This window comes from Serratia sp. CY47280 (genome assembly GCF_052168655.1).
In the GTDB taxonomy this organism is placed as follows: Bacteria; Pseudomonadota; Gammaproteobacteria; order Enterobacterales; family Enterobacteriaceae; genus Serratia; species Serratia bockelmannii.
Window position 1 is genome coordinate 109,453 of the sequence record NZ_JBJNMG010000002.1, and the last position, 56,826, is coordinate 166,278.

Below are 56,826 nucleotides of genomic sequence, written 5' to 3' on the forward strand. Positions count from 1 at the left end.
TGGCTCGGCGTGACGTTGAGGCGCGGCGTCTGGTGGTACAGCGCCAGGCAAATGGCGTCCAGCAGGGTGGTTTTGCCCGCGCCGGTCGGGCCGGTAATGGCGAACAGGCCGTTGCTGGCGAACGGCTCGGCGGTGAAGTCAATTTTCCATTCGCCCTGCAGCGAGTTGAGGTTTTTTAACCGCAGGCTGAGGATCTTCATGGGTTGGTCTCCTCAGGATTGTGCTGCACCGCATCGACCACCTGGCGGAACAGTTGGTGCATCCGCCGTTGGCGTGCTTCGGGCATGTCGGCCTCCTGCGCCAGGCGCCGTTCGAACACCTCGTTGACGCTCAGTTCGTTCAGCGTTTCCTTATCCTGCTGCGCGATTGCCTGGCGGCGCTGCTCTTTGCTGCGCCGCAACAGCACCACTTCCACCGGCAGCTCATCCGCCATCAGTTGGATGCGGCGCTGAATATCGCTGAGGTAGTCCTGCGTCGCCACTTCGATATCCAGCCACACCGGCAGCTCGCCGGCATAGTCGGCAAATTGCTGCAGTTGCCGTTCGATCTCGGCCAGATCCCCTTTGATCAGCTGCATGGGCTGGAACTGCGGGATCGTTAACGCATCTACCTGCTGGAGGGCTCCGTCGGCGAAATCGACCAGGAAGACGCTTTTGGCTTTGCCCAGCTCATCGAAGCTGAGCGGGATCGGTGAGCCGCTATAGCGAATATGCTCTGACTTGGCGACGTTCTGCGCGCGGTGAATGTGGCCGAGCGCGATGTAATCGGCGGGCGGGAAGGCCTGCGCCGGGAAGGCGTCCAGAGTGCCGATATAGATGTCGCGCACCGAGTCGGAGGTGGTGACGCCGACGGTGGTCAGGTGGCCGGTGGCGACGATCGGCAGCGGCAAGCCCAGCTGGTCGCGGCGCTCGCAGGCCGCCTGATACAGCGTCTGATAATGTTCGGCGATGGCTTCCTGCAGCGCCTGCTGTTTCTGCGCGCCGGATTCGCCGGCGCGGCTGGTAAGCAGATCGCGCGGCCGTAGGAACGGGATGGCGCACAGCACCGCGCCCGGCTGGCCGTCGCGCTGGTTAAGCACCACGATCTGCTGTTCGGCCGCGCCTTGCGCGCTCGCGATCACCGTGGTGTTCAGGCAGGAGAGCAGTTCCCGCGATTCGTTCAGCGTCGCCACCGAATCGTGGTTGCCGCCCAACACGACCAACTGGCAGCCGGTGCGCTGTAGTTCCACCACGAAGCGGTTGTACAGCTCGCGGGCATAGCTGGGTGGTGAGCCGGTATCGAACAGATCCCCGGCGACGATCAGCGCATCCACCTGTTGCTGTTCGATCTGTTCGATCAGCCAGTTCAGAAAAGCCTGGTGCTCGGCGGCGCGGCTTTTGGTGAAAAAGTACTGGCCAAGGTGCCAGTCAGAGGTGTGGATCAGGCGCATGACACTCCCGGATGCAAAGATAATGGCGATGATTATAAAGGCCGCGGCGGCGGCTGTCCCGGCGCAATGATGATGACAACCGGATGATTTTTCTTTACTGCGGGAAATAATCGCTATGCTTACTGCCTATAACAGCCGGTTTTTTTCATAAAAGTGTCACAAAACTGACGCATAATGGCGCCCGAAAAGTCGCTAACACATTGGCAGGATTGACGATGGCAAGACGCATACTGGTGGTGGAAGACGAAGCGCCGATCCGTGAGATGGTGTGCTTTGTGTTGGAACAAAATGGTTACCAACCGTTGGAAGCCGAGGATTATGACAGCGCCGTGACGCGTCTGTCTGAGCCGTTCCCTGATTTGGTGTTGCTTGACTGGATGTTGCCCGGCGGTTCCGGCATTCAGTTTATCAAACATATGAAGCGCGAAGCGCTGACCCGCGATATTCCGGTCATGATGCTGACCGCGCGCGGGGAAGAGGAAGACCGCGTGCGCGGCCTGGAAGTGGGGGCGGATGATTACATTACCAAGCCGTTCTCGCCCAAGGAGCTGGTGGCGCGCATCAAGGCGGTCATGCGCCGCATTTCACCGATGGCGGTGGAAGAAGTGATTGAAATGCAAGGCCTGAGCCTGGACCCGTCCTCCCACCGCGTGATGGCGAACGATCAGGCGTTGGACATGGGGCCGACCGAGTTCAAGCTGCTGCACTTCTTTATGACCCACCCGGAGCGGGTTTATAGCCGTGAGCAGTTGCTTAATCACGTCTGGGGCACTAACGTTTATGTGGAAGACCGTACCGTTGACGTGCATATCCGTCGGCTCCGCAAAGCGTTAGAAACCAGTGGGCATGATAAAATGGTTCAAACCGTTCGGGGCACCGGCTACCGGTTCTCAACGCGCTACTGATCGCGCTGCGCTGGAGAATATGCCGTGTTAGAACGTCTGTCGTGGAAGAGGCTGGCTCTGGAGCTGGCTCTTTTTTGTTTGCCCGCCTTGCTGCTGGGGCTGATTTTCGGTTATCTGCCCTGGTTTCTGCTGGCCTCCGCGCTGGCTGCGCTGGTGTGGAATTTCTACAACCAGCTCAAACTCTCCCATTGGCTGTGGATTGACCGCAGCATGACGCCGCCGCCCGGCCGCTGGAGCTGGGAGCCGCTGTTCTATGGCCTGTATCAGATGCAGCAGCGCAATCGCCGCCGCCGGCGCGAGCTGGCGCTGCTGATCAAGCGCTTTCGCAGCGGGGCCGAATCGTTGCCTGACGCGGTGGTGATGACCACCGTCGAGGGCAATATCTTCTGGTGCAACGGGCTGGCGCAGCATCTGCTCGGCTTCCGCTGGCCGGAAGACAACGGCCAGCACATCCTCAACCTGCTGCGCTATCCGGAATTCAGCCACTATCTGCAACAGCAGGAGTTTTCACGCCCGCTGACGCTGCAGCTGAACAACGAACACTACGTCGAATTCCGCGTGATGCCGTATTCCGAAGGGCAACTGCTGATGGTGGCGCGCGACGTCACCCAGATGCGCCAGCTGGAGGGCGCGCGGCGCAACTTCTTCGCCAACGTCAGCCATGAGCTGCGCACGCCGCTGACGGTGCTGCAGGGCTACCTGGAGATGATGGGTGACGAAGAGCAGGATGGTTCGCTGCGCAGCAAGGCGCTCGGCACCATGCAAGAGCAGACCCGCCGGATGGACGGGCTGGTCAAGCAGTTGCTGACACTGTCGCGCATCGAGGCGGCACCCAATGTCGACATGAACGAGCGCGTGGATATCCCGCTGATGCTGCGGGTGTTGCAGCGCGAGGCGCAGTCGCTGAGCGGCGGCAATCACGAGATCACCTTCCGGGTTAACGAGCAGCTCAACGTGTTCGGTAATGAAGATCAGTTGCGCAGCGCGGTGTCTAACCTGGTGTACAACGCGGTCAACCACACGCCGAAGGGTACCCACATCGAAGTGAGCTGGCAGCAGACGGCGCACGGCGCGCAGTTCCAGGTCAGCGACAACGGGCCGGGCATCGCCGCCGAGCACCTGCCGCGCCTGACCGAGCGTTTTTACCGCGTCGACAAGGCCCGTTCGCGCCAGACCGGCGGCAGCGGGCTGGGGCTGGCGATTGTCAAACACGCGCTCAGCCATCACGATGCGCGGCTGGAGATCCTCAGCGAACCGGGGATCGGCACCCGCTTTATCTTTACCTTACCCAATCGGTTGATTGTTCCCGCCGCTTTATCAGAGAATGCGGTGAAAAATTAACGCGAGACACCGGTATGACCCGAATAACCCGAGGGCTGTTGCTTTGCCTGGCGCTGCTGGCCGGGCGCGGCGCGCTGGCGCAGCCCGACGGCATGCTGGCGGGCAACCTGTCCAGCGTCGGTTCCGACACCCTGGCGAATCTGATGGCGCTATGGGCGCAGGATTTCAGCCAGCATTATCCCAACGTTAACCTGCAGATCCAGGCCGCCGGATCGTCGACCGCGCCGACCGCGTTGGCGGCGGGCGCCGCGCAGCTGGGCCCGATGAGCCGGCCGATGAAGGCCGCCGAGGTTTCGGCGTTCGAACACCGTTACGGCTATGCGCCGCTGGCGGTGCCGGTAGCGGTGGATGCGCTGGTGGTATTGGTGCATCAGGACAACCCGCTGCGCGGCCTCAATCTGCAGCAGCTCGATCGCATTTTCTCCGCCACCCGGCGCTGCGGCGAAAGCAAACCGCTGACGCGCTGGGGCGAGCTGGGGCTGAGTGGCGACTGGGCGACGCGTTCGCTGCAGCGTTTCGGCCGCAACTCGGCGTCCGGCACCTACGGCTATTTCAAACTGCGTGCGCTGTGCGGCGGCGATTTTATGCCGCGCGTCAATGAGCTGCCCGGTTCAGCCTCGGTGGTGCAGGCGGTGGCCGGTTCGCTCAACGGCATCGGCTACGCCAGCATCGGTTTTCGCGCCAGCGGCGTGCGGCTGCTGCCGTTGGCGGAGTCGGGAGAGGACTATGTTGCCCCTACCGCCGCCAACGTGCGCAACGATCGCTACCCGCTGTCGCGCTATCTGTATATCTACATCAACAAAGCCCCTAATCAACCGCTGGAGCCGCTGACCGCCGCGTTCCTCGACCGCGTGCTGTCGACTGCCGGGCAGAGCCTGGTCAATCACGACGGCTATCTGCCGCTGCCGCCGGGCGCCCTGCAGAAGACCCGTCAGGCGCTTGGGTTGCCACCGCTCGCGCCGGCCATGATGAAATAACCGACAAAATGCGACGTAATTTTCGCCTTTTTTCACGGCCAAACGAAGCTCGTGCCACGCGAAAATCGGGCTTATATTGGCGTTTTCGCGCGGTAAAGTGATATATGCTTCACGTTTCGTGAATCTGCTGTTCAAAAATGATACAAATCATGTAGTGTATATTTATTGATAGCCAATATGATCGACTGGTGGCTAAAGTTTATATGGTCGATAGCTCTGCTTTTCGCCGTGCGTCTTGCCTTGAAGCGCTATAAACGTTTACCTTAGCCCTCGTTGTCGGATTAAACCTCCATTTTTATAACTCCTAAAATTTTGCCCATCTTCATGAGCGGCCACTTTCGAATAGGGACATAAACGCCGGATCGACTGCGTTTAGGGTGCTTATTTGGCGCTGCAACGTTAGGGCATGCCGGCAACCGGGTGGGGCGTTACGCCACCACGCTATCGGACCCTTTTTTTCATTTGAACAGGCAACACGACATCGTATGAGTCATCGTTTAACGTCAAAAGATATCCTGGCACTGGGTTTCATGACCTTTGCCTTATTCGTTGGGGCCGGGAACATCATCTTCCCGCCGATGGTCGGCTTGCAGTCCGGTGAACACGTCTGGACCGCAGCGCTGGGCTTCCTGATCACCGCCGTGGGTCTGCCGGTCATCACCGTCATCGCGTTGGCGCGCGTCGGCGGCGGCATCGACGCCCTCAGTTCGCCGATCGGCCGCGGCGCCGGCCTGCTGCTGGCGACCGTCTGCTACCTGGCCGTCGGCCCGCTGTTCGCCACGCCGCGCACCGCCACCGTGTCCTTCGAAGTGGGCATCGCCCCGCTGACCGGCGACGGGGCCATGCCGCTGTTCATCTACAGCCTGGTGTACTTCGCGCTGGTGATCGGCATCTCTCTGTATCCGGGTCGCCTGCTCGATACCGTCGGCCATGTGCTGGCGCCGCTGAAGATCGTCGCGCTGGCCGTACTGGGCATCGCCGCGCTGCTGTGGCCTGCCGGTGCGCCGATTCCGGCGACGACGGCTTATCAGAGCGTGCCTTTCTCCTCCGGCTTCGTTAACGGCTATCTGACCATGGATACGCTGGGCGCGCTGGTGTTCGGCATCGTTATCGTCAACGCGGCGCGTTCGCGCGGCGTGAAAGACGCCGGTTTGTTGACCCGCTACACCATTCTGGCCGGTTTGATCGCCGGCGTGGGCCTGACGCTGGTGTACCTGAGCCTGTTCAAGCTGGGCTCCGGCAGCGGCGCGCTGGTGCCTGACGCCACCAACGGCGCGGTGATCCTGCACGCTTACGTTCAGAACACCTTCGGCGGTTTGGGCAGCTTCTTCCTGGCGGCGCTGATCTTCATCGCCTGCATGGTGACCGCGGTAGGCCTGACCTGCGCCTGCGCCGAGTTCTTCGCGCAATATCTGCCGTTCTCGTACAAGACGCTGGTGTTTATCCTGGGCCTGTTCTCGATGGTGGTGTCCAACCTCGGCCTGAGCCACCTGATCCAGATCTCCATTCCGGTGCTGACCGCGATTTACCCGCCGTGCATCGTGCTGGTGGTGCTGAGCTTCACCCTGCGTTGGTGGCACAGCGCGCCGCGCATCATCGCGCCGGTGATGCTTGTCAGCCTGTTGTTTGGTATCCTTGACGCGGTGAAAGCGTCCAGCTTCCAGCAGCTGCTGCCGGCCTGGACCACTCACCTGCCGCTGGCGGAGCAGGGGTTGGCATGGTTGCCGCCTTCGCTGCTGATGCTGGCGCTGGTCGCGATTTATGATCGGGTGTGCACGCGTTCCCAAGTGACCGCGCACTGATAATCCCCCGGCTTAATCTAGGGCCACGGACATGTCCGTGGCTTTTTTACGTTTAAAACTATGGGTCATTTTCATGCAACAACAGTCACCCACCACTGTCCCCGACAATAAGCTGAAACGCGGCCTCAGCACGCGTCATATCCGCTTTATGGCGTTGGGGTCAGCCATCGGCACCGGCTTGTTCTACGGCTCGGCGGACGCCATCAAAATGGCCGGCCCGAGCGTGCTGCTGGCTTACCTGATCGGCGGCATCGTGGCCTTCATCATCATGCGCGCATTGGGGGAGATGTCGGTCAACAACCCGCAGGCCAGCTCATTTTCCCGCTACGCGCAGGACTACCTCGGCCCGATGGCGGGTTACATCACCGGCTGGACTTACTGCTTTGAAATCCTGATTGTCGCCATCGCCGACGTGACCGCTTTCGGCATCTATATGGGGGTCTGGTTCCCGGAAGTGCCGCACTGGATCTGGGTGCTGAGCGTGGTGCTGATCATTGGCGCCATCAACCTGATGAGCGTCAAGGTATTCGGCGAACTGGAATTCTGGTTCTCGTTCTTCAAGGTCGCCACCATCATCATCATGATCGCGGCCGGTATCGGCATCATCATCTGGGGTATCGGCAACGGCGGGCAACCGACCGGTATTCATAACCTGTGGTCGAACGGCGGCTTCTTCAGCAACGGCTTTATCGGCATGATCCTGTCGCTGCAGCTGGTGATGTTCGCTTACGGCGGCATTGAAATTATCGGTATTACCGCCGGCGAAGCCAAAGATCCGAAAAAATCGATACCCAAAGCCATCAACTCGGTGCCGTGGCGCATTCTGGTGTTCTACGTCGGCACGCTGTTCGTCATTATGTCTATCTACCCGTGGAACCAGGTGGGTACCAACGGCAGCCCGTTCGTGCTGACCTTCCAGCATATGGGCATCACCGTGGCGGCGGGCATTCTCAACTTCGTGGTGATTACCGCGTCGCTGTCGGCGATCAACAGCGACGTGTTCGGCGTCGGCCGCATGCTGCACGGCATGGCTGAGCAGGGCCACGCGCCGAAAATGTTCAGCAAGGTGTCGAAGCGCGGTATTCCCTGGGTGACGGTGGTGGTGATGATGCTGGCGCTGCTGCTGGCGGTATACCTCAACTACATCATGCCGGAGAGTGTGTTCCTGGTGATCGCGTCCCTGGCGACCTTCGCCACCGTGTGGGTGTGGATCATGATCCTGTTCTCCCAAATCGCCTTCCGTCGCAGCCTGAGCAAAGAGCAGGTGAAGCAGCTGGCGTTCCCGCTGCGCGGCGGGGTATTCACCTCGGTGGTGGCCATCGTGTTCCTGGTGTTCATCATCGGTCTGATCGGCTACTTCCCGACCACGCGCGTCTCGCTGTACGCCGGCCTGGTCTGGGTGGTATTGCTGCTGGCGGGATACTGGTTCAAGGTCAACCATCAGAAAAAACGCGCGCCGTTGGCGACGCAGCAAGACTAAATGGAAAAACACCGGCTAAGGCCGGTGTTTTTTTAGCGTTGGTCTTCCACTTCATCCTCCCCGGCGGCGCGCGCTTCGATACGCATGTCGCCGCCGTTAAGGCGTTCTTCCTCCTCCTCGCCGGCGCAGCGCGCCAGCACTTCGCGAATGTCCTGCATATTGCTGCTGAGCGCGCTCAGCGAAGGTTGCAGATTGCGGGGCATGCGGCTTTCGTCCAGCGAAGCGCTGTGCAGGCAGCCGATAAACAGCAGGGTGGCCATCAGGGTAAACAACCGGTGACGTAACCGTTTCAGCAAGGGCTTTCCCTCTCGGTAGTGAAGGTGATGGCGCATTAACGCCGTTTTCGCCGGGGAAAAGAAGGGGATGGAGATATCTGCTGGTAATTGAAAGAGAATAATTACCAGCAGACACAATTACGTCAGCCGACGTCAGGAAGCGTTCGCGCTTTGTTGCAGCATGCCGCGCAGGTCATTGCCGGTTGGCGTTTGATGCACGCGCAGGCCGAACTCGTCGATCACCGCCAGGATATGGTCGAAAATATCCGCCTGAATGCTTTCGTACTCCGCCCAGACCGTGGTGTTGGTAAAGGCGTAGATTTCCAGCGGCAGGCCCTCCGGCGTCGGCGCCAGCTGGCGCACCATCAGCGTCATATTCTGGTGAATGCGCGGGTGAGCGCGCAGGTAGGCTTCCAGATAGGCGCGCAGCGTGCCGAGGTTGGTCAGGCGGCGGCCGTTGAGCGGCGAGGCCAGATCGACGGCGATCTCCTGGTTATGCTGGCTCAGCTCCTGGGTCTTGACGTTCAGGTAGCTGTGCAGCAGCGGGTTGCGCTGCAGGCGGCGCTGTTCCTCTTCCGACAGGAAGTGCACGCTGCCGGTGTCGATATTCAGGCTGCGCTTGATGCGGCGCCCGCCGGATTCCGACATCGACCGCCAGTTCTTGAACGAGTCGGAGATCAGCGCGTAGGTAGGAATAGTGGTGACGGTGTTGTCCCAGTTACGCACTTTGACCGTGGTCAGGCCGATGTCGGTGACCGCGCCGTCGGCGCCGTATTTCGGCATTTCCAGCCAGTCGCCGATCTTCAGCATATCGTTGGCGGAGAGCTGAATGCCGGCCACCAGCCCGAGGATCGGATCCTTGAACACCAACATCAAGACCGCGGTCATGGCACCCAGGCCGCTGAGCAGCAGCAGCGGCGATTTGCCCATCAGCAACGAAACGATCATGATGCCGATCAGGATCGCCGCCACCAGTTTCAGGCCCTGGAAAATGCCGCGCAGCGGCAGCTGATTGGCGATCGGACTTTGGCGCAGCAGCGCCAGCAGCGTATCCAGCAGCGAGAACAGCGACAGCAGGGTGAAGGCGAGGATCCACACCTGCGCGGCGGTGACGATCACCGCCTGGGTTTGGCTGCCGCTCTGCAACCACAGCGTCGCCTGGATGCTGATGATCACCCCTTGCAGCAGCAGCGCCACGCGCTGGAACAGTTTGTATTGGGTGATGGCCTGTTGCCAGACGCGCTGCGATTGCTGGCCGCGGCGCTGAAGGGCGGCCAACACCACCCGGTGCAGCACCAGGTGGATCACCACCGAGATCAGGACAATCAACCCCAATACCATCAACAGCGACATCACTCCGCCGAATTCCAAACCAAACTGTTCCAGCCAGCGCGTTATCTGTTGTTGCATTACCGCTCCTTAAAAAATGCGCAAAAAATATCCTGTAAGCTCAAAACGCGTTAGCCTAAGGGGTAACGTGAAGGATTTGTGCCTGTTTACCTTTTTTTACATCGAGTTAGCGTTATTTTTCGGTCTCCGCCCCCCGGCTCATCCCTGGGTTTTGCGGCCAGAGAGGAGGGGGAGTTGCACTTAACGTGGCATTGTTCGCTTCTTGAAGAACGCCGTCGATTTCGTTTGGTACAGCAGGAGAAACAGTATGCTTAACGCCTGGCATCAACCGGTCCCGCCTTTTGTGGTGAAGCAAGGGCAACGTTTGGATATCACGCTGTGGTTACAGGGGGATGAACTGCCGGAACGGGTGTTTTTGCGCGCCGAACCGGACAACGAAGAGTGGCTGCTGGTGATGAAAGCGCAGCGCTACGAGGGGATGCGGCGCTACCAGGCCAGCCTGACGCTGAATGAGGGCGAGCCGACGCGGCGTTACTGCTTCAAGCTGCTGTGGGCCGATCGCCAGCAGTGGTTCGGCCCGCAGGGCTGGTCGCCAACGCCGCCGGGCCAGCTGGCGCAGTTCGCCGTCGACGAGCCCGACCATGGCCCCGAGTGGGTGGCGGATCAGCTGTTCTACCAGATTTTCCCCGATCGCTTCGCCAGCAGCGGCGGCGAGCACGGCATCCAAAGCGGCAGCTACCGCCATCACGCGGCCGGTGCCGAGGTGATTCGGCGCGACTGGCAGCATCCGCTGGAGGATCGTCACGCCGCCTCGACCTTTTACGGCGGCGATCTGGACGGCATCTGCGCCAAACTGCCGTATTTGCAGCAGCTGGGCGTGACGGCGCTGTATCTGAACCCGATTTTTACCGCGCCGAGCGTACATAAGTACGATACCGAGGACTATTACCAGGTCGATCCGCACTTCGGCGGCAACGCGGCGCTGCAGCGTTTGCGAGTGAGCACTCACAAGGTGGGCATGAAACTGGTGCTGGACGGGGTCTTCAACCACACCGGTGACTCGCATCCGTGGTTCGACCGCCATCGTCAGGGCGAAAACGGCGCCTGTCACCATCCCGATTCGCCGTATCGCGGCTGGTTCAACTTTTACCCGGACGGCCGCGCGCTCGACTGGAAGGGCAACGCCAGCCTGCCGAAGCTCAACTTCGCCGAGCCGCAGGTGGCGGAAGCGATCTATCGCGGGGAAGGCAGCGTGGTGCGCCACTGGCTGCGCCCGCCGTACAGCATCGACGGTTGGCGGCTGGACGTGGTGCACATGCTAGGGGAGAACGGCGGTGCCACCGGCAACCTGCACCACCTGGCTGGCATCTATCAGGCGGTGAAGCAGGAGAATCCGCAGGCCTACGTCTTGGGCGAGCACTTCGGCGACGCGCGCCGCTGGCTGCACGCCGGCGTGGAGGATGCGGCGATGAACTACATGGGCTTTGCGCTGCCAGTGCGGGCGTTCTTGGCGGGGCTGGACGTGGCCTATCACCCGGTGCGGCTGGACGCCGCCGGGTGCGCGCAGTGGATGGACGGCTACCGCGCGGGGCTGCCGCACGGCCGCCAGCTGATCCAGTTCAATCAGCTGGACAGCCACGATACCGCGCGTTTCCTCACGCTGTTGCAGGGGAACGCGGCGCGCATGCAGATGGCGGCGGTGTGGTTGCTGAGCTGGATCGGCGTGCCTTGTCTCTATTACGGCGATGAGATTGGCCTGGACGGCGGCAACGATCCGTTCTGCCGCAAGCCGTTCCCGTGGGACGTCGGTGACTGGGAGCGGCCGCTGCTGGCGCTGTTCCAGCGTATGGCGGCGCTGCGTAAACAGAGCCTGGCGCTGCGTCGCGGCGGCTGTCAGGTGCTGTACGCCAGCGGAGAAACGCTGGTGTTCGTGCGCCTGTATCAGCAGGAGCAGGTGTTGGTGGCGCTGCAGCGCGACGGCAGCGGCCAGGCGCAGCTGCCGCACAACCCGCTGTTGGCCCGTGGCCCGTGGCGGCGTGTGGAAGGGCGGGGAGAGTTGAGCGAAACGGCCGGCGGGCTGCGCCTGCAGCTGGCGGAAGAGTCGGCCACCGTGTGGCGGTATGAAGGCTAAGGGAACTGGGGGGGCCGAAGGGCCCCCGCGATCAAGGTGAGTGGGCGTTTACATCAGTAACCGACCGCGGAGCCTGCCGGGCGACGCACGTCGTTGGCGCCGTACAGGTAGCCTTCACGCACTTTACCGGAAACCGCCGAATCGTTGCCGGAGTTGGCCGGGCTGACGCCCGCCGCGCCCGGCAAACCGACCAGAATCAGTTCGGCGGCGCCCCACGGCGTTTGCTCGACCATCTTATAGCCCATGCCGCTCAGCAGCTTCAGCGTATCGGCGGAAACGCCGCGCTGTTCGTAGTACACCTCATCCGGCAACCATTGGTGATGGATGCGCGGTGCGTCCACCGCTTCCTGCGGCGCCATACCGTGGTCGATCACGTTCAACGCGGTCTGCAGGGTGATGGTGATGATGCGTGAGCCGCCCGGCGAGCCCAGCACCATAAAAATCTTGTTGTCCTTGGTCACCAGCGTCGGGCTCATCGACGATAGTGGGCGCTTACCGGGGGCAATGCTGTTGGCGGTGCCTTGCACCAGCCCGTACAGGTTTTTCTCGCCCACTTTCACCGTGAAGTCGTCCATCTCGTCGTTGAGGAAGAAGCCGGTGCCCGGTGCGATCACCACGGCGCCGAAGCGGCCGTTGACGGTATAGGTGGTGGAGACCGCGTTGCCGTCGTGGTCGACGATCGAATAATGGGTGGTTTCCGGCTTCTCATGCGGTTCCATGCCGGGCTGTACGTTTTCCGACGGCGTGGCCTTGTCCGCGACGATTTTCTTGCGGATCTGCTCGGCGTAGCTCTTGCTCACCAGCCGGTCGATCGGGTTCTTGATGAATTCCGGGTCGCCGAGGTAGGTGTTGCGATCCATGTAGGCATGGCGCATCGCTTCGGTCATGGTGTGAATGGCCGCCGCCGAGTTGAAGCCCATGCTTTTCAGGTCATAGCCTTCCACCACGTTGAGGATTTCGCACAGCGTGACGCCACCTGAGCTGGGAGGCGGCGCCGACACGAACTTGTAGCCGCGATAGCTGCAGGTGATCGGCGGCGTTTCGGTGACCTTGTAGTCGGCGAAGTCGGCGGCGGTCAAAATGCCGCCGCCCTGTTTGGCCGCCGCCTCCACCGCCTGTGGGATCTTGCCTTTGTAGAAGGCGTCGGTTCCCCCTTTGGCGATGGCTTCCAGCGTATTGGCCAGATCGGTTTGCACCAGTTTGTCCCCCGGCTGCAGCGGGCTGCCGTCCGGGCGCAGGAAGATTTTGGCCGACTCGGGATCCTGTTTGAAGCGCGCGATGGTGGTGTCGAGGATATCGGTATCGGCGCGGGTCAGCACAAAGCCTTCGCGCGCCAGCCTGATCGCCGGCGCCAGCACCTGTTCGCGGCTCAGCTTGCCGTACTTCTCACGCGCGGTTTCCATCCCCAGCACGGTGCCCGGCACGCCCGCCGCCAGATAGCCGTACAGGCTGGCGTCTTTCTTCACCTTGCCGTCGGCATCCAGATACATGTTGGCGCTGGCCGCCGCCGGTGCAGTTTCGCGGAAGTTGATGAAGGTATCGGTACCGTCCGCCAGGTGGACGGTCATAAAGCCGCCGCCGCCGATGTTGCCGCAGCAGGGGTTCACCACCGCTTGCGCATAGCCGACCGCCACGGCGGCGTCGATGGCGTTGCCGCCCATCTTCAGGATATCCACCCCGACCTGCGAAGCCAGATGCTGCGAGGTGACCACCATGCCGTTTTTGGCTTCCACCGCTGGGTTGGATGCCGCATACAGGCTGCCGCTGACCAGCAGCGCCGCCATGGTCAGGGGTTTGCTCCATTTCTGTAAAAACATAGTTATTCCTACCCTGTCAGTTTTTTATTGTGTTGTGTTTGCTTGCCACTGTTCGCTTGCAAAGCGCGAGCCAGCGTTATTGATAGTAGCCGCAGATGGGCATTCGCGCGGCGAACTGGGCGGGAAATGTGAGCGGAAACAGGGAAATAAAGCACTGAAGGCGGGCGGTCTGCCCCAAAAAGGGGCATAAAAAAACCGGCCGCGTGGGCCGGTTGATTCACTATCAGGCTGAAATTACAGCTTGGCAGCGTTTTCAGACAGGTATTTTGCCACGCCGTCTGGGGAAGCGCCCATACCTGCTTTGCCTTTTTCCCACTGAGCCGGGCACACTTCACCGTGCTCTTCGTGGAATTGCAGCGCGTCAACGGTACGGATCATTTCGTCGATGTTACGGCCGATTGGCAGGTCGTTAACAACCTGAGCACGCACGATGCCGTCTTTGTCGATCAGGAAGGAGCCGCGCAGCGCAACGCCAGCTTCCGGGTGTTCGATGCCGTAAGCTTTCTGGATTTCACGCTTAACGTCAGCAACCATTGCGTATTTCACTTCACCGATGCCGCCTTTGTCGACAGGGGTTTTACGCCATGCGTTGTGGACGAATTCTGAGTCGAAGGAAACGCCAACCACTTCAACGCCACGCTTCTGGAACTCTTCATAGCGGTGATCGAAAGCGATCAGCTCGGAAGGGCATACGAAGGTGAAGTCCATTGGCCAGAAGAACAGCACGGCTGGTTTGCCGTTCAGGTGCTTCTTCAGGTTGAAGTTTTCAACGATTTCGCCGCTACCCAGTACGGCAGCTGCAGTGAAGTCAGGGGCTTGACGAGTTACCAGGACCATAATTACTCCTGTAATAGGTGTTAAAGGGTGGATGTAAAAACAAGGGCCAGTATAGGGGCCACAACTTGGCGAATAAAGGGCAAAAGACCAATCGATGAGATAGCTTTTACCTATTAAATTCATTAATTAAATTTGACAGGCTTTAAAAATAACCTTTTCCCACAAAAGGGCAAGCGGCAAAGCGTAAATTCTTGCAAGGCGCTGCAATTTCAAACGCTTGAGCTTGACCTCAGAGCGTTTTTTCCTTCGCCTGCTGCATCATTTGCGGATAAAACTGCCAGAATTGTGTTTCAAGCTGATGATAATGTCGCTCGACGTCGGCGAACGAGCCTGCCAGGGCATCGAGGCGCGGACGGCGGCTGGCCATGCCCTGCAGCACCCGGGCGATGAACGGCAATTCGGCGTAGCGTTCCAGCCAGCGTTCCGGCCACAGATAGCCGTTCAGGTTCTGAAAGCGTGGCGGCGTGAGCGGCAGGTAAGGTTCGATCTGGCTGCGGGCTTCCTGGGTAAACTGGTGCAGGTCGCGTGAGGGCTCCAACTGCTGCCAGTGGCGCGCCAAAAAATGGTCCCACACCACGTCGAGGGTGATCGGCGCCACGCGGCGGTAGGGGGCGCTGAAATAGTCGCGGCAGGCTTTGACCTGCGGCAGGCTGTCGGTCAGCACGTCGACGCGACGGTGCATCATGATGCCGGCCACCACGTCGGACTGGTAGTCGGCGGCGGGGTTGCCACGCACGAAATCGGCCAGCAGGTTGCCCAGCAGCGAGCTGTCCGCCAGCATGGCCAGGTGAAGATGAGCGAGAAAATTCATCCCTCAACTATACCCGAAGTCAGGCAAATCCTCCTTATTTCTTGCCGCTGACCGCCCCCGGCTTTAGACTAGGCCGCCTGTTTTTTACCAACCAGCCATAAATTGAAGAAGTGAATACCCATGCGCGTCGCTGATTTTTCGTTTGAACTTCCCGAATCCCTGATTGCCCACTATCCCCAGGCCGAACGCAGCGCATGCCGCCTGCTGCAGCTGGACGGGCCGAGCGGGGCGCTGACGCACGGCGTATTCACCGATCTGCTGGATAAGCTGGAAGCCGGCGACCTGCTGGTGTTCAACAATACCCGCGTGATCCCGGCGCGCATGTTCGGCCGCAAGGTCAGCGGTGGCAAGATAGAAGTGCTGGTGGAGCGCGTGCTGGACGACCATCGCGTGCTGGCGCACGTGCGCGCGTCGAAAGCGCCCAAGCCGGGCGCCGAGCTGCTGTTGGGGGATGATGAGAGCATCGCCGCTACCATGGTGGCGCGCCACGAGACGCTGTTCGAGCTGCGCTTCAACGACGAACGCGATGTATTCACCATTCTCAACGCGGCCGGCCACATGCCGCTGCCGCCTTATATCGCTCGCCCGGATGAAGACGCCGACCGTGAGCTGTATCAGACGGTCTACAGCGAGAAACCGGGCGCGGTCGCCGCGCCGACCGCCGGCCTGCACTTCGACGAACCGCTGCTGGCGGCGCTGCGCGCCAAAGGCGTGGAAATGGCGTTCGTGACGCTGCACGTCGGCGCCGGCACCTTCCAGCCGGTGCGCGTGGAAACCATCGAAGATCACGTGATGCACGCCGAATACGCCGAAGTGCCGCAGGAGGTGGTGGATGCGGTACTGGCCTGCAAAGCGCGCGGCAAGCGCGTCGTGGCGGTGGGCACCACCTCGGTGCGTTCGCTGGAAAGCGCCGCTGCGGCCAGCAAAGAGGCGCTGATTGCGCCGTTCTTCGGCGACACCAGCATCTTTATCTATCCGGGCTATCACTACCAGGTGATCGACGCGCTGGTGACCAATTTCCACCTGCCGGAGTCCACCCTGATCATGCTGGTGTCGGCCTTCGCGGGCTACAAAAATACCATGAACGCCTATCAGCAGGCGGTGGCCGAGCAGTACCGCTTTTTCAGCTACGGCGATGCGATGTTCATCAGCCGTAATCCGCAGGCGGAAAACGAGTCCGTCGGCGGTTAATTTCCCGGGCTGCGCCCACGGCGCGGCCCCGTTTCAACGACATCAGACTGTTTCTCTGATGCTGGAGGCTTTGTGAAGTACGAACTACAAACTACCGATGGCCGCGCACGCCGCGGCCGCCTGATTTTCGACCGTGGCGTGGTGGAAACCCCGGCCTTTATGCCGGTCGGCACCTACGGCACGGTCAAGGGCATGACGCCGGAAGAAGTGAAAGAAACCGGCGCGCAGATCCTGCTGGGCAACACCTTCCACCTGTGGCTGCGCCCTGGCCAGGAGATCATGAAACTGCACGGCGATCTGCATGATTTCATGCAGTGGCCGGGCCCGATCCTCACCGACTCCGGCGGTTTTCAGGTGTTCAGCCTGGGGGCGATGCGCAAGATCAAAGAGGAAGGCGTGTACTTCCGCAACCCGATCAACGGCGACAAGGTGTTCCTGAGCCCGGAAAAATCGATGGAAATCCAGTATGACCTGGGTTCCGACATCGTGATGATTTTCGATGAATGTACGCCGTACCCGGCCGACTGGGACTACGCCAAGCGTTCGATGGAAATGTCGCTGCGTTGGGCGCAGCGCAGCCGCCAGCGTTTCGACGAGCTGGAAAATAAAAATGCGCTGTTCGGCATCATTCAGGGCGGCGTTTACGAAGATTTACGTGATGTTTCCGTCAAAGGGCTGGTGGATATCGGCTTTGACGGGTACGCTGTGGGCGGCTTGGCTGTAGGCGAGCCGAAAGAGGATATGCATCGCATTCTTGAACACGTTTGCCCGCAAATTCCGGAAGATAAGCCACGCTATTTGATGGGCGTCGGCAAGCCGGAAGATTTGGTGGAAGGCGTGCGCCGCGGCATCGACATGTTCGACTGCGTCATGCCGACCCGCAACGCCCGCAACGGCCATTTGTTCGTGACTGACGGTGTGGTAAAAATCCGTAATGCCAAGCACAAGGATGATACTTCTCCGCTGGATAAGGACTGTGATTGCTACACGTGTCGCCATTACAGCCGCGCCTACTTGCACCATCTCGACCGTTGCAACGAAATATTGGGTGCTCGACTGAACACAATTCATAACCTGCGTCACTACCAGCGCCTGATGGCGGGTTTACGCCAGGCTATCGAAGAGGGTAAATTAGAGCAGTTTGTTGCGGATTTCTATGGTCGGATCGGCAAGCCGATTCCGCCTTTAAACGCTTGATCTAATAATTGATAACTTAATGAGGGAATTTCAATGAGCTTTTTCATTTCTGACGCCGTCGCATCCGCAGGGGCTCCGGCTCAGGGAAGCCCGTACTCTCTGATCATTATGCTGGTGGTGTTCGGCCTGATCTTCTACTTCATGATCCTGCGCCCACAGCAGAAACGCGCGAAAGATCACAAGAAGCTGATGGACTCCATCGGTAAAGGCGACGAAGTGCTGACCACCGGCGGCCTGATCGGTCGTGTGACCAAAGTGGCCGACACCGGCATCATCGCCATCGCGCTGAACGACACCACGGAAGTGATGATCAAGCGTGACTTCGTGGCGGCCGTTCTGCCGAAAGGTACCATGAAGGCCCTGTAATCTTTTTTCCCGAAGGGAATTGCCGTGCTAAACCGTTATCCTTTGTGGAAGTATCTGATGTTGATCGTCGTGATCCTCGTCGGTCTGCTTTATGCGCTTCCCAACATCTACGGTGAGGATCCGGCCGTACAAATCACTGGCGCGCGCGGTGTTGCCGCCAGTGAAACTACGCTGGACCAGGTCCGTACCGTATTAGAAAAAGACAACATCGCGAGCAAGTCGATTGCGCTGGAAAATGGCGCTATCCTGGCTCGCTTTAAAGATCCTGACGTTCAGCTGCGCGCCCGCGAAGCGCTGGTGACCGAGCTGGGTGACAAATTCGTCGTGGCGCTGAACCTGGCGCCGGCCACGCCGACCTGGCTGGCCATGCTGGGCGCAGAACCGATGAAACTCGGCCTGGACCTGCGCGGCGGCGTGCACTTCCTGATGGAAGTGGACATGGACACCGCGTTGAGCAAGCTGCAGGAACAGACCATGGATACCCTGCGCAGCGAGCTGCGCGAGAAGGGCATTCCTTACGCGTCTATCCGCAAGCTGGACAACAACGGCGTGGAAGTTCGCTTCCGTGACGATGCGGCTCGCGACCAGGCCATCAGCTACATCGGCCCGCGTCAGCGCGATCTGGTGCTGTCCGCCAACGGCGCCAACACCATGAAAGCGAACCTGACGGACGCCCGTCTGAGCGAAGCGCGTGAATACGCCGTCCAGCAGAACATCACTATCCTGCGTAACCGCGTCAACCAGCTCGGCGTCGCCGAACCGCTGGTGCAGCGCCAGGGCGCCGACCGCATCGTGGTCGAGCTGCCGGGCATTCAGGACACCGCGCGTGCCAAAGAAATTCTGGGCGCCACCGCGACCCTGGAGTTCCGTCTGGTGAACACCAATGCGGACGCCACTGCGGCGGCCAACGGCCGCGTGCCGGGCGATTCCGAGGTGAAATATACCCGCGATGGCCAGCCGATCGTGCTGTACAAGCGCGTGATCCTGACCGGTGACCACATCACCGACTCCACCTCGAGCACCGACGAATACAACCAGCCGCAGGTTAACATCTCGCTGGATAGCGCCGGCGGCACGTCGATGTCCAACTTCACCAAGGACAACATCGGCAAGCCGATGGCGACCCTGTTCGTGGAGTATAAGGACAGCGGCAAGAAAGACGCCAATGGCCGCGCTGTGCTGGTGAAACAGGAAGAAGTGATCAACGTGGCGAACATTCAGTCGCGTCTGGGCAACAGCTTCCGCATCACCGGTATCGGCAACCCGAACGAAGCGCGTCAGCTTTCGCTGCTGTTGCGTGCGGGTGCGCTGATCGCGCCGATTCAGATCGTTGAAGAGCGCACCATCGGTCCAACCCTGGGTCAGCAGAACATTACCCAAGGTCTGGAAGCCTGTCTGTGGGGCCTGGTGGCGTCCATCGTCTTCATGGTGGTCTGGTACCGTAAGTTCGGCGTGATCGCCACCACGGCGCTGGTCGCCAACCTGGTGCTGATCGTCGGCGTGATGTCCCTGTTGCCGGGGGCGACGCTGACCATGCCGGGCATTGCCGGGATCGTGTTGACGCTGGCGGTGGCGGTCGACGCCAACGTACTGATTAACGAACGTATCAAGGAAGAGCTGAAGAATGGCCGGTCCGTTCAGCAGGCAATCCATGAGGGCTATAAAGGCGCGTTCTCCAGTATCGTCGACGCCAACATCACCACGCTGATCACCGCGGTCATCCTGTACGCAGTGGGCACCGGTTCGATCAAAGGCTTTGCGATCACCACCGCGATCGGTGTGGCGACGTCCATGTTCACCGCGATTGTCGGTACCCGTGCCATCGTTAACCTGCTTTACGGCGGCAAACGCATTAACAAGCTGTCTATCTGAGGAGTGCGTTGTGGCACAGGATTATACTGTTGAGCAACTCAACTACGGCCGTAAAGTCTACGACTTTATGCGCTGGGACTATTTGGCCTTCGGCATCTCGTTGCTGCTGTTGGTCGCGTCGATCGTCACCATGTCGGTGCGCGGGTTTAACTGGGGTCTGGATTTCACCGGCGGTACGGTGATTGAAATCAACCTGGAGAAGCCGGCTAACCTTGACCTGATGCGCGATACGCTGGAGAAGGCCGGGTTCCAGGATCCGATCATCCAGAACTTCGGCAGCAGCCGCGACGTGATGGTGCGCATGCCACCGGCGACCGGCACCGCAGGCCAGGAACTGGGCAACAAGGTGATCGGCGTGATCAACGACTCGGTGGATAAAAACGCCACCGTGAAGCGCATCGAGTTCGTCGGCCCGAGCGTGGGCAGCGAGCTGGCGCAAACCGGCGGCATGGCGCTGCTGGTGGCGTTGATCTGTATCCTGATCTACGTCGGTTTCCGCTTCGAATGGCGCCTGGCGCTGGGGGCGGTTATCGCGCTGGCGCACGACGTGATCATCACGTTGGGCGTGCTGTCGCTGTTCCACATCGAGATTGACCTGACCATCGTCGCTTCCCTGATGTCGGTTATCGGTTACTCGCTGAACGACAGCATCGTGGTCTCCGACCGTATTCGTGAGAACTTCCGCAAGATCCGCCGCGGTACGCCTTACGAGATCATGAACGTGTCGTTGACCCAGACGCTGAGCCGTACGCTGATGACTTCCGGTACTACCCTGATGGTGGTGCTGATGCTGTACATCTTCGGTGGCGCGATGCTGCAAGGCTTCTCGCTGGCGATGCTGATCGGCGTGTCGATCGGTACCGTTTCCTCCATCTACGTCGCGTCCGCGCTGGCGTTGAAGCTGGGGATGAAACGCGAGCACATGCTGCAGCAAAAAGTGGAAAAAGAGGGCGCGGATCAGCCTTCAATTCTGCCTTAACCGCCGCAGTATTCAGCGAAATGAGAAGGAGCGCCAATGGCGCTCCTTTTTTTTGCTTTGGGTTTCAGCGTTGCTGCACCACCGCCGGTTGGGCGGTGGCCACCAGGCTGTGCAGACGGATATAGCCGAGCTGTTCCGGCGTCAGGCCGCTGAAGCGTAGCTCGAAGTCCTGACCGGGTTTCGGCAGCAGCGAGTCGGCGCTGGCGATCGGTTGCGACAGTGCTTCGGCGGTCAGCGGCCGGCCGGTGGCCTCATCCAGTTGACCCCATTCCACCACCGCGTTGAACGGCGGCAGCGTAGCCTGTGAGAGGATGCGCACATGCAGCTGCGCCTGCGTGCCGTTGGCTTCGCTCTTGATGTGGCTCAGCGAAACGCTCAGTTCGCCGATGCTGCTCTGCAAACGGGCAGCGCTTCGAGCCGCCGGCAGCAGGTAGACGCCATTGTCGGAGTGCTGATTGAGCAAATTCTGCCGCTCCAGTGCGGTGGTTTGGTCGGTCAGTACGCTCACTTTCTGGTTCAGCGCGGCGACCTGATGGCGCAGTTGAGGCACGGCGGTGTTGTGCGCGCAGCCCGCCAGCAAAATGGCGGCGGCGAGCAGGGCGATTTTAGGGTAACAGGTTGTCATGACGGCGATTTCCTATGCTGAGTCTCCTGCTATCAAGCTTAGTCCGCATAGTGGTGAAAGTCATATCGCTGCCACCTTCCCGCCGCCTGTCGCAACAAATGGCCGCCGCCCTTTGTTGTGGCTGCACTTCGGGTTAAACTGCATTTATCTATAAAAAACGTTTATCAGGACGTGTTATGCATTGCCCTTTCTGCGCCGCCGTTGATACCAAAGTCATCGATTCCCGCCTGGTGGGGGACGGTTCGCAAGTGCGCCGCCGCCGCCAGTGTCTGGTATGCAATGAACGCTTCACCACCTTCGAGGTGGCCGAGCTGGTGATGCCGCGAGTGATTAAAAGCGATGAGGTGCGCGAGCCGTTCAACGAAGACAAACTGCGTCGCGGCATGCTGAAAGCGCTGGAAAAGCGCCCGGTCAGCTCGGACGATGTGGAAAACGCCCTTAATCATATCAAATCCCAACTGCGCGCCACCGGCGAACGCGAAGTGCCGACCAAGTTAGTCGGCAATCTGGTGATGGACGCGCTGAAAAAGCTGGATAAGGTGGCCTACATTCGCTTCGCGTCGGTGTATCGCAGCTTCGAAGACGTGCGCGAGTTCGGTGAAGAGATTGCCCGCCTGCAAGACTAAAGGATCTTTCATGCATCACGACGAATTTTACATGGCGCGCGCCTTCGAACTGGCGCGGCTGGGGCGTTTCACCACCGCGCCCAATCCGAACGTCGGCTGCGTTATCGTGCGCGACGGCGAAATTGTCGGTGAAGGCTATCATCTGCGCGCCGGCGAGCCGCATGCGGAAGTGCACGCGCTGCGCATGGCGGGCGACAAGGCGCGCGGCGCCACTGCCTATGTCACGCTCGAACCGTGCAGTCACCACGGCCGCACGCCGCCCTGCGCCGATGCGCTGGTGGCCGCCGGCGTGACGCGGGTGGTCGCGGCGATGCAAGATCCCAATCCTCAGGTGGCGGGGCGCGGCTTGTACAAGCTGCAGCAAGCCGGCGTCGAAGTCCGTCATGGCCTGATGCTGGCCGAGGCCGAAGCGGTCAACCTGGGCTTCCTCAAACGCATGCGCACCGGTTTCCCCTATGTGCAGCTGAAGCTGGGCGCGTCGCTGGACGGCCGCACGGCGATGGCCTCCGGCGAAAGCCAGTGGATCACCTCACCCGAAGCGCGTCAGGACGTGCAGCGCCTGCGCGCGCAGAGCGCCGCCATTCTCAGCACCAGCGCCACCGTGCTGGCGGACGATCCGTCGCTGACGGTGCGTTGGGATGAGCTGGACGCCGAGACGCAGCGCCTCTATCCGCGCGAAAATCTGCGCCAGCCGCTGCGCATCCTGCTCGACAGCCAAAATCGCATTACCCCGCAGCACCGCGTGGTGCAGCAGCCGGGCGCTACCTGGCTGGCGCGCCTGCAGGCGGATGAACAGGCCTGGCCGCAAGAGGTTGAACAGTTTATCTGCCCGGCGCACGGCGGCGGCATCGATCTGGTGGTGATGATGATGCTGTTGGCCAAGCGCCAGGTGAATTCAATCTGGGTGGAGGCGGGCGCATCGCTGGCGGGCGCGTTGCTGCAGGCCGGCCTGGTGGATGAGCTCATTTTGTACATCGCGCCGAAACTGTTGGGCGATAATAGCCGCGGTCTGTGTCATCTGCCGGGCCTGGAACGGTTGGCCGACGCGCCGGAATTCGTCTTTAGCGACGTGCGTCAGGTTGGCCCCGATCTGCGTTTGCGCCTGCGGGCGAAACACTGAATCTCGCGCCCGCGCGCCGGTTTTACAAAAGCGCCGCGCAGGCGGTGAAAGAATATGATAGAATCCGCCCCCCTGCGGGGTATTGAACCCATTTTTAAGGAAAGCCCATGAAAGTTATCGAAGGTGTTGTTGCTACTCCAAATGCCCGTGTGGCGATCGCAATTGCACGTTTTAACAATTTCATCAACGACAGCCTGCTGGAAGGTGCTATCGACGCGCTGAAACGCATTGGTCAGGTTGCTGACGACAACATCACCGTTGTCTGGGTCCCGGGCGCTTACGAGCTGCCGCTGACGGCGAGCGTATTGGCCAAAACCGGCAAATACGACGCGGTTATCGCGCTGGGCACCGTTATCCGTGGGGGCACCGCGCACTTCGAATATGTAGCGGGCGAAGCCAGCTCCGGCATCGGCAACGTTGCGATGAATGCCGAAATCCCGGTTGCCTTTGGCGTGCTGACCACCGAAAGCATCGAACAGGCGATCGAACGCGCCGGCACCAAAGCGGGCAACAAGGGCGCTGAAGCCGCGCTGACCGCACTTGAAATGATTAATGTTATCAAAGCTATTAAAGCCTGAATTTAGTTAAGGGGAATTCCGTGAAACCTGCTGCTCGTCGCCGCGCTCGTGAGTGCGCTGTTCAAGCGCTTTACTCTTGGCAGTTGTCTAAAAACGACCTTGCCGATGTTGAACACCAGTTCCTGACGGAGCAGGATGTCAAAGATGTTGACGTCGCCTATTTTCGCGAGTTGCTGTCCGGCGCGGCAGTGAATGCAGGTATGCTGGACGAACTGATGGCGCCTTACCTGTCGCGTCAGCTCGAAGAGCTGGGCCAGGTGGAGCGCGCGGTGCTGCGCGTCGCGCTGTTTGAACTGAAAATGCGCGAGGATGTCCCTTATAAGGTGGCGATTAACGAAGCGATCGAGCTGGCGAAAACCTTCGGCGCGGAAGACAGCCACAAGTTTGTGAATGGGGTGCTGGATAAAGTGGCGCCAACCCTTCGCAAGAAAAAGTAAAACATTAAGGCCGGCATTCCCGGCCTTAATTTCTTCTAGTGGAATATCGATATGGCATGCGGCGAATTTGACCTCATTGCCCGCTATTTTGACCGGTTTAAGCGCGTGCGCCGGGATGTACAGTTGGGCATTGGAGATGACTGCGCACTGCTGGCAGTGCCGGAAAAACAGCTGGTGGCCGTCAGTACCGATACACTGGTGGCGGGCATTCACTTCCTGCCGGACATCGATCCGGCCGATCTCGGTTACAAGGCGCTGGCGGTCAATCTGAGCGATCTGGCGGCGATGGGCGCCGATCCTGCGTGGCTCTCGCTGGCCCTGACCCTGCCGGAGGTGAACGAGCCGTGGCTGAAGGCCTTCAGCGACAGCCTGTTCGATCAGCTCAACTATTACGGCATGCAGCTGATTGGCGGTGATACCACGCGCGGCCCGCTGAGCATGACGTTGACCATTCAGGGGCTGATCCCGGCCGGCCGGGCGCTGACCCGCAGCGGCGCGCGCATCGGCGACTGGATCTATGTGACCGGCACGCTGGGCGACAGCGCCGCCGGTCTGGCGATCCTGCAGGATCGCCTGGCGGTGACGGATGCGGCGGCGCGCGATTATCTGGTCGCGCGTCATCTGCGGCCGCAGCCGCGGGTGTTGCAGGGGCAGGCGCTGCGCGATCTGGCCAGCTCGGCGATCGACATCTCCGATGGCCTGATTTCCGATCTGAAGCATATCCTGAAGGCCAGCGACTGTGGCGCACGCATCGTACTGGACGAGCTGCCGATGTCGCAGGCGCTGAGCAGCCACGCCGATGCCGAGCAGGCGCTGCGCTGGGCGCTGGCGGGCGGCGAAGATTATGAGCTGTGCTTCACCGTGCCGGAGATCAACCGCGGTGCGCTGGAAGTGGCGCTGAGCCACCTCGGAGCCGACTACACCTGTATCGGCCAAATTGGCCCGCTGTCTGAAGGTATTCGCTATTATCGCGACGATGAGGCGGTAGAGCTGGACTGGGCCGGCTTCGATCATTTCAACGCGGAGCCGGGCACCGATGGATGAAGCCAAGCGCCGGCTGCGGATGAGCAATCCGTGGCACCTGCTGGCCACCGGTTTTGGCAGCGGTTTGTCGCCGGTGATGCCGGGCACCATGGGATCGCTGGCGGCGATCCCGTTCTGGCTGCTGCTGATCCAACTGCCGTGGCAGCTTTACTCGCTGGCGGTGATGTTCAGCATTTGCATCGGTGTCTATATTTGCCATCGCACGGCAAAAGACATGAAGGTGCACGATCACGGCAGCATCGTCTGGGACGAGTTCGTCGGCATGTGGATCACGCTGATGGCGTTGCCGGTCAACGATTGGCGCTGGGTCGCCGCCGGTTTCGTCATCTTCCGCATTCTGGATATGTGGAAGCCGTGGCCGATCCGCTGGTTCGACCGCAACGTGCATGGCGGCATGGGTATTATGGTCGACGATATCATCGCCGGCGTGCTGTCCGCCGGCATCATCTACCTGATTGGGCACCACTGGCCGATCGGGCTGTTCTGACAGACGGGCGCGCTGTTTCGCGCCCGCTTCTCTTTATTCAAACCCTGTCACCCGGTGCGGCACGTAAGCCGTCTCCAGTTCCGCCACCTCTTGCGGCGACAAACTCAAATCGACTGCGGCGATGGCGTCGTCCAGCTGTTCGCTGCGCGAAGCGCCGACGATCGGTGCGCTGACCGCCGGCTTGTTCAGCAGCCAGGCCAGCGCGATCTGCGCGCGTGACACGCCGCGTTCGTCGGCGAGGCTGGCGACGCGCTCGGCGATAATGGCGTCAATGCCTTCGGTTTCCTCGTACAGGCTCTTGCCGAACTGGTCGGAAACCAGCCGCGCGGTGGTTTCGCCCCAGGGGCGGGTCAGGCGGCCGCGCGCCAGCGGGCTCCACGGCAGCACGGCGATGCCTTCGGCGGCGCACAGCGGGTGCATCTCGCGCTCTTCTTCGCGCTGGATCAGGTTGTATTGATCCTGCATGCTGACGAAGCGCGTCCAGCCGTGCAGATCGGCGGTATACAGCGCTTTGGCGAACTGCCAGGCGTACATCGAGGAGGCGCCGATGTATCGCGCCTTACCGGCTTTCACCACGTCGTGCAGCGCTTCCAGCGTCTCTTCCAGCGGCGTTTCGTAATCCCAGCGATGGATTTGCAGCAAATCGACATAGTCGGTGCCCAGACGCCGCAGGCTGTCGTCGATGGATTGCATGATGTTGGCGCGCGACAAACCGCGCTCCAGGTTGCTCAGCGGGAAATACACCTTGGTGGCGATCACCACCTCCTCGCGGCGCGCATAGTCGCGCAGCGCCCGGCCGAGGATCTCCTCGCTGCTGCCGTCGGAATAGCTGTTGGCGGTGTCGAAAAAGTTGATGCCGGCTTCCAGCGCCTGTTTCAGCAGCGGACGGCTACTCTCTTCAGGCAGCGTCCAGGCGTGATTGCCGCGGTTCGGTTCGCCGTAGGTCATGCAACCCAGGCAGATGCGCGAGACGTTCAGATCGGTGTTGCCCAGTTTCAGGTACTTCATGCTTGCCTCCCATTCACAGCTCAGACAGTAACTGTAGCGCGGATCCCGAAGGGCGGAAACGAAAACGCCCCCGCAGGCGGAGGCGTTTGTCAGGTGCAGGCGGTGATTACTGCGCCTGCCAGGTTTCGATTTGGCGCTGAATACCGGCGGCGTCCAGCCCCAGATCGGCACGCAGCTCTTCCTGGCTGCCCTGCGAGACGAAGCTGTCCGGCAGGCCGAGGTTCAGCACCGGCACCGGGCGGTGTTTGGCCATCAGCAGTTCGTTGACGCCGCTACCGGCGCCGCCCATGATCGCGTTCTCTTCCAGCGTGACCAGCGTTTCATGGCTGGCGGCCAGTTCGAGCACCAACTGCTCGTCCAGCGGTTTGACGAAGCGCATGTCGACCAGCGTGGCGTTGAGCGCTTCCGCCGCTTGCGCGGCCTCCGGCAGCAGGGTGCCGAAGTTGAGAATGGCGATCTTTTCCCCCTGACGGCGCACCACGCCTTTGCCGATCGGCAGCAGGCTGAGCGGCTCCAGCGCAGCGCCGGTGCCGGTGCCGCGCGGATAGCGCACGGCGCTCGGGCCGTCGTTATAGTGATAGCCGGTATACAGCATCTGCCGGCATTCGTTCTCGTCGCTTGGCGTCATGATCACCATGGTCGGGATGCAGCGCATGAACGACAGATCGAACGCCCCCTGATGGGTCTGGCCGTCGGCGCCGACGATGCCGCCGCGATCGATGGCGAACATCACCGGCAGGTTTTGGATCGCCACATCATGGATCAGCTGATCGTAGGCGCGTTGCAGGAAGGTGGAATAGATCGCCACCACCGGCTTGTAGCCGCCGATCGCCAGCCCGGCGGCGAAAGTGACCGCGTGCTGCTCGGCGATCGCCACGTCGAAATATTGCTGCGGGTAGTCGCGAGAGAACTGCACCATGCCGGAGCCTTCGCGCATCGCCGGCGTGATCGCCATCAGCGAGCTGTCTTTGGCGGCGGTTTCACACAGCCAGTCGCCGAAGATTTTCGAATAGGTCGGCAGACCTCCGGCGCTTTTCGGCAGCGTGCCGCTGGCGGGATCGAACTTCGGCACCGCGTGGAAGCTGATCGGATCCTTCTCCGCCGGCGCGTAACCACGGCCTTTCTTGGTCATGATGTGCAACAGCTGTGGGCCTTTCAGATCGCGCATGTTTTTCAACGTGGCGACCAGGCCCTGTACGTCGTGCCCGTCTACCGGGCCGATGTAGTTGAAGCCCAGCTCTTCGAACAGCGTACCCGGCACCACCATGCCTTTCAGGTGCTCTTCGGTGCGTTTCACCAGCTCCTTGATCGGCGGCACGCCGGCCAGCACTTTCTTGCCGCCTTCGCGCAGGGTGGAGTAAAGCTTGCCGGACAGCAGCTGCGCCAGGTGATTGTTCAGCGCGCCGACGTTTTCCGAGATCGACATCTCGTTGTCGTTCAGCACCACCAGCATGTCCGGATTGATGTCGCCGGCGTGGTTCATCGCTTCGAACGCCATGCCGGCGGTGATGGCGCCGTCGCCGATCACACACACCGTGCGGCGGCCTTTGCCTTCACGCTCTGCCGCCACCGCCATGCCGAGGCCGGCGCTGATCGAGGTCGATGAGTGGCCGACCGACAGCACGTCGTATTCGCTTTCGGCGCGCCACGGGAAGGGGTGCAAGCCGTTCTTTTGCCGAATGGTGGCGATGCGGTCGCGACGGCCGGTCAGAATTTTGTGCGGGTAGGCCTGGTGGCCGACGTCCCACACCAGATGATCGAACGGCGTGTTGTAGACGAAATGCAACGCCACCGTCAGTTCGACGGTACCCAGCCCGGAGGCAAAGTGGCCGCTGGAACGACTGACGCTGTTCAGCAGGTATTGCCGCAGCTCATCGCACAGCTTCGGCAAGCTCTCTTTGGGCAGCGAGCGGAGTTCCTCGGGGTTTTCCGCTAGCGCCAGGGTTGGGTATTTGGCTATATCAAGACTCATTCGATACTCATATCAGAGGAGTTAACGTCACACGTTAATTGTCGCGTTCAATAATGAAGCTGGCTAACGCTCGCAATGGCGCTGTGTTATAAGATTGCGCTGCCAAAGTGTCCAATGCAGCTAATGCTTCCTGATAGAGATCCCACGCTTTTGCTTTCGCGCTGTCAAGCCCGAGTAACGCCGGGTAGGTACTCTTTCCGTGTTGTTGGTCCGCTCCCTGGCGCTTGCCGATTTTCTCAGTCTCGCCGACAACGTCCAAAATGTCATCCTGAACCTGGAACGCCAGGCCGACCGCGGCAGCGTAACGATCCAGCTGCGGCAGCGCCGCTCGCCCGGCTTCGCCGGCGCTCAGCGCGCCCAAGCGCACCGCCGCGCGGATCAGCGCGCCGGTTTTGTGGCGGTGGATCTGCTCTAGCGCCTGCAGATCGACGCGCTTGCCTTCGGCTTCCAGATCCAGTGATTGGCCGCCGCACATGCCGGCTACGCCGCTGGCGGTCGCCAGTTCGGAGACCATCGCCAGCCGATCGCGCAACGCCACGTCAGGCATTTCGGCATCGGCCAGGATCGAAAACGCCAGCGTTTGCAGCGCATCGCCGGCCAGGATCGCGTTGGCTTCGCCGAATTTAATGTGGCAGGTCGGCTGGCCGCGGCGCAGATCGTCGTCGTCCATCGCCGGCAGATCGTCGTGGATCAGCGAGTAGGCATGAATGCATTCTACCGCTGCCGCCGGCGCATCCAGGTTGCTCAGCGACACGCCGAACATCTGGCCGGTGGTGTAGACCAGGAATGGCCTCAGGCGCTTGCCGCCCAGCAAGGCGCCGTGACGCATCGCCGCCACCATGTTGCCGTCGTTGAACGGCAGCGGGGCGATGAAGTCCAACAGCGCGCGATCGGCACGCTGGCGGAAAATCTGCATTTGATCGGCAAAAGCGGCCGATGGGGCGATCTCAGACATGTCGGTTACTCGGTATCCGGTGTAAAAGGCGTCAGCGCCGCATCGTCGGCGCTGTCGTTAAGGAGTATCTGCACACGCTGTTCCGCCTGTTGCAGTTTCTGCTGGCCTTGACGCGCCAGCTGTACGCCACGTTCGAACTCGTTCAGCGCGTCTTCCAGCGGCAATTCGCCTGACTCCAGGCGCGTCACGATGCTTTCCAGCTCGCCGAGGGCGCTTTCAAAGCTGGCAGTTTGCTCTGTACTGGCTGATTGTGCTGGTTTTTTCGGCATAATTTTCTTTTTACGTCATCATGTGAACCGTGGCGCCAGAGCCTATCCTAGCGGATCTTGATTAGCAAATCATGGCGCTCATGTGTGGTTTTGTGCGCAGAGCACGGCGATATGGTGATATACTCCGCGCCGTAATTCTTATCTGACAACAAAGACCGCCATGAAGTTTATCATTAAATTGTTCCCGGAAATCACCATCAAGAGCCAATCTGTGCGCTTGCGCTTTATCAAGATTCTCTCGACCAATATTCGCAACGTCCTGAAGCAGTATGATGAAACGCTGGCGGTCGTCCGTCACTGGGATCATATCGAAGTTCGCGCCAAAGATGAAAACCAGCGGCCGATCATCGCCGACGCCCTGACGCGCATTCCCGGCATCCACCATATTTTGGAAGTGGAAGACCGCGCTTATACCGACATCCACCACATCTTCGAGCAGACGCTGGAAGCCTACCGCGCCCAGTTGGAAGGCAAAACCTTCTGCGTGCGCGTCAAGCGCCGCGGCAAGCAGGCGTTCAATTCGCAGGACGTGGAGCGCTACGTCGGCGGCGGCCTGAACCAGCATATCGAGAGCGCGCGCGTTAACCTTAGCCGCCCGCAGGTCACGGTAAATCTGGAGATTGAAGACGACAAGCTGATGCTGGTCAAACGCCGCCTCGAAGGCATCGGTGGTTACCCGGTCGGCACCCAGGAAGACGTACTGTCGTTGATTTCCGGCGGTTTCGACTCGGGCGTCTCCAGCTATATGTTGATGCGTCGCGGTTGCCGCGTGCACTTCTGCTTCTTCAACCTGGGCGGCGCTGCGCACGAGATCGGCGTGAAGCAGGTGGCACATTATCTCTGGAATCGCTTCGCCAGTTCGCACAAGGTGCGCTTCGTCGCTATCGACTTCGAACCGGTGGTGGGCGAGATCCTGGAGAAGGTCGACGACGGCCAGATGGGCGTGGTGCTCAAGCGCATGATGGTGCGCGCCGCTTCGCAAGTGGCCGAACGCTACGGCGTGCAGGCGCTGGTGACCGGTGAGGCGCTGGGGCAGGTCTCCAGCCAGACGCTGACCAACCTGCGCTTGATCGACAATGCGTCCGATACCCTGATCCTGCGTCCGCTGATCTCGCACGATAAAGAGCACATCATCAAGCTGGCGCGTGAAATCGGCACCGAAGACTTCGCCAAAACTATGCCGGAATATTGCGGTGTGATTTCGAAGAGCCCGACGGTAAAAGCCGTCAAGGCCAAGATCGAAGAGGAAGAAAGCCACTTCGATTTCAGCATCCTCGATCGGGTGGTGAGCGAGGCGAAGAACGTTGATATTCGCTCTATCGCCGAGCAAACGCAGGAGCAGGTGACCGAGGTGGAAACCGTCGCGGCCTTCGGCGCCGATGAGGTGATCCTGGATATCCGCTCCAACGACGAGCAGGAAGAGAAACCGCTGCAGCTGGAACAGGTTGAAGTGAAAGCGCTGCCGTTCTACAAGCTGAGCACCCAGTTTGGTAATCTGGACCAGAGCAAAACCTACCTGCTGTACTGCGAGCGCGGCGTGATGAGCCGCCTGCAGGCGCTGTACCTGTTGGAGCAGGGCTTCAACAACGTGAAGGTTTATCGCCCGTAACGCACGGAGCGGCATCAACGAGAAGGGCTGAACCGATGTTCAGCCCTTTTTTTATCGGCAAGCCGCTCAGTCGCGGAAGTCGTACATCCCCGGGATCAGCACCAGCTGCGCGGCGATCTCCGCCGCCTTGGCTTTACCAAGCAGCAGGTCTATCAGCTTCAGCGCGAACTCCATCGCGGTGCCCGGCCCCTGGCTGGTGAGCAGGTTGACGCGGGCATCGTACACCACGCGGCGCTCCATCCATTTATCCGCCGGTATCTGGTCTTTCAGGCCCGGGAAGCCGGTCATGTTGCCGATCGGGAACAGATCGTGGTGTTGCAGCACCAGCGCCGGCGCCGCGCAGATGGCGGCGACGATGTTGCCCTGCAGATGCATTTGCCGCACCTTCTCCACCAGCAGCGGGCTGTCGCGGAAGCATTCCGCGCCTTTCAGGCCGCCGGGCAGCACGATGGCGTCGAACGGCTCATCGACGATCGCCACCAGCGGCGCGTCGGCCAGCAGCTTGACGCCGCGCGAACAGACGATAGTCAGCTCGCCGTCGCCGGCAACGCTGGCGGTAGTGACTTTTACGCCCGCCCGCACCAGCAGGTCGATGGTGGTGACGGCTTCGGTTTCTTCGCTACCAGGTGCCAGGCAGACCAGCGCCGATACGCTCATATTCATTTTCCTTTCGTTTAATCAATTCAAACAGCCGCGCATTCTCCGGCAGCGTGAGGCCGTGGCTGCGCGCGCGGCGCAGCAGGTAACCGGTGATGTAGTCGATCTCGGTGTGCCGCTGGCTGCGGATGTCCTGCAGCATCGACGAAATGTTGTCGGCGGTGCTGTGGATCACGTCCATCACGTATTGCATCAGGCCTTCACAGGAGGTGTGGTAGCCCTCCATCGCCATCACGCTGGCGACTTCACGGCACAGCGTTTCGATCTGTTCCGGGTAACGCTGCAGGTCGCCGTTGCGGCAGCCGTACAGCGCCGTCAGCGGGTTGATCACGCAGTTGACCGCCAGCTTGCGCCAGTTGGCCGAGGCGATATTGTTGTGCCAGGCGACGTCAGGCAGTGCCTGATGCAGCACTTCCGCCAGGTGGCTGAGGTGTTGGGCGGCCGGCGAGGTTGGGCCGATGTGGGTGATGCCGGTGGCGACGTGGATAATGGTGCTGCCTTCGTGGCGCGCAGCGTGGGTGGTGGTGCCCTGCAGGATGGGCTGGCCGTTCGGCGGCAGCTCTTCCTGGGTGCCCATGCCGTTGTGCAGCAGCAAAATAGCGCACTGGGGGTTCAGCTTCGGCAGCAGCGTGCTGACCGCGCTGGACACCTGCCAGGCTTTTAGCGTCACCAGCAGCAGCTCGCTTTGCGCAAGATGCTCCGGATCGTTGGTGGGCAAATTGCGATTGAACGAGACGCCTTCCGGCTCTATCACGTTCACTGCGCAAAAAGGCTGTGGCACTCTTAGCCATCCCTGTACATCGTGGCCCTGCTGATACAGCCGGGAGAGCCACAGTTGTCCGAGCGCGCCGCAACCAAGAATGGTTATTTTCATTCAGTCTCCTTGGAAACACGGGAATACCGCTCAATTACCGTGAATTAACTATAGGCTTTATGGCAGCCCGAAGCGCTATCCCTGCGTGCGTTCAGCAGATTTTGTCTGAGGCGGCAAAGCGGTTATCATGCTCGGCATCAAAATCGCCTAAGCTATTAGGCACTCATTCAGGAGGAAGAAGTATGCCATCTTTCGACATCGTTTCCGAAATTGATATGCAGGAAGTGCGTAACGCCGTTGAGAACGCTACCCGCGATCTCGGTACCCGCTGGGATTTTCGCAACGTGCCGGCCAGCTTTGAGCTAAACGAGAAAGACCAAAGCATCAAGGTTGCCACCGAGTCTGATTTCCAGGTGCAGCAGTTGCTCGACATTCTGCGCGAAAAGCTGAGCAAGCGCAGCATCGACGGCGCTGCGCTGGAGATCCCGGAAGAGTTTACCCACAGCGGCAAAACCTACAGCGTGGAAGCCAAGCTGAAGCAGGGGATTGAAACCTCTGTGGCGAAGAAAATCGTCAAGCTGATCAAAGACAGCAAGCTGAAGGTGCAGGCGCAGATCCAGGGTGAAGAAGTACGGGTGACCGGCAAGTCACGCGACGATTTGCAGAGCGTGATGGCACTGGTGCGCGGCGGCGATCTGGGGCAGCCGTTCCAGTTCAAGAACTTCCGCGATTAATCTCTACGGGGCCGGCATTGCCGGCCCTGATTCTTTACAGCGAATTGACCAGCGCTTCCAGCTGACCGCGATTGGTCTGCTTAGTATCCACCTTGACGTAGGCGCTGCGCTCTTCCGGCACGACGATCGCCTCGGCCACGCCGGGCTGCGCCTTCAGGCGGCTTTCCAGCGCTGAATCCTTCACCGCCAGTTCCGACAGCGTAATGCGCAGGCTGCTGACATACGGCGGCTCTTTCATGGTGCTGCTGACCAGGAACCAGACGGCGGCCAGCACGGCGCCGGCGATAAACACCAAGCCCGCCCCCTGCAAACCGTACAGCCAGCCGCCGAGGCTGCCGCCGATCGCCACGCCGATAAACTGGCTGGTGGAGTAGACCCCCATCGCGGTGCCCTTGTAGCCGGCCGGCGATTCTTTGCTGATCAGCGAAGGCAGAATGGCCTCCATCACGTTGAAGGCCATGAAGAACAGCTGCACGCCGGCGATGATGCCCCACAGGTGTGCGCCGGAGAGCCACAGCAGCACTTCGGCGCAGAACAGCACCGCCACGCAGCCCATAAAGACCTGTTTCATGCGGCGATATTTTTCGGCATAGATGATGAACGGCACCACGGCGGCGAACGACACCAGCATGGTGACCAGGTAGACGATCCAGTGCTCGCTGGCCGCCAGCCCGGCTTTCTCCATCGCCAGCGGCAGCGCCACGAAGCTCGACATCAGCAGGATATGCAGGCACATGATGCCGAAGTTGAGCTTCAGCAGGCGCGAGTTGCTCAGCACTTTGCGGAAGCTGCCGCGCACGATGCTGGACTCGCGGTTCAGCAGATGGGTATCGGCGGAAGGTACTACTGCCAGAGTGATGACGATGCCGGCCAGCGCCAGCACGGCGATCATCCAGAACAACGCATGCAGGCCCAAGGCATGGGTGATGATGGGGCCCAGAACCATGGCGATGGCGAAGGTGATACCGAAGCTGACGCCGATGAACGCCATCGCTTTGGTGCGGTTCTGCTCGCGTGTCAGATCGGAGAGCAGCGCCATTACCGCGGCGGCGATGGCGCCGGAGCCTTGCAACGCGCGGCCGAGGATCACGCCCCAGATAGAGTCAGTGACGGCGGCGATCACGCTGCCGAGGGCAAAGATCAGTAGGCCGCCGACGATCAGCGGCTTGCGGCCTATGCGATCGGACACCAGGCCGAACGGGATCTGAAATACCGCCTGTGCCAGGCCGTAAATGCCGATGGCGATGCCGATCAGCGCTTCGCTGGCGCCGTTGAGCGCCATGCCGTAGGTGGTCAGCACCGGCAGTACCATAAACATGCCGAGCATGCGCAGGGAGAATACGGTGCCCAATCCCCAGGTGGCGCGGCGCTCCTGCGGGGTCATTGAATTATCGTTCACATCAAACCTCGGTAAAAACCATGCCATCAGACGTTGCGACAGCGCCTGATGGCATGATTTCTGTAAAGCTGCGTCATTTTAGTGTGCAGGGCAGGGGGGGTAAATCGAATGTTGTTTAACAGATATTACAGTTTGGCCGCTTTTCGGCGTGACAAATAAAATGGGCCGCAAAAGCGGCCCATTCACAGATGATTTGGCTTACCAAACGTAGGTCACCAGCGCTTCAGGCGCCGCCGTGGCGCTGAAGTCGATCGACATCATCACGCTCAGCGAGGTGATGGCGACGATGGAGAACACGAACAGTTTACGCGCCCAGACGCTGTCGTTTTCGGTCTTGTAACCGCGCAGCGCCATGCCCAGCCACCATACGCTCACCGCCGCAGCAACGATCAGGTACTTGTAGCCGGCATAACCAACCAGGGTCAGCATCAGCGTGGCGATCATAAATGCCAGGATGTAGACCGTGATGTGGTTCTTGGCGACGGAAATGCCTTTCACCACCGGCAGCACCGGAATGTTGGCCGCCTGGTAATCTTTAAAGCGGAAGATAGCGATCGCATAAGAATGCGGCATCTGCCACAGGCTAAAGATAGCCAGCAGGATCAACGCGCCGGCGTCGAACTCGTTGGTCACCGCGCAGTAGCCGATAACCGGCGGCGCGGCGCCCGACAGGCTGCCGATCAGCGTGCCGTAGACCGAGTGGCGTTTCATGTACAGGCTGTAAACGCCGACATAAACCACGAAGCCCATCACCGCCAGCCACATGGCCAGCGGGTTGGCTGCGATATACAGCAACGCAAAGCCCACAATACCCAAAGCGGTCGCATAAACCAGGGTGACACTCGGCGCGATCAGGCCTTTTACCAGCACCCGATTCTTCGTTCTCTCCATTTTCTTGTCGATGTCGCGGTCGATGTAGTTGTTAAACACACAGCCCGACGCGACCACCAACGAGACACCCACCAGGGTGGCGAGAAACAGGGGATAGTCGATGCTCCCTTTGGAAGCGAGCAGGAATCCCCCGACGACAGAAATTAAATTGCCGAAAATAATTCCTGGTTTAGTGACTTGCAGGTATTGCTTAATCATCACGTGCAGCTCAGCTCTTAATCGACCATCATATTGATGTTGAGGTTGTACATAATCCAGAGTGAACCTACAACAACGATACCGATGATCATAGCGGTGAACAGCAATGCCACCAGGTTCCAGCGCTCTTCCGATGAGGTGTTCATGTGCAGGAAGTAAACCAGGTGAACAATCACCTGGATAACCGCCATACCGACAACAACCGCCAGGATGGTGGAATGAGAGGCGGAGCCGTTCATTACCATCGCAAATGGAATTACCGTCAGGATGATCGACAGGATAAAGCCGATCAGGTATGACTTCACGCTGCCGTGGCTTGCGCCGCCGTGAGAGGTTTCATGGGATGAATGGCTCATTACATAACCCCCAGCAGGTAGACAACGGTAAATACGCAGATCCAGACCACGTCCAGGAAGTGCCAGAACAGGCTCAGGCACATCAGGCGGGTTTTGTTGGTCGCGGTCAGGCCGAACTTGCTCACCTGAATCATCAGCACGATGATCCAAATCAGGCCAGAAGTCACGTGCAGACCGTGGGTGCCGACCAGCGCGAAGAAGCTGGACAGGAACGCGCTGCGATCCGGACCGAAGCCTTCGGCGATCAGGTGATGGAATTCATAGATTTCCATCGCCACGAAGCCCAGACCAAACAGGAAGGTCAGGAACAACCAGGTGTTTACACCGCCAACTTTACCTTTGTTCATGGCGATCATCGCCATGCCGTAGGTGATGGAGCTGAACAACAGCAGGAAAGTTTCGACCAGGACAAACTTCAGGTCGAAGATGTCTTTGCCTGAGGAACCGCCAGCGGTCCCGTTCACCAGGACTGCATAAGTCGCGAACAAGCTCGCAAACAAAATACAGTCGCTCATCAGGTAGATCCAGAATCCGAAGACTTTGGTCTCTCCTGCGTCGTGGTGCCCATGCTCTGCATGGGCTGCGTTATGATTGGTCAGAGTTTCAGTTGACATGGTTCACGCCTGCTTTACGGATTTGTTCGTAGTGTTGGTTCTCAATGCGCTCGATTTCATCAACCTGCACATAGTAGTCAACATCGTGATCGAAGCTCTTGCCGATCCAGACAACGATCATACCGATGAAGCCGGCCAGAGCCATCCACCAGATTTCCCAAATCATTGCGAAACCGAATACCAGGCTGAAGAAGGCGATGATAACGCCGGCGCCGGTGTTCTTAGGCATATGAATCGGTTCGTATTTAGCCGGTTTCTTATACGCTTCGCCTTTTTCTTTCATGTCCCAGAACTCATCACGGTCATGGATCTGTGGCACTACGGCAAAGTTATAGAACGGCGGTGGAGACGAGGTTGACCACTCCAGAGTACGAGCACCCCATGGGTCACCGGTCAGATCGCGGTTCTGTTCGCGGTCACGGATACTGACGAAGATCTGGGTCAGCTGGCACAGGATGCCGCAGGCGATCAGCGCCGCACCGCCGGCTGCAACCAGCAGCAGAGGGTGGAACTCAGGGTTGATGTTCTGGCTGATACGACGGGTCATGCCCATAAAGCCCAATGCGTACAGCGGCATGAAGGCGGTGAAGAAGCCGATGATCCAGAACCAGAACGCGCGGATGCCCCATTTTTCGTTCAGCGTGAAGCCGAAGGATTTCGGGAACCAGTAGGTCAGGCCCGCGAAGCAACCGAACACCACGCCGCCGATGATGACGTTGTGGAAGTGAGCGATCAGGAACAAGCTGTTGTGCAGCACGAAGTTCGCGCCCGGTACCGCCAGCAGAACGCCGGTCATACCACCCACGGAGAAGGTGATGATGAAGCCAACGGTCCACAGCATCGCGGAGTTGAGCTTGATACGGCCCTGATACATGGTGAACAGCCAGTTGAAGATTTTCACCCCGGTCGGGATGGAAATGATCATGGTGGCGATACCGAAGAAGGCGTTAACGTTCGCGCCGGACCCCATGGTGAAGAAGTGGTGCAGCCAGACGATGAACGACAGAACGGTAATCGCGATGGTTGCCCATACCAGTGAGGTATAGCCGAACAGGCGTTTTCTGGAGAAGGTTGCGGTGACTTCGGAGAACACGCCGAACACCGGCAGAACCAGGATATACACCTCTGGGTGACCCCAGGCCCAAATCAGGTTGATGTACATCATCATGTTGCCGCCCATATCATTGGTGAAGAAATGGGTGCCCAGATAGCGATCCAGGGTCAGCAGCGCGATGGTGACGGTCAGAATTGGGAAAGAAACGATGATCAGGACGTTAGTACACAGTGCCGCCCAGGTGAACACCGGCATCTTCATCAGAGGCATGCCAGGGGCGCGCATCTTCAGAATGGTGGCGAAGAAGTTCACGCCGGTCAGCAGGGTACCCAGACCGGAAATCTGCAGACTCCAGATCCAGTAATCGACCCCGACGCCAGGGCTGTACTCTTTACCAGACAGCGGCGGATACGCCAGCCAACCGGTCTGAGCGAACTCACCGACCCCCAGGGAGATGTTGATCAGCACAACGCCCACCACGAAGAACCAGAAGCTCAGGGAGTTCAGGAACGGGAAGGCAACGTCGCGCGCACCGATTTGCAGCGGTACCACGACGTTCATCAGGCCGACCACGAAAGGCATCGCCATGAAGAAGATCATGATAACGCCGTGCGCGGTGAAGATCTGGTCGTAGTGGTGCGGCGGCAGGAACCCGGCTTCGCCGGCGGACGCCAACGCCTGCTGGCTACGCATCATGATGGCGTCGGCGAAGCCGCGCAGCAGCATGACCATCGCCACGACGATGTACATGATACCAATTTTTTTATGGTCGACCGAAGTCAGCCATTCGCTCCACAGCCACTTCCATTTGCCGAAATAGGTCAGCAGCGCCAGCACTGCCAGGCCCCCGACAATAATTGCGGCTACGGTGACCATGATGATCGGTTCGTGGTACGGAACCGCATCAAGTGTTAATTTTCCCAACATCAGTTATTCCTCGGCTCCGGCGTGAGCAGCATGTTCACCCATGTCCATACCTTGGCTCATGTCCATGCCTTCGTGCGCGCCAGCGCCCTTGTGCATATCCATGTCGCCCATGAATTTGGCAATTGTTTCTTTGAACAAATTCGGTTTGACAGCGGCAAAGTACTCAACCGGGTTGTTTTCACTCGGCTCTGCCAGTTTGTTAAAGTCGTCGGTGGTGTTCAGGTTTTTAGACGATGCCTTCACCTTGGCCACCCACTGATCGAAGTCGCCTTCGGTCGGGGTAACGATCGCGGTGAATTTCATACCGGAGAAGCCTGCGCCGCTGTAGCTGCTGGAGATGCCCTTGTAGGCACCGGCTTCGTTGCCGATCAGGTGCAGTTTGGTCTGCATGCCGGCCATCGCATAAATCTGTCCACCCAACTGCGGGATAAAGAACGAGTTCATTACCGAGTTAGAGGTGATCTTGAATTCGACTGGAACATCTTTCGGGAAAGCCAGCTCATTAACGGTCGCAATGCCTTGTTCCGGGTAGATGAACAGCCATTTCCAGTCGAGCGACACCACTTCGATCGTCATCGGCTTCTTGTCGGTGACAATCGGCTTGAACGGGTCGAGTTCGTGGGTAGTCTTCCAGGTAATGGTGCCAAGGATGGCGATGATAATGATAGGAATGGTCCAGACGACCGCTTCGATCTTGTTGGAGTGGGCCCAGTTCGGACTGTACTTGGCGTCTTTGTTGGAAGCGCGATACTTCCAGGCAAAGGCGAACGCCATGAAGATAACTGGCACCACCACGATCAACATCAACGCGATTGCAGTGATAATCAGTGTCCGTTGCTCAACACCAATTGCTCCTTTGGGATTCATCAAAACCATATCGCAACCACTGAGCAATACAGTGGCTGCGATTAATGACAGCATCCCAATACTTTTATTGTATTTCTTAAGTCTCATCTAACGACCTCAATAACAAAGGCTCAATTGTCGTTTCATGTGTGCGGGCATTTTACGGGAAGGTTGCAGTACTGTAAACATGCTTAAGGGAGTGTCAGCGGCTTGTTGACACTTTCTGTTAAGGGGGTCACAGATGTAACCCTGCGTGACAATTTACTAATGACAACAACGCGTTGGCACGCTGAATCGTGACGAGCAGCCCGTATGTTAAGGAAAACTAAAGGTATGATGAATTTGGCGAAGAAATGCGCGGCGGGGAAATACGCAGAAAAGGTTTATTTAATGTAAAATAATTGTGTCTTAAAGGTGAATTTAATTTTATTTCCGAGCGCCGCAGTCGGATAAAAAAATAATTTCCGCGCCGATTATCTTTTTTTAGCGAAATAAATATATCCTCGGATCGCTTTTTTTTCGGCCGGCGAAATCGCCGGCCGGTCAGGTTATGCCAAACGGGTGCGGCGCAACGCCAAGTAATCCAGCGTGCTGCCCATTGCGACGCCGAGCAGGCTCAGCGCGGCGCCGACCTGCAGCAGCCGATCGGCCAACAGCGGTGCCTGTGCCCAGTCCAGCGCATTGGCGATCAGCAACAGCAACCACAGACCCAGCAACGAACAGCCTAGCGTCAGCAAGCGCAGAGCCCAACGGTAAGATTCTGAAAACTCGGTGCGCGGCATAAAGTCGCCATGCTGCTGGGTGTGTTCCAGCGTCTGGCGGCAGATGCCGAGCAACAGCAAGCCCGGCAGGGCGGCGGCGATCGAGAACAGATAGAACAGCGGCCAACCATGGGCTTCGACGAACCAGCCGGCGATCGGGCCGACATAGACGCGTCCTACGGCGGACAACGCCGACAGCAGCGCGAACTGAGTGGCGGAGAACGAGCGGTTGCACAGCGTCATCAGCAGTGCCACGAAGGCCGCGGTGCCCATACCGCCACACAGGTTTTCGAGGAAGATGGCGCTGCCCATGGTGAGCAGACTCTTGTCGGTCACCGCCAGGATCCAATACCCGAGGTTGGAGACTGCCTGCAGGACGCCGAACAGCATCAGCGCACGGAACAGGCTGAGACGCTGCATCAGCACACCGCCGAACAGGGCGCCGACGATGGTAGCGAACAGGCCGAGGGTTTTGTTCACCAGCCCGACTTCACCGGCGTCGAACCCCACGCCGCGGATCAGGAACGTGGTGCTCAGGCTGCCGGCGAAGGCGTCGCCCATTTTGTACATCACGATCAGCAGCAGGATCAGCCAGGCGTTGTTGCGGCCGAAGAAATCGCGCAGCGGCGCGACGACCGCCTGTTCCATAGTGCGCGGCGCCGGGATGCTTTCGTCCGGCTCCGGCGCCAGCAGCGTGGCCGCCACGCCGATCAGCATCAACCCGGCCATCAGCCAGTAGGTGGCTTGCCAGCCGAAATAGCGATCCGCCAGCCACAGCGCCAGGCCGCCGGAAACCAGCATCGCCAGCCGATAACCCAGTACCGATATCGCCGCACCCGTGCCGCGCTCTTCGGCTTTCAGCAGGTCGGTTTTATAAGCGTCGAACACGATATCTTGCGAGGCGGAGCAGAACGCCACCAGCACCGCCAACGCCGCCAACCACCACAGGTGCTGCGCGGGCTGCATGAAGCCCATCGCCACGATCGCGACCACCAGCAGCAGCTGGCTGATCAGCAACCAACCGCGTCGTCGCCCGAGGAACGGCGGGGTATAGCGGTCCATGAACGGCGACCAGAGGAATTTGAAGACGTAGGCCTGGCCCACCAGCGAGAAGATGCCGATGGTTTTCAGATCGATATTTTCGACGGTCATCCAGGCTTGCAGCGTGCCGGAGGTCAATGCCAGCGGCAGACCCGACGCAAAGCCCAGCAGCAGCAGAATGGCGGAGTTACGCTGGGTGAAGATGTTCAGATAGTGTTTCGACATGAGTTCCCTGTCTGTGCCGCCCGATCCGCCGGGCGGCGCAAGGTGCGGTGATTAGCGCGCGTTTTGCTTGATGAAATCGTTGACGCTGGTGTCCTGTGCCATGTCGGCGATCACGTCGCCCAGCACGGAGTTGACGGCGTCGGTGATCTTCTCGTTGGTCGCCGTGAAGGCGCCCTGCACGTTATAGGTCGAGCGGTAATTCTTCACCTGCTTGTTGCCGTTCTTCGCCTGGGCGATGATCGAGATGTCGGCTTTGGTGGTGATGTTGTAGCGCAGGTTGCCTTCGGAGACGTCCGCGTACAGGTTATTGACGACGATCTGCAGCGCCACCGGGCCGTCGGCGCCGATCATGTAGCCGCGTGCGCCCATCTGTTTCTCCAGCACTTCCTGCAGCAGGAAACGCAGATCGCGCGATGGCGTCAGCGTGACCAGCTGGCCGTCGCGGTTTACCTTGGCCAGCGCCTGGTCGGTACGCTGATCCGCACCGTTGATGCTGACGGTGATGCCCTGCAGGGTAGGATCCTGCTGCGGCAGAACGATTTTCGGCGTGACGTTCAGGGTGTTGCTGCTGGTTGCGCAGCCGGCCAGCAGCAGGGCGGCCAGCAAAGGAAGACAAAGTTTCTTTAACATGTTTTCTGTCTCATTCTCGATGGATTTAGCAATAATCAGAGTGGGATAGCCGACAACAAATTGCCGACATCATAGCATCGCCGCCGTGCGGTGGAAGCGCGGAAGGCGCCAGAGTGACAAATTTTTACCTGCCGTTGATAAAAACACGCTTTTTTGTCCCGCTCAATCGGATAATCCCCCAAGCGACGGGGATAGCGCTCATCATTTGACCGCAGAAAAGAGAAATTTGTCCCTGCGATGGTCTAAACGGGGGAAAACCGGCTAATATTGAACTAGATGGGCACGGTCCTCTGCCGGTGTTGTAAGGAGATCCTATGATTCGCGAGCAAATAGAAGCAAAGTTAAGGGCGGCGTTTGAGCCCGCGTATCTGGAAGTCGTTGATGAAAGCTATCGTCATAACGTTCCGGCGGGTTCAGAAAGCCATTTCAAAGTGGTATTGGTCAGCGATCGCTTCGTCGGCGAACGTTTTTTGACGCGTCACCGCTCCATCTACGGGGTATTGTCGGAAGAGTTGGCCGATGGCGTACACGCGCTGGCGCTGCACACCTATACGCTCAAGGAGTGGGAAGGGTTGCAGGATACCGTGCCGGCCTCGCCGCCGTGCCGCGGCGCTGGGACGCTGGCCTGAGGGGGAAATTTTCAGGTATCAGTGGAACTTTGCCCTTGAATTAGGGTATTACTACTGACGAATTTTGAAACGGCCTGCGGGCCGTTTCTGTTTTTGACGACGACACGGCCGACGCGCAATGTGGCCAACGTTCGGTCTGTTTTGGCGGCCTTTTGGCGATCGAATCGGCAAAAGTGTGAGTTTTAGCGCGCCTGCGCCGCCTAGCTTTCCTCGACTCGCCACGCATGCGCCGCTATAATGTCGCGTCTTATTTTCCGGAATGGTTTCGGGACGCTTCTGTCATCAGGGAACTCGGTTCTTATCTGTAGCCGTCCTGGTTCTTGGAACGGAGTTGACCGAGCACTGTGATTTTTTTGAGGTAACAAGATGCAAGTTTCAGTAGAAACCACTCAAGGCCTTGGGCGCCGTCTCTCTATTACTGTACCGGCTGATACTATCAAGCAGGCGGTGAAGAAAGAGCTGATCAACGCAGCGAAAAGCGTGCGTATCGACGGCTTCCGCAAAGGCAAAGTGCCGATGAACATCGTGGAACAGCGTTACGGCGCTTCTGTTCGTCAGGACGTGCTGGGCGAAGCGATGCAGCGCAGCTTCGTTGATGCGATCATCAAAGAAAAGATTAATCCGGCCGGCGCACCAAACTACGTGCCGGGCGAGTACAAAGAAGGTGAAGACTTCACTTTCGCCGTTGAATTCGAAGTGTATCCAGAAGTTGAGCTGAAAGGCCTGGAAAACATCGAAGTTGAAAAACCTGTGGTCGAAGTGAACGACGAAGACGTCGACGCGATGCTGGACACCCTGCGCAAGCAGCAGGCGACCTGGAAAGAAACCGATCGCGCAGCGGAAGCTGAAGATCGCGTGACCGTTGACTTCACCGGTTCTATCGACGGTGAAGAGTTCGAAGGCGGCAAAGCGTCTGACTTCGTGCTGGCAATGGGCCAGGGCCGCATGATCCCAGGCTTCGAAGAAGGTCTGGTCGGTCACAAAGCGGGTGAAGAGTTCTCCATCGACGTGAACTTCCCGGAAGATTACCACGCGGAAAACCTGAAGGGCAAAGCGGCCAAATTCGCTATCGTGCTGAAGAAAGTTGAAGAGCGCGAACTGCCGGAACTGACCGAAGAGTTCATCAAACGTTTCGGCGTGGCGGACGGTTCCGTTGCCGGCCTGCGCACCGAAGTTCGCAAGAACATGGAGCGCGAGCTGAAAGGCGCCGTGCGTAACCGTATCAAGTCTCAGGCGATCGATGGCCTGGTGAGCGCGAACGAAATTGACGTGCCTGCTGCCCTGATCGACGGCGAAATCGACGTACTGCGTCGTCAGGCTGCACAGCGTTTCGGCGGCAACGAGAAGCAAGCGCTGGAACTGCCACGCGAGCTGTTCGAAGAGCAAGCGAAACGCCGCGTAGTGGTTGGCCTGCTGCTGGGCGAAGTGATCAGCACCAACGATCTGAAAGCTGACGAAGACCGCGTGAAGACGCTGATCGAAGAAATGGCTTCTGCCTACGAAGATCCAAGCGAAGTCATCGAGTTCTACAGCAAAAACAAAGAGCTGATGAACAACATGCGCAACGTGGCTCTGGAAGAGCAAGCGGTTGAAGCCCTGCTGGCAAAAGCGAAAGTGACAGAAAAAGCCACTACCTTCAGCGAGCTGATGAACCAGACTCAACAGGCGTAATGCCGGCGTGCCGGGCGCAATGAACGGCGCCCCCGGTTTCGCCTGGCGAACCGGCGCACGATGAAAAAGCCCGCAACCTCAGGTTGCGGGCTTTTCTTTTTGCCACGTTGCTGATTAATCTCAGGTTAAACGGGGCAATATGCACTATATTTACCCTGTTGCCTGGGGAACTGGCTGGCATGATAACGGTCAGATTAACGGCATCGTTTTCGGCGCGCGGAGAAAATCGGCCTCTGGGCTTGAAATCGCGCCGGGCTCCCCCAATCTGTAAAGAATAATTCTGGGGCTGTTTGCCAAAGTGCGCGGGATGAAATAACCGTCGGGTACGTGTGGCGCGGGTCGAATGCTTGAGCATAGTCATCATGGCCGTTCTCAAGTAGAATCGGCGTATTAGGGTGACACCCTGGCCGCCAAGGCAATTTCTATTAGGAGACGGTAATGTCATACAGTGGCGAACGAGATCAATTTGCACCGAACATGGCGCTGGTGCCGATGGTGGTAGAGCAGACTTCACGCGGGGAGCGTTCTTACGACATCTATTCCCGCCTGCTGAAAGAGCGCATCATTTTCCTGACCGGCCAGGTGGAAGATCACATGGCCAACCTGATCGTGGCGCAAATGCTGTTCCTCGAAGCGGAAAGCCCGGAAAAAGACATTTACCTCTACATCAACTCGCCGGGTGGGGTAATTACCGCGGGCATGTCGATTTACGACACCATGAAGTTCATCAAGCCGGACGTCAGCACCATCTGTATGGGCCAGGCGTGCTCGATGGGCTCCTTCCTGCTGACCGCCGGCGCCAAAGGCAAGCGTTTCTGCCTGCCGAACTCGCGCGTGATGATTCACCAGCCGCTGGGCGGCTACCAGGGCCAGGCGACGGACATCGAAATCCACGCGCGTGAAATCCTCAAGGTGAAAGCGCGCATGAACGAACTGATGGCCGAGCATACTGGCCAGCCGCTGGAGCAGATCGAACGCGACACCGAGCGCGATCGCTTTATGACCGCGGAAGAAGCCGTGGAATACGGCCTGGTTGACGGCATTCTGACACACCGCAGCTAGAACCACGCGGCGCCGATGGACTATAGTAATCAGAGTGGGCAGGGGCTCGCTCTGTTGTAGCCCCTCGGCGTTCCCGATATGAGTTTGGGCGCACTGCCGCCGTGATTTTCCTGCGGGACAAGACTAAAGAAGAGGTTTGACTGATGACAGATAAGCGCAAAGACGGTTCAGGAAAGCTGCTGTACTGCTCTTTTTGCGGCAAAAGCCAGCATGAAGTGCGTAAGCTGATTGCCGGGCCGTCAGTGTATATCTGCGATGAATGTGTCGATCTGTGTAACGACATTATTCGCGAAGAGATTAAAGAAGTTGCCCCGCATCGTGAGCGCAGTGCGCTGCCGACGCCGCACGAGATCCGCCACCACCTGGATGACTACGTCATCGGCCAGGAGCAGGCGAAGAAAGTGCTGGCGGTTGCGGTGTACAACCACTACAAACGCCTGCGCAACGGCGATACCAGCAACGGTATCGAGTTGGGCAAGAGCAACATCTTGCTGATCGGCCCGACCGGCAGCGGTAAAACCCTGCTGGCGGAAACGCTGGCGCGTTTCCTGGACGTGCCGTTCACCATGGCCGACGCCACCACGCTGACCGAAGCTGGTTACGTGGGCGAGGACGTGGAAAATATTATCCAGAAGCTGTTGCAAAAATGTGACTATGACGTGCAAAAAGCGCAGCGCGGCATCGTTTATATCGATGAAATCGATAAGATTTCCCGCAAGTCCGACAACCCGTCGATCACGCGTGACGTCTCGGGTGAAGGCGTGCAGCAGGCGCTGCTGAAGCTGATTGAAGGCACCATCGCCGCGGTTCCGCCGCAGGGTGGGCGCAAGCATCCGCAACAGGAGTTCCTGCAGGTCGACACCTCCAAGATCCTGTTTATCTGCGGCGGCGCATTCGCCGGCCTGGATAAGGTGATCGGTCAGCGCGTCAACACCGGCTCCGGCATCGGCTTCGGCGCGACCGTCAAGGGCGAGTCCGAGAAGGCGACCGAAGGCGAACTGCTGCTGCAGGCCGAACCGGAAGACCTGATCAAATTCGGGCTGATCCCTGAGTTCATCGGCCGTTTGCCAGTCGTGGCGACCCTGAGCGAACTGAGCGAAGACGCGCTGATTCAGATCCTGAAAGAGCCGAAGAACGCCCTGACCAAGCAGTACCAGGCGCTGTTCAACCTGGAAGGCGTGGAGCTGGAGTTCCGTGACGAAGCGCTGAACGCCATCGCCAAGAAAGCCATGGCGCGCAAAACCGGCGCCCGCGGCCTGCGTTCCATCGTGGAAGGTGCGCTGCTCGACACCATGTACGATCTGCCGTCGATGGACAGCGTAGACAAAGTGGTGATCGACGAGTCGGTGATCGCCGGCCAATCCAAGCCGCTGCTGATTTACGGCAAGCCGGAAGCCCAGGCATCTGGCGAATAATTAGCCAGTCAAACCAGAGCGTTATCAGCAAAATGGGGGATTTCATCCCCCATTTCTTTTTCCTGCATTCTTGCCGTTGAATGTAAGAGATTCATCCCCATATACTCATTAACCAGATTTTATGAAACGTTAGATGCTTGCGTCTCATGAGATTCCCCCTCAACCTGGCGGAAATTAAACTAAGAGAGAGCTCTATGAACCCTGAGCGTTCCGAACGCATTGAAATCCCCGTCCTGCCATTGCGCGACGTGGTGGTTTATCCGCACATGGTGATCCCGTTATTTGTTGGCCGGGAAAAATCGATTCGGTGCCTCGAAGCCGCAATGGATCACGATAAGAAGATCATGCTGGTGGCACAGAAAGAGGCCTCAACGGATGAACCTGGCATTAACGACTTGTTCTCGGTTGGCACCGTAGCGTCGATCCTGCAGATGCTGAAGCTGCCGGACGGCACGGTAAAAGTGCTGGTCGAGGGGCTGCAGCGCGCGCGCATCACTACGCTGTCCGACAGCGGTGAGCATTTCGCCGCGCAGGCGGAATACCTGGAGTCGCCATCGATCGACGAGCGCGAGCAGGAAGTGCTGGTGCGCACCGCGATCAATCAGTTTGAAGGCTATATCAAGCTGAACAAAAAAATCCCGCCGGAGGTGCTGACCTCACTGAACAGCATCGACGACGCCGCGCGCCTGGCGGACACCATCGCCGCCCACATGCCGCTGAAACTCAGCGACAAGCAGTCGGTGCTCGAGATGTCCGACATCACCGAGCGTCTGGAATACCTGATGGCGATGATGGAATCGGAGATCGACCTGCTGCAGGTTGAGAAACGTATCCGCAACCGCGTCAAGAAGCAGATGGAGAAGAGCCAGCGCGAGTACTATCTGAATGAGCAGATGAAGGCGATTCAGAAAGAACTGGGCGAAATGGACGACGCGCCGGACGAGCACGAAGCGCTGAAGCGCAAGATCGATGCGGCGAAAATGCCGAAAGAGGCGCGCGAGAAAACCGAAGCGGAACTGCAAAAGCTGAAGATGATGTCGCCGATGTCGGCGGAAGCGACCGTGGTGCGCGGCTACATCGACTGGATGCTGCAGGTGCCGTGGAATGCGCGCAGCAAGGTGAAAAAAGACCTGAACAAGGCGCAGGAAGTGCTCGATACCGATCACTACGGCCTTGAGCGCGTCAAGGATCGCATCCTCGAGTACCTCGCGGTTCAGAGCCGCGTCAGCAAAATCAAGGGGCCGATCCTGTGTCTGGTGGGGCCACCGGGCGTGGGTAAAACCTCACTGGGGCAGTCGATCGCCAAAGCGACCGGTCGCCAGTACGTGCGCATGGCGCTGGGCGGCGTGCGTGACGAAGCGGAAATCCGCGGTCACCGTCGTACCTACATCGGTTCGATGCCAGGCAAACTGATCCAGAAGATGGCTAAGGTTGGGGTGAAGAACCCGCTGTTCCTGCTGGATGAGATCGACAAGATGTCTTCCGACATGCGCGGCGATCCGGCTTCCGCTCTGCTGGAGGTGCTGGATCCGGAACAGAACGTGGCGTTCAACGACCACTACCTGGAAGTCGATTACGATCTGTCCGACGTGATGTTCGTTGCCACCTCGAACTCGATGAACATTCCTGCGCCGCTGCTGGACCGTATGGAAGTGATCCGCCTGTCGGGTTACACCGAGGACGAGAAGCTCAACATCGCCAAGCAGCACTTGCTGCCGAAGCAGCTTGAGCGCAACGCGCTGAAAAAAGGCGAACTGACGGTCGATGACAGCGCCATCATCGGCATCATTCGCTTCTACACCCGCGAAGCCGGGGTGCGTAGCCTGGAGCGTGAAATCTCTAAGCTGTGCCGTAAAGCGGTGAAAACGCTGCTGATGGACAAGAAGCTCAAGCATATCGAGATCAACGGCGACAACCTGAAGGATTACCTGGGCGTGCAGCGCGTCGATTACGGCCGTGCGGATACCGAAAACCGCGTGGGCGAAGTCACCGGGCTGGCGTGGACGGAAGTGGGCGGCGATCTGCTGACCATCGAAACCGCCTGCGTGCCGGGCAAAGGCAAGCTGACCTACACCGGTTCCCTGGGTGAGGTGATGCAGGAATCGATTCAGGCGGCGCTGACCGTGGTGCGTGCGCGCGCGGAGAAATTGGGCATTAACGCCGATTTCTACGAGAAACGCGACATCCACGTGCACGTGCCTGAAGGGGCGACGCCGAAAGACGGCCCGAGCGCCGGTATCGCGATGTGCACCGCGCTCGTCTCCTGCCTGACCGGCAACCCGGTACGCGCCGATGTGGCGATGACCGGCGAGATCACGCTGCGCGGCCAGGTGTTGCCGATCGGCGGCCTGAAAGAGAAGCTGTTGGCGGCGCATCGCGGCGGCATCAAAACCGTGCTGATCCCTTACGAGAACAAGCGCGATTTGGAAGAGATCCCGGACAATGTTATCGCCGATCTGGAGATTCATCCGGTGCAGCGAATCGATGAAGTTTTGAACATTGCGTTGCAAAACCCGGCCTTCGGCGCACTGCCGGTAGCGGCAAAATAGTGACGAATCGCAAAAACCATTGATAAAACTTATACTGGCAAGCCATTTCGGACTTGCCAGTATTTTTTTGTACCGCTAAGTTAGATCTCTGTCGGCCCGCGTTTTGCCACCCAGTCGGTGGCTTGCCAAGGTTCGATGGGATTGATATAACAGCTGCGCTGTCGCAACCGTAGGGATTTTTCGGTGCGACGATAGAATTCTAGAGGGGATGATAGAGTGAATAAGTCACAACTGATCGACAAGATTGCCGCAGGTGCTGATATTTCCAAAGCGGCAGCGGGACGTGCTTTAGACGCAGTAATCGCTTCCGTTACCGACTCTCTGAAAGCAGGGGATGACGTGGCTCTGGTAGGTTTCGGTTCCTTCACCGTGCGTGAACGTTCGGCTCGTACCGGCCGCAACCCGCAGACCGGTAAAGAGATCAAAATCGCGGCAGCCAAAGTACCGGCCTTCCGTGCAGGGAAAGCGCTGAAAGACGCTGTAAACTGATTTAGCGTCTAACCGTTTAGCGTAACAGGGTTTTGTAATAAACAATCACCTGACGCAGCGGTGCTGGTAAGGTAAGATATAAGGCGCATCGGACTGATGCGCTTTTTTTATTTTTGTCGCAGGGAACGCGCCTGCACAAGGGTTGTTAATCCACATCACAGCGGAGTGTTGTCACACTATGATGGACAATTTACGCGCGGCTGCTAATCACGTCGTGCTCAAAATCATCCTGGCCCTGATCATCCTGTCATTCGTTCTGACCGGGGTGGGTAACTACCTGATCGGCGGCTCCGGCGATTATGCTGCGAAAGTAAATGGTCAGACGATCGAACGCGCTCAGCTGGAACAGGCTTTCCAAAGCGAGCGTAGCCGCATGCAGCAGCAACTGGGTGACCAGTTCTCCGCGCTGGCCGGCAACGAAGGCTACATGCAGCAGATGCGCCGTCAGGTGTTGTCCCAGTTGATCGACAACATGCTGCTCGACCAGTACGCCAAGAAACTGGGCCTGACGGTCAGCGACGATCAGATCAAGGACGCCATCCGCAAGGCGCCTTACTTCCAGACCAACGGCCAGTTTGATAACGCCAAATACCTCGACCTGATCGGCCGCATGGGCTACACCGCCGACAATTTCGCGCAGTCGATGCGTCAGCAATTGGTCAATCAGCAGGTGATCCAGGCCTTCGGCGATTCCGGCTTTGTGCTGCCGTCCGAATCGCAAGCCATGGCGGCGTTGGTGCTGCAGGAGCGCGACGTGCGCCTGGCGACCATCGATTTGAAAGCGCTGCAGGCGAAACAGAGCGCCGGCGACGACGAACTGAAGGCGTATTACGATCAGAATAAAAACAGCTTCATCGCTCCGGAGCAGGTGAAGGTGAGCTATATCCCGCTGGACGCCGCGTCCATGCAGGACAAGGTGAAAGTGAGCGAAGAGGACATCAGCGCTTACTATGACCAGCACAAGAGCAGCTATGGCCAGCCGGAGCGTAAAAACTACAGCGTGATCCAGCTGAAAACCGAGGCGGAAGCCAACGCGGCGCTGGACGAGCTGAAGAAGGGTGCCGATTTCGCCACCCTGGCGAAAGAGAAATCCACCGACATCATCTCACGCCGTACCGGCGGTGAGCTGGGTTGGCTGGAGCCGGAAACCACCGCCGACGAGCTGAAACAGGCTAACCTGACCGAGAAAGGGCAGCTGTCCGGCGTGGTGAAATCCTCTGTCGGCTTCCTGATCGTGCGTTTGAACGACATCGAACCTGAGAAACTGAAACCGCTGAGCGAAGTGCATGACGCTATCGCCAAGCAGGTGCAGCAGGAGAAAGCGGTAGACGCGTATTACGCGCTGCAGCAGAAGGTGAGCGAAGCGGCGACCAGCGACAACGAATCACTGGCCTCGGCTGAAGAAGCGGCCGGCGTGAAAGCGGCGCAAAGCGACTGGTTCACCCGCGACAACATTCCCGCCGCGCTGAACTTCAAGCCGGTCGTGCAGGCGATCTTCGACGGCTCGCTGATCGGCGAGAACGGCGCGCCGGGCAGCAACTCTGACGTTATCACCGTAGACGGCGACCGCGCCTTCGTGGTGCGCGTGAGTGGCCACAAGCCGGAAGGCATCGAGCCGTTCGACCAGGTCAAAGACCGCGTGGCAGATCTGGTGAAGCGCAACAAGGCGCTGCAGGCAGCGAAGCTGCAGGGCGAGAAGCTGCTGGTTGAGCTGAAGCAGGGCAAGGGCGACGAGGCGATGAAAGCCGCCGGCCTGAGCTTTGGCGCCGTGCAGAAGATGGCGCGCGCGCCGGAAGACAGCCAGCTGGTGGAGAGCGTGTTCGCGCTGCCGCACCCGCAGGACGGCAAACCGGTGTACGGCATGTCGCAGGATCGCCAGGACAACGTGGTGCTGATCGCACTCGATGCGGTGAAGCCAGGCACGCTGCCGGAAGACGAAATGAAAACCTTCGTCGGCAAGATGGAAGAGGGCGCGACCGGCGTTTCCTTCGATTCGCTGCTGGCGAGCCTGCGTAAAGAAGCCAAAATCAAAATGGGCGCCGCTGAGCAACAGCCGCAGTAATCGCCGCATTTTTCTGCAACGCAGTGCAACAAACAAAGGCCGCTTTCGCGGCCTTTTCCACATCTGATATCCGCCGATTGCTGAATATCCGCCGCCGCGGCAAGGTAGCCGTGCTGTCACACACAAGGAGGATACAGCATGCAACATACAGAGAAAAAAGCGTTATCAGGTTACCGTCATCACGTCAAAGCGGCGCTGACCGCGCTGTTGTTATGCCTCGCGGGGCCAGCCGCCGCGACGGATAAAGCCGATGCGCCGGCGCCGATGCTCTCAACACCGGCGGGCAATGGCGGGCAACAGGTGATGACCAAGGCGGCCGAAGAGACGGCGGTCAGCATCAATCAGGCCACCGCCGAACAGCTCGCAGCGGCTCTGAGCGGTGTCGGTCTGAAGAAGGCGGAAGGCATCGTGCGCTACCGCGAACAGAACGGGCCGTTCACCCAGGTTGAGCAGTTGCAGGAGGTGCCGGGCATCGGGCCGGCGCTGTTCGAGAAGAACCGCACCCGACTGAAAATGTGATCCCGGTCGCGGCTGCGTGGCAAAATGCCGCTGAGGCCGTGACTCCTCTGCTACATTTTACAGGTCTTACCAGTTTGGCGCGTTGACCAAACGGGCGAGGGAGCCTCTGCGGCTCCCTCTTTCTGTAATCACCAGGCAGGAGCGATCGTTCCCTATGCAAACCTTTATCAAAGTTCGCGGTTATCACCTTGATGTTTACCAGCACGTTAACAACGCCCGCTATCTGGAGTTTCTGGAAGAGGCGCGCTGGGAGTGGCTGGAAAACGAGGCCGGGTTCCGCTGGATGACGGAAAACAACATCGCTTTCATCGTGGTGAACATCAATATCAATTACCGCAGCCCGGCAGTATTGGGGGATAAGCTGCGTATCGACAGCCAGATGGTGCAGCTCAACGGCAAGAGCGGGGTGCTGAGCCAAAAGGTGACGCAGGATCCGGCGGGGACGTCGGTGGCCGACGCGCTGCTGACTTTCGTGTGCGTCGATCTGAAAACGCAGCGGGCGCTGCCGATTGAAGGCGAATTGCGCGAGCACCTGGAGGCGCTCACGCTGAAGGAAAACCCGCAGTAAACTCACGGGCGGCAGAGGTTGCCGCCGTCACTGCCTCAGGCCAGAGCGGCCTTCTGTTTCAACGCCGCCATCACTTCCGCCTGGTTGGCCCGGTACTGCATCAGGCCATTGGCGCGCAGGTTGCAGGCAGCGCATTCACCACAGCCGTCACCCTTGATGCCGTTGTAACAGGTCAGCGTATCCTGCCGCACGCGATCCAACTGGTGGTAATAATCCGCCAGCGCCCAGGTCTCGGCCTTGTTCAGCCACATCAGCGGCGTTTCGAAGCGGATATCGCGAGCGATGCCCAGCACCACCGCTTTGTTCAGCGCTTTAACGAACTCGTCGCGGCAATCCGGGTAGCCGGAGAAATCGGTTTCACATACGCCGGTGATCACCGCTTCCGCTTCCACCTGGTAGGCGTAGATCGCCGCCAGCGTCAGGAACAGGATATTGCGGCCCGGCACGAAGGTGCTCGGCAGCGCGTTTTTCTGGTTGGGATCGTAGGCGGGAACCGGAATATTGTCGCGCGTCAGGCTGCTGACGGCCAGCTCATTGAGCAGCGTTACGTCCAGCACCTTGTGCGCTTTGGCGCCGAGGGCCACCGACAGCTCTTGAGCCACTTCAATCTCGGCGCGATGGCGCTGGCCATAATCGAACGTGACGCAGTGAACTTCGTCATACTGTTGCAATGCCTGGATCAAGCAGGTCGTGGAGTCTTGTCCACCGCTGAAAACGACAACCGCGCGCTTCATAAAATCACCTTTTTGGACTTTGGCCATTCCCGATACACATTCGGGCGGCAGGATAAAAATTGCGTTGCGGCGACAATAGTAGCAGAAAGGGCCGCCAGGCGCAGGGCGGTTCGGCTCAGGTCGGTGCGTCGTCCACCGGCGGCGGCAGCCACGCCTGGCAAAAATCGAACCAGCCGTGCGCGGTCAGCGTCACGCCATGCATGCGCGGCGGCGCGCTGATCTGATACTGGTAGTGGAACAGCGGCGTGATGATGGCGGCGGCCATCAGCCGTTGGTAATAGGCCTGCAGCCGCTCGAAGCGCGGTTGCTGCGCCTGCAGCTGCTGGATCTGCTGCAGCGTCTCCTGTTGCTGTTGCCAGCGGCTTTCCGTCAGGATGCCGCGCCACAGCGTATCCTGCCGCAGCCAGCTCTCCAGCGTCGCCTCAGGCGCTTCGCCGATCAGGTTGTCCGCCAACAGCAGGTCGGCCTGGGCGATCTGTTCCTCGCTTTGCCAGCGCTTGCCGGCGTAGTAGCGCACCTCCAGCTCGCAGCCGTGCTGCGCCAACAGCTGTTGCAGCGCGACCGTCACTGTTTCCAGCTCGACCGGCGGCCGATACAGCAGCGTCAGCCGGGCAGGCAGGGGGACATCTTCTTCAATCTGTTGGCTGGGAATGCGCCAGCCGGGCAGCATTTCATGGCTGGGGGTGATCACGCTGTTGGGGATCGGCAGATGGTTCAGCAGGCCTGACTGCTGGATCAGCATCAGCAGCTTTTGCCCCTGGGCTTCGCTCAGCACGCCGTGGCGCAGGTTCAGCGCCAAATAACACCAGCCCAGGCTCATGCTGCGCTGTACCGGCCGGGCCTGCGCCAAATCGTCTTGCTGACCGATGGTGATGCGCACCGGATGCTGGCAGCTGGCGTCGGCGCCGGCGGTGGGCAGATCGGGGGTGATCCAGTATTCGATGGTGTCCAGATACGGATGCTGCAGATGGTAACCGGCGTGCTGTTCTAGCCGCACCAGCTGCGGTTCATTCAACGTCAGTTTGAACGGGCCGGCGCCGATGGCCGGCAGCTCCGGATGGGTCATCAGACAAGGCAGCTCCGCCAGCCGGTGGGCCAGCCAATAGTCCGGCAACTGCAGATCAAACTGAATGCACAGCGGATGCGGCAGGCTGATGTTCGCGACGTTGGCCAAGCTGGGTTGGCTACGCGGGTGGCGCTGCAGTTTTTCCAGCGTTTGCAGCAGCTGGTGGCCGGTCAGCGGTTCACCGTTGTGCCAGCGCAGCTGGCTGCGCAGAAAGAAGCGCCAGCGCAGGCCGCGATCGTCAATCTGCCAGTGGTGCGCCAGATCGGGCTGCGGTTCCGGGTTACCGGTCACCAGGCGCGTCAGCCCGGCGTGCAGGGTCGACACCAGATGTTGTTCGGCGCGGCCGGTCAGCGTGAGCGGGTCGAGCGCTTCCAGCGTGCGGTAATAGGGAATGCGCAGCGTCGGGCTGCCGGCCTGCCATTGCCCGCCGAGGTGCGGGCTGAGCAGATCCTGCAGGTGCTGCGGATCGAGTTGCGCCATCTCCAGCGCCCCCTGATGGTTGCCCTGTTGCAGTAGCTGTTGCAGTAGCTGCGCGCGCAGTTCATCCGGGGTTTTCAGGCAGTGCAGGCGAGCGCGTTTGCCACGGCCGGGCTGCGAATGCCAGCTCAACCAGCCTTGATCCTGCAGCTGTTGCACCAGCGTGCGGGCGTGCCGCTCGCTGCAGTAGAACATCGCCGCCAGTTCGCCGATGGTCACGGCGACCGGCGCGCTGCCGAGTTGATGGTACAGGCGTTGATATTGGCTGAGACGGTGAACCAGGCGCATGAGTAGAAATCCGGAACAGTTTTCTCAAATTGTTCACTATTACTTCCGCAAATGCCATCCCATACTGCAGTGATTGTAATCGCGTTCACATTCAGAGGTCTCTATGTATCGCCTGGCAGCTTTCGATATGGACGGCACGCTGTTGATGCCGGATCACCGGGTTGGCCCGGAAACGCTGGCGGTGCTGAACCAGCTGGTGGAACGGGAGATGGTGGTGACGTTCGCCACCGGACGGCACTACCTCGATGCGCAACCGATCATGGCGCAGCTGGGGCTGCAGGGCTACCTGATCACCGGCAATGGCACGCGGGTGTATGACAACCGCGGCCAACAGCTGCATGCCACCGATCTGCCGGCGGCGGTCGCCGAAGAGGTGCTGCATCATCATTGGCGCACCTGCGCCAGCATGCATGTGTTCCGCGACGAAGGTTGGCTGACCGAATTCCCCGTGCCGGAAGAGATGCTGCGGGCGCATCACCTGAGCGGCTTTCGTTTTCAGTTGGCCGACGTGCGCCGCCTGCCGGCGTTCGGCAACAGCAAGGTGTGTTTTGTCGCGCCGCATGAGGAATTGCTGGCCTTGCAGGTGCAGCTGCGGGCACAGCTGGGTGGTGAGGCCGATCTGTGCTTTTCCGCCTACGACTGCCTGGAGGTGTTGCCGCT

Annotated in this window: 53 protein-coding genes (2 of these 53 cut by a window edge); 29 read left to right on the forward strand and 24 right to left on the reverse strand. The window is 59.4% G+C overall.

The features are described from left to right. Together sbcC and sbcD are read right to left on the reverse strand one after the other, a co-directional pair. Positions 1-200 carry the beginning of an exonuclease subunit SbcC gene (gene sbcC, locus ACJ8J4_RS09880; protein ID WP_264383812.1) on the reverse strand. Its footprint begins 3,052 nt before the window's first position, so 200 of the gene's 3,252 nt are visible here — the first part of the coding sequence; its start codon is at positions 198-200; its stop codon lies beyond the left edge, outside the window. After that, positions 197-1,429 (reverse strand): exonuclease subunit SbcD, encoded by a 1,233-nt coding sequence (sbcD, locus tag ACJ8J4_RS09885; protein ID WP_025301739.1) that lies wholly within the window; start codon positions 1,427-1,429, stop codon positions 197-199. The genes sbcC and sbcD overlap by 4 nt, the downstream gene beginning before the upstream one ends. Positions 1,430-1,644: 215 nt before the next feature. On the opposite strand from sbcD, the gene phoB reads away from it, so the two are divergent. The 5 genes from phoB to proY all read left to right on the forward strand — a co-directional run bounded on the left by phoB (position 1,645) and on the right by proY (position 7,934). After that, the gene (gene phoB / locus ACJ8J4_RS09890; RefSeq protein ID WP_004940438.1) at positions 1,645-2,334 is read left to right on the forward strand and encodes a phosphate response regulator transcription factor PhoB; all 690 of its coding nucleotides are present in this window, start codon (positions 1,645-1,647) and stop codon (positions 2,332-2,334) included. Positions 2,335-2,358: 24 nt separating this feature from the next. Next, positions 2,359-3,675 (forward strand): phosphate regulon sensor histidine kinase PhoR, encoded by a 1,317-nt coding sequence (gene phoR, locus ACJ8J4_RS09895; RefSeq protein ID WP_025301740.1) that lies wholly within the window; start codon positions 2,359-2,361, stop codon positions 3,673-3,675. Positions 3,676-3,689: 14 nt separating this feature from the next. Further along, the gene (locus ACJ8J4_RS09900; RefSeq protein WP_025301741.1) at positions 3,690-4,652 is read left to right on the forward strand and encodes a PstS family phosphate ABC transporter substrate-binding protein; all 963 of its coding nucleotides are present in this window, start codon (positions 3,690-3,692) and stop codon (positions 4,650-4,652) included. Positions 4,653-5,137: 485 nt separating this feature from the next. After that, on the forward strand, positions 5,138-6,454 hold the full coding sequence (gene brnQ / locus ACJ8J4_RS09905; protein WP_021504688.1) for a branched-chain amino acid transport system II carrier protein: 1,317 nt from the start codon (positions 5,138-5,140) through the stop codon (positions 6,452-6,454). Positions 6,455-6,527: 73 nt separating this feature from the next. Then, entirely contained in the window at positions 6,528-7,934 is a 1,407-nt protein-coding gene (proY, locus tag ACJ8J4_RS09910; protein ID WP_025301743.1) for a proline-specific permease ProY, read from the forward strand. 32 nt (positions 7,935-7,966) lie between these two features. On the opposite strand, the gene ACJ8J4_RS09915 is transcribed toward proY, so the two are convergent. Then, on the reverse strand, positions 7,967-8,230 hold the full coding sequence (locus ACJ8J4_RS09915) for a hypothetical protein (protein WP_049209296.1): 264 nt from the start codon (positions 8,228-8,230) through the stop codon (positions 7,967-7,969). A gap of 132 nt (positions 8,231-8,362) precedes the next feature. Further along, the gene (locus ACJ8J4_RS09920; RefSeq protein ID WP_025301745.1) at positions 8,363-9,619 is read right to left on the reverse strand and encodes a mechanosensitive ion channel family protein; all 1,257 of its coding nucleotides are present in this window, start codon (positions 9,617-9,619) and stop codon (positions 8,363-8,365) included. 247 nt (positions 9,620-9,866) lie between these two features. Here ACJ8J4_RS09920 and malZ point away from each other — a divergent pair, with 247 nt between their 5' ends. Beyond that, positions 9,867-11,690 carry a maltodextrin glucosidase gene (gene malZ, locus ACJ8J4_RS09925; RefSeq protein ID WP_197836481.1) on the forward strand — a complete coding sequence of 608 codons (1,824 nt, stop codon included), beginning with the start codon at positions 9,867-9,869 and terminating at the stop codon, positions 11,688-11,690. A 53-nt stretch (positions 11,691-11,743) separates the two neighbouring features. Here the strand turns inward: malZ and ggt are convergent, their stop codons facing one another. From ggt to ACJ8J4_RS09940, 3 genes are all read right to left on the reverse strand, one after another. Next, complete coding sequence (ggt, locus tag ACJ8J4_RS09930) at positions 11,744-13,507, reverse strand: gamma-glutamyltransferase (RefSeq protein WP_043135628.1); 1,764 nt, start codon at positions 13,505-13,507, stop codon at positions 11,744-11,746. A gap of 234 nt (positions 13,508-13,741) precedes the next feature. Next, on the reverse strand, positions 13,742-14,344 hold the full coding sequence (locus ACJ8J4_RS09935) for a peroxiredoxin C (RefSeq protein WP_004940403.1): 603 nt from the start codon (positions 14,342-14,344) through the stop codon (positions 13,742-13,744). Between the two features lie 229 nt (positions 14,345-14,573). Continuing rightward, a complete protein-coding gene (locus tag ACJ8J4_RS09940; RefSeq protein WP_149570279.1) occupies positions 14,574-15,155 on the reverse strand; it encodes an ACP phosphodiesterase in 582 nt (193 codons plus the stop codon). 120 nt (positions 15,156-15,275) lie between these two features. Here ACJ8J4_RS09940 and queA point away from each other — a divergent pair, with 120 nt between their 5' ends. The 5 genes from queA to secF all read left to right on the forward strand — a co-directional run bounded on the left by queA (position 15,276) and on the right by secF (position 20,760). Beyond that, the gene (queA, locus tag ACJ8J4_RS09945; RefSeq protein WP_004940394.1) at positions 15,276-16,346 is read left to right on the forward strand and encodes a tRNA preQ1(34) S-adenosylmethionine ribosyltransferase-isomerase QueA; all 1,071 of its coding nucleotides are present in this window, start codon (positions 15,276-15,278) and stop codon (positions 16,344-16,346) included. A 72-nt stretch (positions 16,347-16,418) separates the two neighbouring features. Beyond that, complete coding sequence (gene tgt / locus ACJ8J4_RS09950; protein ID WP_016928877.1) at positions 16,419-17,543, forward strand: tRNA guanosine(34) transglycosylase Tgt; 1,125 nt, start codon at positions 16,419-16,421, stop codon at positions 17,541-17,543. Positions 17,544-17,576: 33 nt separating this feature from the next. Further along, on the forward strand, positions 17,577-17,909 hold the full coding sequence (gene yajC, locus ACJ8J4_RS09955; RefSeq protein WP_004940391.1) for a preprotein translocase subunit YajC: 333 nt from the start codon (positions 17,577-17,579) through the stop codon (positions 17,907-17,909). Positions 17,910-17,933: 24 nt separating this feature from the next. Then, positions 17,934-19,781, forward strand: coding sequence for a protein translocase subunit SecD (gene secD, locus ACJ8J4_RS09960; protein WP_004940390.1), 1,848 nt, complete (start codon positions 17,934-17,936; stop codon positions 19,779-19,781). A 10-nt stretch (positions 19,782-19,791) separates the two neighbouring features. Continuing rightward, a complete protein-coding gene (gene secF / locus ACJ8J4_RS09965; protein ID WP_004940389.1) occupies positions 19,792-20,760 on the forward strand; it encodes a protein translocase subunit SecF in 969 nt (322 codons plus the stop codon). Positions 20,761-20,824: 64 nt separating this feature from the next. On the opposite strand, the gene ACJ8J4_RS09970 is transcribed toward secF, so the two are convergent. Further along, positions 20,825-21,385, reverse strand: a complete 561-nt coding sequence (locus ACJ8J4_RS09970; RefSeq protein WP_025301749.1) for a DUF3251 domain-containing protein — start codon at positions 21,383-21,385, stop codon at positions 20,825-20,827. A 176-nt stretch (positions 21,386-21,561) separates the two neighbouring features. On the opposite strand from ACJ8J4_RS09970, the gene nrdR reads away from it, so the two are divergent. The 6 genes from nrdR (at position 21,562) to pgpA (ending at position 25,677) form a co-directional block, all read left to right on the forward strand. Beyond that, a complete protein-coding gene (gene nrdR / locus ACJ8J4_RS09975) occupies positions 21,562-22,011 on the forward strand; it encodes a transcriptional regulator NrdR (protein WP_004940387.1) in 450 nt (149 codons plus the stop codon). Between the two features lie 10 nt (positions 22,012-22,021). Further along, positions 22,022-23,131 carry a bifunctional diaminohydroxyphosphoribosylaminopyrimidine deaminase/5-amino-6-(5-phosphoribosylamino)uracil reductase RibD gene (ribD, locus tag ACJ8J4_RS09980; RefSeq protein ID WP_049206202.1) on the forward strand — a complete coding sequence of 370 codons (1,110 nt, stop codon included), beginning with the start codon at positions 22,022-22,024 and terminating at the stop codon, positions 23,129-23,131. Positions 23,132-23,238: 107 nt separating this feature from the next. After that, positions 23,239-23,709 carry a 6,7-dimethyl-8-ribityllumazine synthase gene (ribH, locus tag ACJ8J4_RS09985; RefSeq protein WP_004940385.1) on the forward strand — a complete coding sequence of 157 codons (471 nt, stop codon included), beginning with the start codon at positions 23,239-23,241 and terminating at the stop codon, positions 23,707-23,709. A gap of 20 nt (positions 23,710-23,729) precedes the next feature. Further along, positions 23,730-24,146 (forward strand): transcription antitermination factor NusB, encoded by a 417-nt coding sequence (nusB, locus tag ACJ8J4_RS09990; protein WP_004940384.1) that lies wholly within the window; start codon positions 23,730-23,732, stop codon positions 24,144-24,146. Between the two features lie 51 nt (positions 24,147-24,197). Next, on the forward strand, positions 24,198-25,190 hold the full coding sequence (gene thiL, locus ACJ8J4_RS09995; protein ID WP_043135634.1) for a thiamine-phosphate kinase: 993 nt from the start codon (positions 24,198-24,200) through the stop codon (positions 25,188-25,190). Beyond that, positions 25,183-25,677, forward strand: coding sequence for a phosphatidylglycerophosphatase A (gene pgpA / locus ACJ8J4_RS10000; protein WP_004940382.1), 495 nt, complete (start codon positions 25,183-25,185; stop codon positions 25,675-25,677). The genes thiL and pgpA overlap by 8 nt, the downstream gene beginning before the upstream one ends. Before the next feature lie 33 nt (positions 25,678-25,710). Here pgpA and ACJ8J4_RS10005 read toward each other — a convergent pair whose 3' ends face one another. From ACJ8J4_RS10005 to xseB, 4 genes are all read right to left on the reverse strand, one after another. After that, a complete protein-coding gene (locus ACJ8J4_RS10005; RefSeq protein ID WP_197836496.1) occupies positions 25,711-26,685 on the reverse strand; it encodes an aldo/keto reductase in 975 nt (324 codons plus the stop codon). A 106-nt stretch (positions 26,686-26,791) separates the two neighbouring features. Then, a complete protein-coding gene (gene dxs, locus ACJ8J4_RS10010) occupies positions 26,792-28,657 on the reverse strand; it encodes a 1-deoxy-D-xylulose-5-phosphate synthase (protein ID WP_142590745.1) in 1,866 nt (621 codons plus the stop codon). A 34-nt stretch (positions 28,658-28,691) separates the two neighbouring features. After that, complete coding sequence (gene ispA / locus ACJ8J4_RS10015) at positions 28,692-29,612, reverse strand: (2E,6E)-farnesyl diphosphate synthase (protein WP_043135638.1); 921 nt, start codon at positions 29,610-29,612, stop codon at positions 28,692-28,694. A 5-nt stretch (positions 29,613-29,617) separates the two neighbouring features. Next, the gene (xseB, locus tag ACJ8J4_RS10020; RefSeq protein WP_025301755.1) at positions 29,618-29,881 is read right to left on the reverse strand and encodes an exodeoxyribonuclease VII small subunit; all 264 of its coding nucleotides are present in this window, start codon (positions 29,879-29,881) and stop codon (positions 29,618-29,620) included. A gap of 160 nt (positions 29,882-30,041) precedes the next feature. On the opposite strand from xseB, the gene thiI reads away from it, so the two are divergent. After that, positions 30,042-31,490, forward strand: coding sequence for a tRNA uracil 4-sulfurtransferase ThiI (gene thiI / locus ACJ8J4_RS10025; protein WP_043135640.1), 1,449 nt, complete (start codon positions 30,042-30,044; stop codon positions 31,488-31,490). 66 nt (positions 31,491-31,556) lie between these two features. Here thiI and yajL read toward each other — a convergent pair whose 3' ends face one another. Both yajL and panE read right to left on the reverse strand, forming a co-directional pair. Next, entirely contained in the window at positions 31,557-32,147 is a 591-nt protein-coding gene (yajL, locus tag ACJ8J4_RS10030) for a protein deglycase YajL (RefSeq protein ID WP_043135643.1), read from the reverse strand. After that, positions 32,110-33,021 carry a 2-dehydropantoate 2-reductase gene (panE, locus tag ACJ8J4_RS10035; RefSeq protein ID WP_025301758.1) on the reverse strand — a complete coding sequence of 304 codons (912 nt, stop codon included), beginning with the start codon at positions 33,019-33,021 and terminating at the stop codon, positions 32,110-32,112. Before panE ends, yajL begins: the two co-directional genes overlap by 38 nt. A gap of 182 nt (positions 33,022-33,203) precedes the next feature. Between panE and ACJ8J4_RS10040 the strand changes: the two genes are divergently transcribed. Continuing rightward, positions 33,204-33,695 (forward strand): YajQ family cyclic di-GMP-binding protein, encoded by a 492-nt coding sequence (locus ACJ8J4_RS10040; protein WP_025301759.1) that lies wholly within the window; start codon positions 33,204-33,206, stop codon positions 33,693-33,695. 34 nt (positions 33,696-33,729) lie between these two features. Here the strand turns inward: ACJ8J4_RS10040 and ACJ8J4_RS10045 are convergent, their stop codons facing one another. The 8 genes from ACJ8J4_RS10045 to ACJ8J4_RS10080 form a co-directional block, all read right to left on the reverse strand. Further along, positions 33,730-35,094, reverse strand: a complete 1,365-nt coding sequence (locus tag ACJ8J4_RS10045) for an MFS transporter (RefSeq protein WP_025301760.1) — start codon at positions 35,092-35,094, stop codon at positions 33,730-33,732. Between the two features lie 198 nt (positions 35,095-35,292). Further along, positions 35,293-36,183, reverse strand: a complete 891-nt coding sequence (gene cyoE / locus ACJ8J4_RS10050; RefSeq protein ID WP_025301761.1) for a heme o synthase — start codon at positions 36,181-36,183, stop codon at positions 35,293-35,295. Positions 36,184-36,200: 17 nt separating this feature from the next. Next, positions 36,201-36,539, reverse strand: coding sequence for a cytochrome o ubiquinol oxidase subunit IV (locus ACJ8J4_RS10055; RefSeq protein WP_016928864.1), 339 nt, complete (start codon positions 36,537-36,539; stop codon positions 36,201-36,203). Beyond that, a complete protein-coding gene (locus tag ACJ8J4_RS10060) occupies positions 36,539-37,153 on the reverse strand; it encodes a cytochrome o ubiquinol oxidase subunit III (RefSeq protein ID WP_442516070.1) in 615 nt (204 codons plus the stop codon). Before ACJ8J4_RS10060 ends, ACJ8J4_RS10055 begins: the two co-directional genes overlap by 1 nt. Next, complete coding sequence (gene cyoB, locus ACJ8J4_RS10065) at positions 37,143-39,134, reverse strand: cytochrome o ubiquinol oxidase subunit I (protein ID WP_025301762.1); 1,992 nt, start codon at positions 39,132-39,134, stop codon at positions 37,143-37,145. The genes ACJ8J4_RS10060 and cyoB overlap by 11 nt, the downstream gene beginning before the upstream one ends. Before the next feature lie 3 nt (positions 39,135-39,137). Next, on the reverse strand, positions 39,138-40,088 hold the full coding sequence (cyoA, locus tag ACJ8J4_RS10070; RefSeq protein ID WP_025301763.1) for a cytochrome o ubiquinol oxidase subunit II: 951 nt from the start codon (positions 40,086-40,088) through the stop codon (positions 39,138-39,140). A gap of 440 nt (positions 40,089-40,528) precedes the next feature. Continuing rightward, positions 40,529-42,007, reverse strand: coding sequence for a muropeptide MFS transporter AmpG (gene ampG / locus ACJ8J4_RS10075; RefSeq protein WP_025301764.1), 1,479 nt, complete (start codon positions 42,005-42,007; stop codon positions 40,529-40,531). 51 nt (positions 42,008-42,058) lie between these two features. Further along, positions 42,059-42,637, reverse strand: coding sequence for a lipoprotein (locus ACJ8J4_RS10080; protein ID WP_033634001.1), 579 nt, complete (start codon positions 42,635-42,637; stop codon positions 42,059-42,061). A 314-nt stretch (positions 42,638-42,951) separates the two neighbouring features. Here ACJ8J4_RS10080 and bolA point away from each other — a divergent pair, with 314 nt between their 5' ends. The 9 genes from bolA (at position 42,952) to ACJ8J4_RS10125 (ending at position 53,601) form a co-directional block, all read left to right on the forward strand. Further along, entirely contained in the window at positions 42,952-43,266 is a 315-nt protein-coding gene (bolA, locus tag ACJ8J4_RS10085; protein WP_004940361.1) for a transcriptional regulator BolA, read from the forward strand. 366 nt (positions 43,267-43,632) lie between these two features. Next, positions 43,633-44,937, forward strand: a complete 1,305-nt coding sequence (gene tig, locus ACJ8J4_RS10090; protein ID WP_004940358.1) for a trigger factor — start codon at positions 43,633-43,635, stop codon at positions 44,935-44,937. Positions 44,938-45,375: 438 nt separating this feature from the next. Beyond that, the gene (gene clpP, locus ACJ8J4_RS10095; RefSeq protein ID WP_004940356.1) at positions 45,376-45,999 is read left to right on the forward strand and encodes an ATP-dependent Clp endopeptidase proteolytic subunit ClpP; all 624 of its coding nucleotides are present in this window, start codon (positions 45,376-45,378) and stop codon (positions 45,997-45,999) included. 143 nt (positions 46,000-46,142) lie between these two features. Beyond that, on the forward strand, positions 46,143-47,414 hold the full coding sequence (clpX, locus tag ACJ8J4_RS10100; RefSeq protein ID WP_004940354.1) for an ATP-dependent protease ATP-binding subunit ClpX: 1,272 nt from the start codon (positions 46,143-46,145) through the stop codon (positions 47,412-47,414). A gap of 194 nt (positions 47,415-47,608) precedes the next feature. Then, a complete protein-coding gene (gene lon, locus ACJ8J4_RS10105; RefSeq protein ID WP_025301766.1) occupies positions 47,609-49,963 on the forward strand; it encodes an endopeptidase La in 2,355 nt (784 codons plus the stop codon). A 216-nt stretch (positions 49,964-50,179) separates the two neighbouring features. Next, positions 50,180-50,452 carry a nucleoid-associated protein HU-beta gene (gene hupB / locus ACJ8J4_RS10110; protein WP_004940351.1) on the forward strand — a complete coding sequence of 91 codons (273 nt, stop codon included), beginning with the start codon at positions 50,180-50,182 and terminating at the stop codon, positions 50,450-50,452. A gap of 178 nt (positions 50,453-50,630) precedes the next feature. After that, positions 50,631-52,514, forward strand: coding sequence for a peptidylprolyl isomerase (gene ppiD, locus ACJ8J4_RS10115; protein WP_049209308.1), 1,884 nt, complete (start codon positions 50,631-50,633; stop codon positions 52,512-52,514). Between the two features lie 138 nt (positions 52,515-52,652). Continuing rightward, positions 52,653-53,033 (forward strand): ComEA family DNA-binding protein, encoded by a 381-nt coding sequence (locus ACJ8J4_RS10120; protein ID WP_089180601.1) that lies wholly within the window; start codon positions 52,653-52,655, stop codon positions 53,031-53,033. A gap of 154 nt (positions 53,034-53,187) precedes the next feature. Then, positions 53,188-53,601: an acyl-CoA thioesterase gene (locus ACJ8J4_RS10125; protein WP_049206198.1), complete on the forward strand. Its 414-nt coding sequence runs from the start codon at positions 53,188-53,190 to the stop codon at positions 53,599-53,601. A 35-nt stretch (positions 53,602-53,636) separates the two neighbouring features. Here ACJ8J4_RS10125 and queC read toward each other — a convergent pair whose 3' ends face one another. Together queC and ACJ8J4_RS10135 are read right to left on the reverse strand one after the other, a co-directional pair. Continuing rightward, on the reverse strand, positions 53,637-54,335 hold the full coding sequence (queC, locus tag ACJ8J4_RS10130) for a 7-cyano-7-deazaguanine synthase QueC (protein WP_049296013.1): 699 nt from the start codon (positions 54,333-54,335) through the stop codon (positions 53,637-53,639). Between the two features lie 115 nt (positions 54,336-54,450). Beyond that, a complete protein-coding gene (locus ACJ8J4_RS10135) occupies positions 54,451-56,166 on the reverse strand; it encodes an SgrR family transcriptional regulator (RefSeq protein WP_043135653.1) in 1,716 nt (571 codons plus the stop codon). Positions 56,167-56,269: 103 nt separating this feature from the next. On the opposite strand from ACJ8J4_RS10135, the gene cof reads away from it, so the two are divergent. Beyond that, a protein-coding gene (gene cof / locus ACJ8J4_RS10140) for an HMP-PP phosphatase (RefSeq protein WP_197836498.1) crosses the window boundary here: on the forward strand, positions 56,270-56,826 show its 5' portion. The gene runs 268 nt beyond the window's last position; only the first 557 of its 825 coding nucleotides appear in the window; its start codon is at positions 56,270-56,272; its stop codon lies off the right edge, out of view.

Bases quoted from the DNA above. Each gene is read 5' to 3' on its own strand.
- sbcD (WP_025301739.1), bottom strand. From the start codon at position 1,429: ATGCGCCTGATCCACACCTCTGACTGGCACCTTGGCCAGTACTTTTTC.
- phoB (WP_004940438.1), top strand. From the start codon at position 1,645: ATGGCAAGACGCATACTGGTGGTGGAAGACGAAGCGCCGATCCGTGAG.
- ACJ8J4_RS09900 (WP_025301741.1), top strand. From the start codon at position 3,690: ATGACCCGAATAACCCGAGGGCTGTTGCTTTGCCTGGCGCTGCTGGCC.
- brnQ (WP_021504688.1), top strand. From the start codon at position 5,138: ATGAGTCATCGTTTAACGTCAAAAGATATCCTGGCACTGGGTTTCATG.
- proY (WP_025301743.1), top strand. From the start codon at position 6,528: ATGCAACAACAGTCACCCACCACTGTCCCCGACAATAAGCTGAAACGC.
- ACJ8J4_RS09920 (WP_025301745.1), bottom strand. From the start codon at position 9,619: ATGCAACAACAGATAACGCGCTGGCTGGAACAGTTTGGTTTGGAATTC.
- malZ (WP_197836481.1), top strand. From the start codon at position 9,867: ATGCTTAACGCCTGGCATCAACCGGTCCCGCCTTTTGTGGTGAAGCAA.
- ggt (WP_043135628.1), bottom strand. From the start codon at position 13,507: ATGTTTTTACAGAAATGGAGCAAACCCCTGACCATGGCGGCGCTGCTG.
- ACJ8J4_RS09935 (WP_004940403.1), bottom strand. From the start codon at position 14,344: ATGGTCCTGGTAACTCGTCAAGCCCCTGACTTCACTGCAGCTGCCGTA.
- ACJ8J4_RS09940 (WP_149570279.1), bottom strand. From the start codon at position 15,155: ATGAATTTTCTCGCTCATCTTCACCTGGCCATGCTGGCGGACAGCTCG.
- queA (WP_004940394.1), top strand. From the start codon at position 15,276: ATGCGCGTCGCTGATTTTTCGTTTGAACTTCCCGAATCCCTGATTGCC.
- yajC (WP_004940391.1), top strand. From the start codon at position 17,577: ATGAGCTTTTTCATTTCTGACGCCGTCGCATCCGCAGGGGCTCCGGCT.
- ACJ8J4_RS09970 (WP_025301749.1), bottom strand. From the start codon at position 21,385: ATGACAACCTGTTACCCTAAAATCGCCCTGCTCGCCGCCGCCATTTTG.
- nrdR (WP_004940387.1), top strand. From the start codon at position 21,562: ATGCATTGCCCTTTCTGCGCCGCCGTTGATACCAAAGTCATCGATTCC.
- ribD (WP_049206202.1), top strand. From the start codon at position 22,022: ATGCATCACGACGAATTTTACATGGCGCGCGCCTTCGAACTGGCGCGG.
- ribH (WP_004940385.1), top strand. From the start codon at position 23,239: ATGAAAGTTATCGAAGGTGTTGTTGCTACTCCAAATGCCCGTGTGGCG.
- thiL (WP_043135634.1), top strand. From the start codon at position 24,198: ATGGCATGCGGCGAATTTGACCTCATTGCCCGCTATTTTGACCGGTTT.
- pgpA (WP_004940382.1), top strand. From the start codon at position 25,183: ATGGATGAAGCCAAGCGCCGGCTGCGGATGAGCAATCCGTGGCACCTG.
- ACJ8J4_RS10005 (WP_197836496.1), bottom strand. From the start codon at position 26,685: ATGAAGTACCTGAAACTGGGCAACACCGATCTGAACGTCTCGCGCATC.
- dxs (WP_142590745.1), bottom strand. From the start codon at position 28,657: ATGAGTCTTGATATAGCCAAATACCCAACCCTGGCGCTAGCGGAAAAC.
- ispA (WP_043135638.1), bottom strand. From the start codon at position 29,612: ATGTCTGAGATCGCCCCATCGGCCGCTTTTGCCGATCAAATGCAGATT.
- xseB (WP_025301755.1), bottom strand. From the start codon at position 29,881: ATGCCGAAAAAACCAGCACAATCAGCCAGTACAGAGCAAACTGCCAGC.
- thiI (WP_043135640.1), top strand. From the start codon at position 30,042: ATGAAGTTTATCATTAAATTGTTCCCGGAAATCACCATCAAGAGCCAA.
- yajL (WP_043135643.1), bottom strand. From the start codon at position 32,147: ATGAGCGTATCGGCGCTGGTCTGCCTGGCACCTGGTAGCGAAGAAACC.
- panE (WP_025301758.1), bottom strand. From the start codon at position 33,021: ATGAAAATAACCATTCTTGGTTGCGGCGCGCTCGGACAACTGTGGCTC.
- ACJ8J4_RS10040 (WP_025301759.1), top strand. From the start codon at position 33,204: ATGCCATCTTTCGACATCGTTTCCGAAATTGATATGCAGGAAGTGCGT.
- cyoE (WP_025301761.1), bottom strand. From the start codon at position 36,183: ATGATTAAGCAATACCTGCAAGTCACTAAACCAGGAATTATTTTCGGC.
- ACJ8J4_RS10055 (WP_016928864.1), bottom strand. From the start codon at position 36,539: ATGAGCCATTCATCCCATGAAACCTCTCACGGCGGCGCAAGCCACGGC.
- ACJ8J4_RS10060 (WP_442516070.1), bottom strand. From the start codon at position 37,153: ATGTCAACTGAAACTCTGACCAATCATAACGCAGCCCATGCAGAGCAT.
- cyoB (WP_025301762.1), bottom strand. From the start codon at position 39,134: ATGTTGGGAAAATTAACACTTGATGCGGTTCCGTACCACGAACCGATC.
- cyoA (WP_025301763.1), bottom strand. From the start codon at position 40,088: ATGAGACTTAAGAAATACAATAAAAGTATTGGGATGCTGTCATTAATC.
- ampG (WP_025301764.1), bottom strand. From the start codon at position 42,007: ATGTCGAAACACTATCTGAACATCTTCACCCAGCGTAACTCCGCCATT.
- ACJ8J4_RS10080 (WP_033634001.1), bottom strand. From the start codon at position 42,637: ATGTTAAAGAAACTTTGTCTTCCTTTGCTGGCCGCCCTGCTGCTGGCC.
- bolA (WP_004940361.1), top strand. From the start codon at position 42,952: ATGATTCGCGAGCAAATAGAAGCAAAGTTAAGGGCGGCGTTTGAGCCC.
- tig (WP_004940358.1), top strand. From the start codon at position 43,633: ATGCAAGTTTCAGTAGAAACCACTCAAGGCCTTGGGCGCCGTCTCTCT.
- clpP (WP_004940356.1), top strand. From the start codon at position 45,376: ATGTCATACAGTGGCGAACGAGATCAATTTGCACCGAACATGGCGCTG.
- clpX (WP_004940354.1), top strand. From the start codon at position 46,143: ATGACAGATAAGCGCAAAGACGGTTCAGGAAAGCTGCTGTACTGCTCT.
- lon (WP_025301766.1), top strand. From the start codon at position 47,609: ATGAACCCTGAGCGTTCCGAACGCATTGAAATCCCCGTCCTGCCATTG.
- ppiD (WP_049209308.1), top strand. From the start codon at position 50,631: ATGATGGACAATTTACGCGCGGCTGCTAATCACGTCGTGCTCAAAATC.
- ACJ8J4_RS10120 (WP_089180601.1), top strand. From the start codon at position 52,653: ATGCAACATACAGAGAAAAAAGCGTTATCAGGTTACCGTCATCACGTC.
- ACJ8J4_RS10125 (WP_049206198.1), top strand. From the start codon at position 53,188: ATGCAAACCTTTATCAAAGTTCGCGGTTATCACCTTGATGTTTACCAG.
- queC (WP_049296013.1), bottom strand. From the start codon at position 54,335: ATGAAGCGCGCGGTTGTCGTTTTCAGCGGTGGACAAGACTCCACGACC.
- ACJ8J4_RS10135 (WP_043135653.1), bottom strand. From the start codon at position 56,166: ATGCGCCTGGTTCACCGTCTCAGCCAATATCAACGCCTGTACCATCAA.